The sequence below is a fragment of the Citromicrobium bathyomarinum genome (assembly GCF_038594485.1).
GTDB classification, from domain to species: domain Bacteria; phylum Pseudomonadota; class Alphaproteobacteria; order Sphingomonadales; family Sphingomonadaceae; genus Alteriqipengyuania; species Alteriqipengyuania bathyomarina_A.
This window is the reverse complement of sequence record NZ_JBCFZG010000001.1, coordinates 900,087-953,599: the sequence shown is the minus strand read 5'-3', so window position 1 is coordinate 953,599 and position 53,513 is coordinate 900,087. Positions and strand designations below refer to the sequence as shown.

General features: G+C 64.3%; 64 protein-coding genes and 1 tRNA gene (2 of these 65 cut by a window edge). 31 read left to right on the top strand and 34 right to left on the bottom strand.

Going from position 1 to position 53,513, the window contains the following annotated elements:
• Positions 1-922, bottom strand: partial view of a 3-dehydroquinate synthase gene (gene aroB, locus AAG591_RS04795; RefSeq protein ID WP_342529868.1) — the 5' portion only. 197 nt of this gene lie to the left of the window's left edge; only the first 922 of its 1,119 coding nucleotides appear in the window; its start codon is at positions 920-922; its stop codon lies off the left edge, out of view.
• A complete protein-coding gene (locus AAG591_RS04790; RefSeq protein WP_342529867.1) occupies positions 910-1,482 on the bottom strand; it encodes a shikimate kinase in 573 nt (190 codons plus the stop codon). Before AAG591_RS04790 ends, aroB begins: the two co-directional genes overlap by 13 nt.
• A gap of 79 nt (positions 1,483-1,561) precedes the next feature.
• Here AAG591_RS04790 and AAG591_RS04785 point away from each other — a divergent pair, with 79 nt between their 5' ends.
• The 5 genes from AAG591_RS04785 to AAG591_RS04765 all read left to right on the top strand — a co-directional run bounded on the left by AAG591_RS04785 (position 1,562) and on the right by AAG591_RS04765 (position 6,978).
• A complete protein-coding gene (locus AAG591_RS04785) occupies positions 1,562-1,690 on the top strand; it encodes a hypothetical protein (protein WP_342529865.1) in 129 nt (42 codons plus the stop codon).
• Positions 1,687-3,537 carry a hypothetical protein gene (locus AAG591_RS04780; protein ID WP_342529863.1) on the top strand — a complete coding sequence of 617 codons (1,851 nt, stop codon included), beginning with the start codon at positions 1,687-1,689 and terminating at the stop codon, positions 3,535-3,537. The genes AAG591_RS04785 and AAG591_RS04780 overlap by 4 nt, the downstream gene beginning before the upstream one ends.
• A gap of 4 nt (positions 3,538-3,541) precedes the next feature.
• Complete coding sequence (locus tag AAG591_RS04775; protein ID WP_342529862.1) at positions 3,542-4,456, top strand: tyrosine recombinase; 915 nt, start codon at positions 3,542-3,544, stop codon at positions 4,454-4,456.
• Positions 4,450-5,394: an acetyl-CoA carboxylase carboxyltransferase subunit alpha gene (locus AAG591_RS04770; RefSeq protein WP_342529861.1), complete on the top strand. Its 945-nt coding sequence runs from the start codon at positions 4,450-4,452 to the stop codon at positions 5,392-5,394. The genes AAG591_RS04775 and AAG591_RS04770 overlap by 7 nt, the downstream gene beginning before the upstream one ends.
• 111 nt (positions 5,395-5,505) lie before the next feature.
• Entirely contained in the window at positions 5,506-6,978 is a 1,473-nt protein-coding gene (locus AAG591_RS04765; protein ID WP_342529859.1) for a M48 family metalloprotease, read from the top strand.
• Positions 6,979-7,075: 97 nt separating this feature from the next.
• On the opposite strand, the gene AAG591_RS04760 is transcribed toward AAG591_RS04765, so the two are convergent.
• Both AAG591_RS04760 and AAG591_RS04755 read right to left on the bottom strand, forming a co-directional pair.
• Positions 7,076-7,246 carry a Flp family type IVb pilin gene (locus tag AAG591_RS04760; RefSeq protein ID WP_342529857.1) on the bottom strand — a complete coding sequence of 57 codons (171 nt, stop codon included), beginning with the start codon at positions 7,244-7,246 and terminating at the stop codon, positions 7,076-7,078.
• A 109-nt stretch (positions 7,247-7,355) separates the two neighbouring features.
• Positions 7,356-7,538, bottom strand: coding sequence for a Flp family type IVb pilin (locus AAG591_RS04755; protein ID WP_342529855.1), 183 nt, complete (start codon positions 7,536-7,538; stop codon positions 7,356-7,358).
• Between the two features lie 112 nt (positions 7,539-7,650).
• On the opposite strand from AAG591_RS04755, the gene AAG591_RS04750 reads away from it, so the two are divergent.
• Together AAG591_RS04750 and AAG591_RS04745 are read left to right on the top strand one after the other, a co-directional pair.
• On the top strand, positions 7,651-8,070 hold the full coding sequence (locus tag AAG591_RS04750; protein WP_342529854.1) for a (deoxy)nucleoside triphosphate pyrophosphohydrolase: 420 nt from the start codon (positions 7,651-7,653) through the stop codon (positions 8,068-8,070).
• Positions 8,071-8,157: 87 nt separating this feature from the next.
• Positions 8,158-8,234: transfer RNA gene (locus AAG591_RS04745), tRNA-Arg, on the top strand.
• A 130-nt stretch (positions 8,235-8,364) separates the two neighbouring features.
• Here AAG591_RS04745 and AAG591_RS04740 read toward each other — a convergent pair.
• From AAG591_RS04740 to AAG591_RS04715, 6 genes are all read right to left on the bottom strand, one after another.
• A complete protein-coding gene (locus AAG591_RS04740) occupies positions 8,365-9,156 on the bottom strand; it encodes an NUDIX hydrolase (RefSeq protein WP_342529853.1) in 792 nt (263 codons plus the stop codon).
• Positions 9,157-9,367: 211 nt separating this feature from the next.
• The gene (gene grxD, locus AAG591_RS04735) at positions 9,368-9,697 is read right to left on the bottom strand and encodes a Grx4 family monothiol glutaredoxin (RefSeq protein WP_342529852.1); all 330 of its coding nucleotides are present in this window, start codon (positions 9,695-9,697) and stop codon (positions 9,368-9,370) included.
• Positions 9,698-9,734: 37 nt separating this feature from the next.
• Positions 9,735-9,968 carry a BolA/IbaG family iron-sulfur metabolism protein gene (locus AAG591_RS04730; RefSeq protein WP_342529850.1) on the bottom strand — a complete coding sequence of 78 codons (234 nt, stop codon included), beginning with the start codon at positions 9,966-9,968 and terminating at the stop codon, positions 9,735-9,737.
• Positions 9,969-9,972: 4 nt separating this feature from the next.
• A complete protein-coding gene (locus AAG591_RS04725; protein WP_342529848.1) occupies positions 9,973-10,296 on the bottom strand; it encodes a DUF1476 domain-containing protein in 324 nt (107 codons plus the stop codon).
• Positions 10,297-10,374: 78 nt separating this feature from the next.
• Entirely contained in the window at positions 10,375-11,376 is a 1,002-nt protein-coding gene (locus AAG591_RS04720) for an NADPH:quinone oxidoreductase family protein (protein WP_342529847.1), read from the bottom strand.
• A 56-nt stretch (positions 11,377-11,432) separates the two neighbouring features.
• A complete protein-coding gene (locus AAG591_RS04715; RefSeq protein ID WP_342529846.1) occupies positions 11,433-11,615 on the bottom strand; it encodes a hypothetical protein in 183 nt (60 codons plus the stop codon).
• A 121-nt stretch (positions 11,616-11,736) separates the two neighbouring features.
• On the opposite strand from AAG591_RS04715, the gene AAG591_RS04710 reads away from it, so the two are divergent.
• From AAG591_RS04710 to AAG591_RS04700, 3 genes are all read left to right on the top strand, one after another.
• Entirely contained in the window at positions 11,737-12,138 is a 402-nt protein-coding gene (locus tag AAG591_RS04710; protein ID WP_342529845.1) for an acyl-CoA thioesterase, read from the top strand.
• 15 nt (positions 12,139-12,153) lie between these two features.
• Entirely contained in the window at positions 12,154-12,672 is a 519-nt protein-coding gene (locus AAG591_RS04705) for a sterol desaturase family protein (protein WP_342529844.1), read from the top strand.
• A gap of 107 nt (positions 12,673-12,779) precedes the next feature.
• Positions 12,780-13,568, top strand: a complete 789-nt coding sequence (locus tag AAG591_RS04700) for a hypothetical protein (RefSeq protein WP_342529843.1) — start codon at positions 12,780-12,782, stop codon at positions 13,566-13,568.
• A gap of 10 nt (positions 13,569-13,578) precedes the next feature.
• Here AAG591_RS04700 and AAG591_RS04695 read toward each other — a convergent pair whose 3' ends face one another.
• From AAG591_RS04695 to AAG591_RS04645, 11 genes are all read right to left on the bottom strand, one after another.
• Complete coding sequence (locus AAG591_RS04695) at positions 13,579-13,986, bottom strand: SufE family protein (RefSeq protein ID WP_342529842.1); 408 nt, start codon at positions 13,984-13,986, stop codon at positions 13,579-13,581.
• Positions 13,987-14,187: 201 nt separating this feature from the next.
• On the bottom strand, positions 14,188-14,364 hold the full coding sequence (locus tag AAG591_RS04690; RefSeq protein WP_342529841.1) for a hypothetical protein: 177 nt from the start codon (positions 14,362-14,364) through the stop codon (positions 14,188-14,190).
• A complete protein-coding gene (locus tag AAG591_RS04685) occupies positions 14,361-14,594 on the bottom strand; it encodes a hypothetical protein (protein WP_342529840.1) in 234 nt (77 codons plus the stop codon). The genes AAG591_RS04690 and AAG591_RS04685 overlap by 4 nt, the downstream gene beginning before the upstream one ends.
• 45 nt (positions 14,595-14,639) lie before the next feature.
• Positions 14,640-14,936: a hypothetical protein gene (locus AAG591_RS04680; protein WP_342529839.1), complete on the bottom strand. Its 297-nt coding sequence runs from the start codon at positions 14,934-14,936 to the stop codon at positions 14,640-14,642.
• The gene (locus AAG591_RS04675) at positions 14,936-15,250 is read right to left on the bottom strand and encodes a hypothetical protein (protein WP_342529838.1); all 315 of its coding nucleotides are present in this window, start codon (positions 15,248-15,250) and stop codon (positions 14,936-14,938) included. The genes AAG591_RS04680 and AAG591_RS04675 overlap by 1 nt, the downstream gene beginning before the upstream one ends.
• Positions 15,251-15,261: 11 nt before the next feature.
• Entirely contained in the window at positions 15,262-15,603 is a 342-nt protein-coding gene (locus tag AAG591_RS04670) for a hypothetical protein (RefSeq protein WP_342529837.1), read from the bottom strand.
• Positions 15,603-15,914, bottom strand: a complete 312-nt coding sequence (locus tag AAG591_RS04665) for a hypothetical protein (RefSeq protein ID WP_342529836.1) — start codon at positions 15,912-15,914, stop codon at positions 15,603-15,605. Before AAG591_RS04665 ends, AAG591_RS04670 begins: the two co-directional genes overlap by 1 nt.
• A 30-nt stretch (positions 15,915-15,944) precedes the next feature.
• Positions 15,945-16,328 (bottom strand): envelope stress response membrane protein PspC, encoded by a 384-nt coding sequence (gene pspC / locus AAG591_RS04660; protein ID WP_342529835.1) that lies wholly within the window; start codon positions 16,326-16,328, stop codon positions 15,945-15,947.
• Positions 16,325-16,648: an envelope stress response membrane protein PspB gene (gene pspB, locus AAG591_RS04655; RefSeq protein ID WP_342529834.1), complete on the bottom strand. Its 324-nt coding sequence runs from the start codon at positions 16,646-16,648 to the stop codon at positions 16,325-16,327. Before pspB ends, pspC begins: the two co-directional genes overlap by 4 nt.
• Before the next feature lie 3 nt (positions 16,649-16,651).
• Positions 16,652-17,503: a phage shock protein PspA gene (gene pspA, locus AAG591_RS04650; protein ID WP_342529833.1), complete on the bottom strand. Its 852-nt coding sequence runs from the start codon at positions 17,501-17,503 to the stop codon at positions 16,652-16,654.
• Positions 17,500-17,832 carry a hypothetical protein gene (locus AAG591_RS04645; RefSeq protein WP_342529832.1) on the bottom strand — a complete coding sequence of 111 codons (333 nt, stop codon included), beginning with the start codon at positions 17,830-17,832 and terminating at the stop codon, positions 17,500-17,502. The genes pspA and AAG591_RS04645 overlap by 4 nt, the downstream gene beginning before the upstream one ends.
• Between AAG591_RS04645 and pspF the strand changes: the two genes are divergently transcribed.
• The 5 genes from pspF to AAG591_RS04620 all read left to right on the top strand — a co-directional run bounded on the left by pspF (position 17,803) and on the right by AAG591_RS04620 (position 23,121).
• The gene (pspF, locus tag AAG591_RS04640; RefSeq protein ID WP_342529831.1) at positions 17,803-18,831 is read left to right on the top strand and encodes a phage shock protein operon transcriptional activator; all 1,029 of its coding nucleotides are present in this window, start codon (positions 17,803-17,805) and stop codon (positions 18,829-18,831) included. The two genes, AAG591_RS04645 and pspF, sit on opposite strands and share 30 nt — an antisense overlap.
• 157 nt (positions 18,832-18,988) lie before the next feature.
• Positions 18,989-20,452, top strand: coding sequence for an IMP dehydrogenase (gene guaB, locus AAG591_RS04635; RefSeq protein ID WP_342529830.1), 1,464 nt, complete (start codon positions 18,989-18,991; stop codon positions 20,450-20,452).
• A complete protein-coding gene (locus AAG591_RS04630; protein WP_342529829.1) occupies positions 20,452-21,084 on the top strand; it encodes a GNAT family N-acetyltransferase in 633 nt (210 codons plus the stop codon). Before guaB ends, AAG591_RS04630 begins: the two co-directional genes overlap by 1 nt.
• Before the next feature lie 274 nt (positions 21,085-21,358).
• The gene (locus AAG591_RS04625; protein WP_342529827.1) at positions 21,359-22,537 is read left to right on the top strand and encodes an RsmB/NOP family class I SAM-dependent RNA methyltransferase; all 1,179 of its coding nucleotides are present in this window, start codon (positions 21,359-21,361) and stop codon (positions 22,535-22,537) included.
• Positions 22,538-22,551: 14 nt separating this feature from the next.
• A complete protein-coding gene (locus AAG591_RS04620; protein ID WP_342529826.1) occupies positions 22,552-23,121 on the top strand; it encodes a tetratricopeptide repeat protein in 570 nt (189 codons plus the stop codon).
• 9 nt (positions 23,122-23,130) lie between these two features.
• Here AAG591_RS04620 and AAG591_RS04615 read toward each other — a convergent pair whose 3' ends face one another.
• Entirely contained in the window at positions 23,131-23,628 is a 498-nt protein-coding gene (locus tag AAG591_RS04615; protein WP_342529825.1) for an RNA pyrophosphohydrolase, read from the bottom strand.
• On the bottom strand, positions 23,625-24,596 hold the full coding sequence (locus AAG591_RS04610; RefSeq protein ID WP_342529824.1) for an alpha/beta hydrolase: 972 nt from the start codon (positions 24,594-24,596) through the stop codon (positions 23,625-23,627). Before AAG591_RS04610 ends, AAG591_RS04615 begins: the two co-directional genes overlap by 4 nt.
• A 178-nt stretch (positions 24,597-24,774) precedes the next feature.
• Here AAG591_RS04610 and AAG591_RS04605 point away from each other — a divergent pair, with 178 nt between their 5' ends.
• The 3 genes from AAG591_RS04605 to AAG591_RS04595 are packed head-to-tail and all read left to right on the top strand — an operon-like array spanning position 24,775 to position 28,091.
• Positions 24,775-26,709 (top strand): 2-oxoacid:acceptor oxidoreductase subunit alpha, encoded by a 1,935-nt coding sequence (locus tag AAG591_RS04605; protein WP_342529823.1) that lies wholly within the window; start codon positions 24,775-24,777, stop codon positions 26,707-26,709.
• Complete coding sequence (locus AAG591_RS04600) at positions 26,709-27,053, top strand: hypothetical protein (RefSeq protein ID WP_342529822.1); 345 nt, start codon at positions 26,709-26,711, stop codon at positions 27,051-27,053. Before AAG591_RS04605 ends, AAG591_RS04600 begins: the two co-directional genes overlap by 1 nt.
• Positions 27,054-27,056: 3 nt before the next feature.
• On the top strand, positions 27,057-28,091 hold the full coding sequence (locus AAG591_RS04595; RefSeq protein ID WP_342529821.1) for a 2-oxoacid:ferredoxin oxidoreductase subunit beta: 1,035 nt from the start codon (positions 27,057-27,059) through the stop codon (positions 28,089-28,091).
• A gap of 3 nt (positions 28,092-28,094) precedes the next feature.
• Here the strand turns inward: AAG591_RS04595 and AAG591_RS04590 are convergent, their stop codons facing one another.
• Complete coding sequence (locus AAG591_RS04590) at positions 28,095-28,874, bottom strand: phosphatase PAP2 family protein (protein WP_342529820.1); 780 nt, start codon at positions 28,872-28,874, stop codon at positions 28,095-28,097.
• Positions 28,875-28,914: 40 nt separating this feature from the next.
• Between AAG591_RS04590 and AAG591_RS04585 the strand changes: the two genes are divergently transcribed.
• From AAG591_RS04585 to AAG591_RS04575, 3 genes are all read left to right on the top strand, one after another.
• Entirely contained in the window at positions 28,915-30,318 is a 1,404-nt protein-coding gene (locus tag AAG591_RS04585; protein WP_342529819.1) for a cryptochrome/photolyase family protein, read from the top strand.
• Positions 30,319-30,371: 53 nt separating this feature from the next.
• Positions 30,372-31,640, top strand: coding sequence for a class I SAM-dependent methyltransferase (locus AAG591_RS04580; RefSeq protein WP_342529818.1), 1,269 nt, complete (start codon positions 30,372-30,374; stop codon positions 31,638-31,640).
• A gap of 68 nt (positions 31,641-31,708) precedes the next feature.
• A complete protein-coding gene (locus AAG591_RS04575) occupies positions 31,709-32,833 on the top strand; it encodes a serine hydrolase domain-containing protein (RefSeq protein WP_425341639.1) in 1,125 nt (374 codons plus the stop codon).
• Between the two features lie 4 nt (positions 32,834-32,837).
• Here the strand turns inward: AAG591_RS04575 and AAG591_RS04570 are convergent, their stop codons facing one another.
• From AAG591_RS04570 to purF, 3 genes are all read right to left on the bottom strand, one after another.
• The gene (locus AAG591_RS04570) at positions 32,838-33,197 is read right to left on the bottom strand and encodes a PilZ domain-containing protein (RefSeq protein WP_342529816.1); all 360 of its coding nucleotides are present in this window, start codon (positions 33,195-33,197) and stop codon (positions 32,838-32,840) included.
• 103 nt (positions 33,198-33,300) lie between these two features.
• Positions 33,301-34,011: an SDR family NAD(P)-dependent oxidoreductase gene (locus AAG591_RS04565; protein ID WP_342529815.1), complete on the bottom strand. Its 711-nt coding sequence runs from the start codon at positions 34,009-34,011 to the stop codon at positions 33,301-33,303.
• A 1-nt stretch (position 34,012) separates the two neighbouring features.
• Positions 34,013-35,488, bottom strand: coding sequence for an amidophosphoribosyltransferase (purF, locus tag AAG591_RS04560; RefSeq protein WP_342529814.1), 1,476 nt, complete (start codon positions 35,486-35,488; stop codon positions 34,013-34,015).
• 200 nt (positions 35,489-35,688) lie between these two features.
• Here purF and AAG591_RS04555 point away from each other — a divergent pair, with 200 nt between their 5' ends.
• The 8 genes from AAG591_RS04555 to AAG591_RS04520 all read left to right on the top strand — a co-directional run bounded on the left by AAG591_RS04555 (position 35,689) and on the right by AAG591_RS04520 (position 44,365).
• The gene (locus tag AAG591_RS04555) at positions 35,689-36,930 is read left to right on the top strand and encodes a lipoprotein-releasing ABC transporter permease subunit (protein ID WP_342529813.1); all 1,242 of its coding nucleotides are present in this window, start codon (positions 35,689-35,691) and stop codon (positions 36,928-36,930) included.
• Positions 36,923-37,621: an ABC transporter ATP-binding protein gene (locus tag AAG591_RS04550; RefSeq protein ID WP_342529811.1), complete on the top strand. Its 699-nt coding sequence runs from the start codon at positions 36,923-36,925 to the stop codon at positions 37,619-37,621. The genes AAG591_RS04555 and AAG591_RS04550 overlap by 8 nt, the downstream gene beginning before the upstream one ends.
• Before the next feature lie 65 nt (positions 37,622-37,686).
• Complete coding sequence (locus AAG591_RS04545) at positions 37,687-37,959, top strand: hypothetical protein (RefSeq protein ID WP_342529809.1); 273 nt, start codon at positions 37,687-37,689, stop codon at positions 37,957-37,959.
• 55 nt (positions 37,960-38,014) lie between these two features.
• Positions 38,015-38,365, top strand: a complete 351-nt coding sequence (locus AAG591_RS04540) for a hypothetical protein (RefSeq protein ID WP_342529808.1) — start codon at positions 38,015-38,017, stop codon at positions 38,363-38,365.
• A gap of 75 nt (positions 38,366-38,440) precedes the next feature.
• Positions 38,441-41,911: a DNA polymerase III subunit alpha gene (gene dnaE, locus AAG591_RS04535; protein WP_342529807.1), complete on the top strand. Its 3,471-nt coding sequence runs from the start codon at positions 38,441-38,443 to the stop codon at positions 41,909-41,911.
• Positions 41,912-41,988: 77 nt separating this feature from the next.
• Positions 41,989-43,713 (top strand): long-chain fatty acid--CoA ligase, encoded by a 1,725-nt coding sequence (locus tag AAG591_RS04530; protein ID WP_342529805.1) that lies wholly within the window; start codon positions 41,989-41,991, stop codon positions 43,711-43,713.
• A 9-nt stretch (positions 43,714-43,722) separates the two neighbouring features.
• On the top strand, positions 43,723-43,929 hold the full coding sequence (locus AAG591_RS04525; protein WP_342529803.1) for a hypothetical protein: 207 nt from the start codon (positions 43,723-43,725) through the stop codon (positions 43,927-43,929).
• A 4-nt stretch (positions 43,930-43,933) separates the two neighbouring features.
• Positions 43,934-44,365: a DUF1330 domain-containing protein gene (locus AAG591_RS04520; RefSeq protein ID WP_342529802.1), complete on the top strand. Its 432-nt coding sequence runs from the start codon at positions 43,934-43,936 to the stop codon at positions 44,363-44,365.
• Between the two features lie 193 nt (positions 44,366-44,558).
• Here the strand turns inward: AAG591_RS04520 and AAG591_RS04515 are convergent, their stop codons facing one another.
• The 7 genes from AAG591_RS04515 to AAG591_RS04485 all read right to left on the bottom strand — a co-directional run bounded on the left by AAG591_RS04515 (position 44,559) and on the right by AAG591_RS04485 (position 51,310).
• Positions 44,559-45,053, bottom strand: coding sequence for a YbjN domain-containing protein (locus AAG591_RS04515; protein WP_342529801.1), 495 nt, complete (start codon positions 45,051-45,053; stop codon positions 44,559-44,561).
• A 73-nt stretch (positions 45,054-45,126) separates the two neighbouring features.
• The gene (locus tag AAG591_RS04510; protein WP_342529800.1) at positions 45,127-46,197 is read right to left on the bottom strand and encodes a PA0069 family radical SAM protein; all 1,071 of its coding nucleotides are present in this window, start codon (positions 46,195-46,197) and stop codon (positions 45,127-45,129) included.
• A 144-nt stretch (positions 46,198-46,341) separates the two neighbouring features.
• A complete protein-coding gene (locus tag AAG591_RS04505) occupies positions 46,342-47,043 on the bottom strand; it encodes a hypothetical protein (protein ID WP_342529799.1) in 702 nt (233 codons plus the stop codon).
• Positions 47,044-47,171: 128 nt separating this feature from the next.
• Positions 47,172-48,206 carry a sodium:calcium antiporter gene (locus tag AAG591_RS04500; protein ID WP_342529798.1) on the bottom strand — a complete coding sequence of 345 codons (1,035 nt, stop codon included), beginning with the start codon at positions 48,204-48,206 and terminating at the stop codon, positions 47,172-47,174.
• Between the two features lie 30 nt (positions 48,207-48,236).
• Positions 48,237-48,764: a molybdenum cofactor biosynthesis protein B gene (gene moaB, locus AAG591_RS04495; protein WP_342529797.1), complete on the bottom strand. Its 528-nt coding sequence runs from the start codon at positions 48,762-48,764 to the stop codon at positions 48,237-48,239.
• A 12-nt stretch (positions 48,765-48,776) separates the two neighbouring features.
• Complete coding sequence (locus AAG591_RS04490) at positions 48,777-50,519, bottom strand: lytic transglycosylase domain-containing protein (protein WP_342529796.1); 1,743 nt, start codon at positions 50,517-50,519, stop codon at positions 48,777-48,779.
• Entirely contained in the window at positions 50,516-51,310 is a 795-nt protein-coding gene (locus AAG591_RS04485) for a hypothetical protein (protein WP_342529795.1), read from the bottom strand. The genes AAG591_RS04490 and AAG591_RS04485 overlap by 4 nt, the downstream gene beginning before the upstream one ends.
• An 85-nt stretch (positions 51,311-51,395) precedes the next feature.
• Between AAG591_RS04485 and AAG591_RS04480 the strand changes: the two genes are divergently transcribed.
• Together AAG591_RS04480 and AAG591_RS04475 are read left to right on the top strand one after the other, a co-directional pair.
• The gene (locus AAG591_RS04480) at positions 51,396-53,042 is read left to right on the top strand and encodes an electron transfer flavoprotein-ubiquinone oxidoreductase (RefSeq protein WP_342529794.1); all 1,647 of its coding nucleotides are present in this window, start codon (positions 51,396-51,398) and stop codon (positions 53,040-53,042) included.
• A gap of 116 nt (positions 53,043-53,158) precedes the next feature.
• Positions 53,159-53,513: the 5' portion of an endonuclease domain-containing protein gene (locus AAG591_RS04475; RefSeq protein WP_342529793.1), read on the top strand. It continues 14 nt past the right edge of the window; only the first 355 of its 369 coding nucleotides appear in the window; it begins with the start codon at positions 53,159-53,161; its stop codon lies beyond the right edge, outside the window.

Sequence of the window (53,513 nt, the reverse complement as noted above, 5' to 3'; positions counted from 1 at the left end):
ACCCGGCCCGTGCCAGCGCGTCGGCCACGCGTTCCGCGTCGCTCTGTGCAATCAGCCCGCGCCGTGCGGAGAACCGCGCCGCCAGCACCATGCCGAGCGCGACCGCCTCGCCATGCAGCAGCGTGTCGGAGAAGCCTGTCTCCGCCTCCAGCGCATGACCGAAGGTGTGCCCGAGGTTCAGGAGCGCGCGTGCGTCCTTCGTCTCGCGCTCGTCCTCAGCGACGATCCGTGCTTTCATGCCCACACAATGCGTGATCACCGATTCGAGCACGGTGTTGTCGTGCGAGAGGATCGCGTTGCTGTCTGCATCGACGCGCGCGAAGAACTCGGCATCGCCCAGCAAGCCGTATTTGAAGACTTCCGCCAGCCCGGCGCGCATTTCGCGGATGGGCAGCGAGGCAAGGCAGGCGGTGTCGGCCAGCACCAGTGCGGGCTGGTGGAACGCGCCGATCAGGTTCTTGCCAGCGCTGGCGTTGATCGCAGTCTTGCCGCCCACGCTCGAATCGACCTGCGCCAGCAGCGTGGTCGGCAACTGCACAAAGCCGCAGCCGCGCTTGAGGATCGAACAGGCGAAGCCGACCAGGTCGCCGACTACCCCGCCACCGAGCGCAAATACATGATCGCTGCGGGTGATGCCGCGATCGAGCAGCCAGTCGGTCAGCTTTTCAAGCTCGGCCCAGCTCTTCGACGCTTCGCCCGATGGCACTTCGTACCAGTCGATCGACAGGCCTGCGGAGCGGAAGGATGCCTGCAGGTGTTCGCCCAGCAGCCGCTTCGCATTGGCGTCGGCAACGACGGGGATCGACCTCTGGCCATAGGGTTCGAGAAAGGAATACGCTTCACAGTGAACCCGGCCGAGCAAGCCCGATCCGACCAGCACCTCGTAACTGCGCCCGGCGAGCGCGACATTCACGGCAGCCATTGCTCGATCCCTTCGATGATCGCCCATGCAGTGCGGGTATGCGGGCCCGATTGCCCTTCGACCCGGATATGCGCCTGTGCATAGAACGGCTCTCGCTCTGCTGAAAGGCGGCGCAGGATCGCCTCTGGATCGCCATCGCGGAGCAGCGGTCTGTTGTCACGCCGGGCGGTCCGTTCGACCAGCGTTTCGATGTCGCAGTCGAGCCACACGGACACCGTCCTGTCGAGCAGCAGACGGCGCGTTTCGGGATTGACGAAGGCACCGCCGCCGGTCGCGATGACGCCGTGATCTTCCTCGATCAGGCGGGCAATCACCCGGCGTTCACCATCGCGAAAATAGTCTTCGCCGAACTCGCTGAAGATTTCCGCGATAGAGAGTTTAGCTGCCTCTTCGATGGCGTCGTCGGCGTCGATGAAGCTTCGTTGGAGAAAGGTGGCAAGCTTTCGTCCCACGGTGGATTTGCCCGCGCCCATCAGGCCGACGAGCGCAATTGGCCGGTCGAGCCGGGCTGCAAGCGCGCCGATGCGGGCCATCGCGGCAGGTGTATGCGCGGTCTCCATTGCTCGGCGGCGTAGAGATGGGCTAGGGCGAAGGCAATAAAGGGTGTCGAGGCGCGTGCAGATAGAGATTTCGCAAAAAGTGCGACAGCGGATCGCGATCGGTGCGGGCGTTGTGCTCGTCATACTCGGCTGGGCCTGGTGGGACGGCGGGGAGGAGCCGCTGCATCCGATGGAACAGACGGTAAATCTGGCAGAGGCCGGGCAATGAGTATTTTCGGTAGCAAGCAGGCGCTGCTGGCCGGCGCCGCCTTTGCGGTGCTGGGCGCACCGATCGCCTTCGCAGCGGGCAATGCGCAAACGGCCACACCGGCTCCGGCCCAGCAGGCGACCCCGGCTCCGAGCCCTTCGCCCACGCCGCCCAGTGCAAGCCCCGCTCCATCACCTGCAGAGACTGCGGCGCCCGAGGGCGAAGGCGAAGAGCAAGGCGGCGAGGAATCGAGCGCTCCCAGTACCAGCAACGCGCGTCTGCCTACGCTCGAAGAGCTGGAGTCGCTCGACACGGACGAGCTTGACGAGCTGCTGGGTCTCAAACCCAAATACGACATTCCCAAGGCGCAGCGGCGCGAGACGACCCGCGTCGGTATCCTCGACGAGGCTGAGGGCGGCCTGCCCGCGGCCTCGCTGGCAAAGCAGCCGCAGGCGCTCGTCCGCGCGGCGCTGACCGGCACGCAGGGTCGCCTCGTGTCGCGATGGGGACATATCGCCCTGCGCCGCGCGCTCGCCAGCAGGCTCGCCGCCCCCAATGGAATGAGCGGCGTGGAGTTCGCAGGATTGCGCGCCCAACTGCTCAACCGGATGGGCGAATTCAGTGCGGCTCGCGCGATCGCGCAAGACGTCGATGTCGACGCGTGGAACACGCGGCTCGCGAATGCTGCGGTCGATTCGTACATCGCGACGGGCGATATCGTCGGCGCTTGTCCGCTCGCGGTGTTGCGCGGCGGCTATCGCGACGATGCGCAATGGGATGCGCTGCGTTCGATTTGCAGCGCCTATGGCGGCGAAAGCGGCCGCGCGCGCAACGAACTGGCGCGGATGCGCAATGCAAAGAGCCGCGGCGATCTTGAAGATATCGATGTCTTGCTGGCGCAGCGTTATGCCGGTGCGGCGGGACTTGGGAACAGCACGGTCACCATCGAGTGGGACGATGTCGACGAACTCACGCCCTGGCGGTACGGCCTGGCCGCCGCGCTGGGGATGGATATTCCTGACCGCCTGCTCGACGATGCAGGGCCGTATTATCAGCGTGCATCCGCCTCGCTTCCCTCGCTCCCGCTGGCATTGCGGGTGAATGGCGCGCGTCGCGCTGCACGCGAAGGCATCTTTTCCTCGGCCGCGCTGATCGATCTCTATTCGCAGGCCTACGCGGCGGGCGGCAACGAAGGTTCGGTCGGGACCGACGCCGCGCAGCTCAGGACGGCCTATGTCGACCCCGATCCCGCAGCGCGGGTCGCCGCGATTCGTGCACTGTGGGGCGAAGATGCACAGATCCCCTACGATCGGCAGGTACTGACCGCCTATGCGGCAGCGCGCATTCCGGCCGGGGACCAGTTCTCCGGCGATGCTGCGCCATTGATTGCGGCGATGCTTGCCGCCGGGCTCGATCTGGATGCGGCCCGCTGGCGCGATGTCGTCGACGAAGGCGATGCGGGCTGGGGGATGCTTGCGGTGGGGCTACCCAATGCAAAGCAGCCGGTTTCGAACAACGCAATCGACTCCTTCAGCGACAAGGATTCCAGCACGGGCCGCGCGCGCACCGGCCTGCTGGTCGCAGGCCTTGCCGGGCTGGGCCGTATCTCCAGCGGCACCCGCAATGGGTGGGACCGCGAACTCGGCCTCGAGCTTGGCCGTGAAACGGCCTGGAGCAAGGCAATCGGGCGCGCGGGCGAGGTTCGCAACGCTGCGCTGGTCAGCCTGCTGATGGGGCTGGGGATGCAGGGTGACGACTGGAGCCGGATGACCCCGCGCCATCTCTATTACATCGTATCGGCCCTGCGGCAGAGCGGGCTTGAGGCCGAAGCGCGCATGATCGCCGCGGAGGCGGTTGCGCGAGGATAGGTCGATGGCACGGGCTGCGATCGAGGATTTTCTTGCCGCGCTGGCGGTGGATCGAGGGGCGGCGGCCAATACGCTGGCCGCCTACCGCCGCGATCTGGAAGGGGCCACGGGGATAATCGGCCCGCTGGAGGATGCGACCCGCGAATCGCTGACCAGGCTGGCACAGGCCTGGACCGATCTCGCCCCGGCGAGCGTCGCCCGCAAGGCATCCGCGCTGCGCCAGTTTTTCGGCTATCTCGAAGACGAGGGGCTGCGGCGCGATAACCCGTCCGCCGCCTTGCCGCGCCCGGTCAAGCGCAGGGGGCTGCCCAAGGTCCTCGATCATTCGGAAATTGCGGCGCTGTTCGCGCAGGCCGAAGCCGAGGCGGAGCAGGGCAAACCCGCCGCGCTGCGGCTGCTCGCCATGGTCGAATTGCTCTACGGCTCCGGCCTGCGCGCGACAGAGCTGGTCGCGCTGCCGCTTGCATCCGTGCCGCGCGATGCGCCTTTCCTCACGATCATCGGCAAGGGCGGCAAGGAAAGGCTTGTGCCTATGGGTACGCGCGCCCGCGCCGCCCTGTCGCGCTGGCTCACGGTGCGCGACGAGAATTCCAAATGGCTGTTTCCCTCGCGCGGACGGCATCTGACGCGCGTGCGGCTGTATCAGATGATCAAGGGCCTGGCGGAGCGCGCAGGCATACCCCCGGCAAAGGTCAGCCCGCACGTCTTGCGCCATGCCTTTGCGACGCACCTGCTCGAAGGGGGGGCGGACCTGCGCACCTTGCAGAGCCTCCTGGGCCATGCGGACATCGCGACCACGCAGATCTATACGCACGTCGAGGCGGCGAAGCTGGTGGCGCTGGTGAACGAAAGACACCCCTTGGCGCACCGTCGTGGCTTGCACATGCCGCAAGGTGCCGATAGCAGCCCCGAATGCTGACTTTTCTCGACTTCGAGAAGCCTGTGGCCCAGCTCCAGGCTCGGATTGCCGAATTGCGCGCCGCCAATGAGGGCGAGCAGATCGATATGGGCGACGAACTCGCCAAGCTGGAGGCGAAAAGCGCCGACCAGTTGAAGGAGATCTATGCGTCACTGTCCCCGTGGCAGAAGACGCAGGTTGCCCGGCATCCGCAGCGCCCGCATTTCCGCGACTACGTCGAGCACGCCTTCACCGATTTCATGCCGCTGGGCGGTGATCGCTATTTCGGCGAAGATGCCGCCATCCTGGGCGGGTTCGCGACGCTGCGCGGGCGCCAGGTCATGCTGATCGGGCACGAAAAGGGCCACGACACGCAGACCCGCCTCAAGCACAATTTCGGGATGGGCAAGCCCGAAGGCTACCGCAAGGCGATCCGCCTGATGGACCTCGCCGGGCGCTTCGGCCTCCCGGTGGTCACACTTGTCGACACCTCGGGGGCGTTTCCCGGGATCGAAGCGGAGGAACGCGGGCAGGCGGAAGCGATCGCGCGCGCTATCGAGGCCTGCCTCGACCTGCCGGTGCCGATGGTCGCGACGATCGTGGGCGAGGGTGGTTCGGGCGGCGCAGTCGCGCTCGCCAGCGCCGAGCGTGTGCTGATGTTCGAACATGCGGTCTATTCGGTGATCTCGCCCGAGGGCTGCGCGTCGATCCTCTGGCGAACCGCAGAGAAGGCTGCCGATGCTGCCGAGGCGATGAAGGTTACGGCGCAGGATCTGAAGGAATTGGGCGTGATCGACCGGATCGTGCCCGAACCTGTCGGCGGCGCGCATCGCGACCCGAAGCTGGCCATCCGTAACCTGGCCGATACCATCGACGACGAACTTGGCGCGCTGGTGGGCAAGGATGTCGCGACATTGCAGAAAAAGCGCGCAGACCGGTACCTCGCCATCGGCGGCTGACCTCCTTTGAAGTGAAATCGGGAACCCCGGACGTGGTGGACCTGTTGAGGGGCCATAGCGCGGGGGAGGTGGTGACTCCCCCGTGATCACGCATCAGGGGAGTTTGCCTAAATGTCTCGTCTTAAGATTCTTGCCGTAGCTTCGCCCATCGCCCTCGCCATGGGGCTTTCCGGTTGTGCCATGGGTGGCGCCATTCCAGGCGCCAACACGCCGATCACGCAGAGCGAGGAACAGCAGGGCCGCGAATATCACAGCCAGATCCTGCAGGAATTCGGCGGTGCGATGCAGGGCAATAGCGCAAACTACGTGCGCGATGTCGGCCAGAAGATCGCCGTGCAGTCCGGCCTTGCCAATACGCCGGGTGCCTTCACCGTCTCGCTCCTCAACAGCTCGGTTAACAACGCCTTCGCGACGACTGGTGGGTATGTCTACACCACGCGCCAGCTGGTGACGCTGATGAACAACGAGGCAGAGCTTGCCGGCGTACTGGGGCACGAGGTCGGCCACGTCGCCGCGCGCCATGCGCAGCGCCGCCAGCAGGCGCAGCAGCAGAACACGCTGCTGGGCGCGGCGGGTGCCATCCTGTCGGGTATCCTGCTCGGCGACAGCCAGCTGGGCTCGACGCTCGGCCGCGCGGCTTTGCAGGGCTCGCAGCTCCTGACGCTGGGCTTCTCGCGCGAGCAGGAGCGCGAGGCGGACGAACTGGGCGTGAGCTATCTGTCGCGCGCCGGGTACGATCCCATGGCGATGAGCACCGTCCTCGAAAGCCTTGCCCGCCAGTCGTCACTCGACGCGCAGCTGCAGGGGCGTGACAACGCGAACCTGCCCGAATGGGCATCGACCCACCCCGATCCCGCAAGCCGTGTGCGGACCACTGCGCAACTTGCCGCAGGCAAGCCCGGCAACGTCCTCAACCGTGAAGTCTTCCTGCGCAATATCGACGGCCTGACCTATGGCGACGATCCCGAGCAGGGGGTGGTCGAAGGGCGCCAGTTCATCCATCCGGACCTGCGCTTTGCTTTCACCGCGCCCGAGGGCTTTTACGTCGTCAACGGCACCGATCAGGTGACGATCAACGGCCAGTCGGGCCAGGCGGAACTGAAGGTCGCGCGGTCGAGCGGCAGCCTGTCGCAATTCGTCAGCCAGGCATTCCAGGCGCTCTCCGGCCAGGGGCAGGCGATCAACCCGCAGATCCAGACCACCACGGTCAACGGTATCCCTGCTGCCTATGGGCAGGCGCGCGCCAACTCGGGCAATACGCAGGTCGATGTGGTGGTGTTCGCCTACGATTTCGGTGGCGGACAGACCTACTACTACCAGGCGATTACCCCGGCGGGGCGCGCGGGCGTATTCACCCCGATGTTCAATTCGTTCCGGCGCATCAGCTCGGCAGAGGCGGCGCAGGTTGTGCCGCGGGTCATCGATGTGGTCACGGTGCGGTCGGGAGATACCGTGTCCTCGCTCGCCCGCCAGATGGCGTACAGCGACGCCCAGGAGGCACGCTTCCGGGTGCTCAACGGGCTTGGTGCGAACGAGGGCCTGCGGGCGGGCCAGCAGGTCAAGATCGTGGTGCGCGGGCGCTAGTCAGCGCATCGCCGGACGCACAAAAAGAAACGGCGGGGATTGCTCCCCGCCGTTTCGTTTTTCTGCGCTCTTGCGAGCGAGAGTGTTCGAAAGTGTCTTACGAACCGCCGCCCATGTCGGTCGACACGGTCGTGAAAGTGTTGCTCAGCTGGTTGCCGAGGCTGCCCATCGCGGTGATCGCGGCGACGGCGATAAGAGCGGCGATGAGGCCATATTCAATGGCGGTCGCGCCCTGGTCGTCGTTCATCAGTTCACGGAAAAACTTCATTATCGGTCTCCTGTTTGCGTCTTCGTTACCCGGCTCTTTCCATGTCCCCTCGGATCGAGCTTCTGCCGGTTTAGGCCCGAAGGGTTGAGAATTTCCTAAGTACCGGCCCCTAAGACCGGTCGACCGCCTCCTGGGAGGTCTCGGTCACGGTGTCCCAGGTCTTGATGACCTCGTTCGAGAAAGTGCCGATCGCACCCACCATCGCCAGGAATACCAGCGCAAGGATCAGGCCGTATTCGACAGCCGTCGCGCCCGACTGGCTGCGCCAAAGCCTTCTCAAGAAGTGCGTCATCCGAAGGCCCCCGTTCTATTGCCTTGGCCATCCGCCTCACCCAAGGTGCGACGAATGATGGGGCCTTCTTTGGCCCATCAGGGTTAACGTGCCGTAAAACCGGGTGATTTGTGTGAAAAGAAATCCGACATACCTGCCCGTCGTGGCCGCTGCGATCGGGCCCGACGGGGAGGGGCGGTGGCTGATGCACCGCCGCCCTGCAGGCAAGGCACACGCGGGTTTATGGGAGTTTCCTGGCGGCAAGATCGAGCCGGGCGAAAGCCCGCGCGAAGCACTGGTGCGCGAGATCGCCGAGGAATGCGGTCTGCGCCTCGATCCCGGCGCGATGCGTGAGCGCGGTTTTGCCGCCGACCACCCGGACACACGCCAGGATGTGCGCCCGATCCTGCTGCTGCTGCTTCATTGTGCCGTGTGGGATGGAGAGGTGCGATCGCTGGAGGGGGGCGAGTGGCGCTGGTGCAGCCTTGCCGAGATAAGTCAGTTGCCCAAGCCACCGCTCGACGCGCGGCTCGCTGCCAGCTTTTCCGGCTAATTTGCGACGGCTTGTGGGCGAATGCCGGAAATCGCCACAAAAGCATTGCCAAGCCGGAATGCCCTGCCTATGTGCGGCGCCTCACAGGCGCCCGTAGCTCAGCTGGATAGAGCACCAGACTACGAATCTGGGGGCCGGAGGTTCGAATCCTTCCGGGCGCGCCATTACCAAAAAGCCCCGGGCCCGTATGGGCGCCGGGGCTTTTTGTAATGGCCTCAGGCAGACGCCATTCCGTGAAGGGCTGGGGCAAGGCCGCCCGTAACGGTGACCCGCGCGCAGCCTCTCAGGCGTCGCTCAGCCGCGTCTCGCCTCGTCCAGTAGCACGGAGGTTACCGGATAGCCGCAGTCGCCGGGAATGCACAGGCTGCGGCCCTGTGGGCTTTCCTCGATAAACGGAACGATGGTGCGCATCGGCGTCGCCTCCGCGTGCGCGCGTGCTTCGCTAAAGCTGTCGAACTGTGCGAGCCGTTCGAGATTGCGGCGGGTGGGGAAGATAACGTCGATCTCGCCGCGATCTGCCGCAATGAGCGCATCGGCCGCACTGGTCCAGAAAAGGCGGGTGTTCTCTCCTGCGTCGACCGCGATTTCGACCGCGCCCGTTCCCAGATCGGCGAGATAGAACCGGGTATCGAACACCCGGCTCAGCCGCTCGTTCTTGGGAAACCAGCGGGCGAAGGGAATGAGGTCTTCTAGAGCGAGCGACCAGCCGAATCGCTCCAGTACGGGCGCAAGGCGCTCCTCTGCTATCACCAGGCTGCGGGCATCGGCGGCACGCGCGGCGTCGATGTCGCCGCGCAGGCCCAGCGCCAGGCCGGTTTCCTCCAGCGTTTCGCGGATTGCGGCGATCCGGTGCGCGGCTTCGTCGGGGTCGCCGGTATCGAGGGTGCGAGCCAGCTCATGGTCGGATGGATCGACGCGGCCGCCGGGAAACACGGCCATCCCGCCGGCAAAGGCGAGCTTCCGGTTGCGAACCTGCATCAGGATTTCGGGAGGAGAGCCACCGGGCGCGCGGCGAAAGATGACCACCGTGGCAGCGGGAATGCCGTCTTGCCCAGAGTCCCGTGCATCACGATTCGTCTCAGCCATCGGGTACGCCTAGCCTCGTGTCGGGATTTCTTACAATGCCCTCATGGTAAACGGATCGGTTAACTACCGCGACCCGCGCAAATACTGCCGACGGCGAAACTGGCACGCGGGATGCATATCAACAGACACCCCTCGATCTTCGTAAAGAGGCGGGGCCAACAGTCTCCTGGCCCCGCCTCCCCGAAATTCCCATACCTGGTACGCTACCGGATCAATCGGCAGTCTTCACACCCTTGTCGGTGAACATCTGCTGCAATTCGCCCGCCTCGAACATCTCGGTCATGATGTCGCTGCCGCCGACGAATTCGCCCTTCACGTAAAGCTGGGGGATCGTCGGCCAGTCGGAAAAGGCCTTGATGCCCTGCCGGATTTCCATGTCCTGCAGCACGTCAACGCTTTCGTACGTCACGCCGCAATGGTCGAGGATGTGCACCGCACGGCTGGAAAAGCCACACTGCGGGAACAGGGGCGTGCCCTTCATGAAAAGGACAACCTCGTTCTCTCCGACGATGCCCGAAATGCGTTCTTTGGTGTCAGTCATTTTTGGAATAAACCACTATTGCTTGCGCTGTTATCGATCACTTGGGAGCCTGCGTGGTCAGTTGCAAGGCGTGGAGCACGCCGCCCATGTTGCCGCCGAGCGCGTCGTAGACCAGCTTGTGCTGCTGAACGCGGCTCTTCCCCGCAAATTGCGGCGCGGTGACCTTGGCCGCCCAGTGATCGTTATCCCCGGCGAGATCGCGCATCTCGACCTCGGCCCCCGGAAGGGCCGCCTGGATCATTCCGACAATCTCGTCCGCCGCCATCGGCATGGGATCAGGCCCCGCCGATCAGCTGGCGACGCGCTTCGACCGCGCATTCGGCCAGCTTGGCGCGCACGGTTGCTTCGTCCACGTCGGTGGCGGCTGCGGTAAGGTCGCCCAGCACCTTGCGGATCACGTCTTCGTCGCCCGCTTCCTCGAAATCGGCCTGCACGACCGCCTTCTTGTAACTGTCGGCTTCCTCTTCGGTGAGGTTCATGAGCCCTGCGGCCCATTCGCCGAGCAGCCTGTTGCGCCGCGCGGCGACCTTGAAGGCGGTTTCTTCGTCGAAAGCGTATTTCGCTTCTTCGCCGCGCTCGCGGTCCTTAAAATCGGTCATTGTTCTGCTGCCCTTTGTAAGAATAATCGCGTCTCGCGTGCCGATAGGCCCGCTTGCGCAGACCGGCAAGCGACCAGCCTATTTGTCCATCTTCACCACAAGCTTGCCCACCGCCTGGCGGTTTTCAAGCTTCTCGATCGCCTTGTGCGCATCGTCGAGACTGTAGGTTTCGCTCACCTGCGGGCTGATCTTGCCATCCTGCCACAGTTCGAACAGCTCGGCGATGTTCTGCGCATTGCGCTGCGGTTCGCGCGCGGCGAAGGCACCCCAGAACACGCCGCGGATGTCGCAGCTCTTCAGCAGGGTGAGGTTGAGCGGCATCTTCGCGATCCCCGCCGGGAAGCCGATCACTAGGAAACGGCCTTCCCATGCGATCGAGCGCAGCGCGGGTTCGGAATAGTCGCCGCCGACGATGTCGACCACGATATCCGCCCCGTTCGGGCCGACCGCGGCCTTGAAATCGCCCGCGAGCGCCTTCGAAGCATCCTTGTCGAACGGTGCGCGCCCGTAGACGACCGTTTCGTCTGCGCCTGCGTCTTTCGCGACCTTGGCTTTCTCATCGCTCGAAACGGCTGCGACGACCTTCGCGCCGTAGGCCTTGGCCAACTCGATCGAGGCAAGGCCGACGCCGCCGGCGGCACCCAGAACCAGCACGGTATCGCCCGGCTTGATATCCCCGCGATCCTTCAGCGCGTGGATCATCGTGCCGTAGGTCATCAGCAGCGCCGATGCTTCGACCAGATCGACCCCTTCTGGCACCTTGAACAACCGTTCTGCACCGATCACCGCCTGTTCGCGCAGTCCTCCGCTGCCAATGCCGGAGAGGACACGGTCGCCGACCTTCCAGCCTTCGACATCTTCGCCGACCGCCGCGATCGTACCCGAAATCTCGCCACCGGGCGAATAGGGCCGCTCCGGCTTGAACTGGTAGAGGTCGCGGATCATCAGCGTGTCGGGGAAATTGATCGCGCACGCGGCGATATCGACCAGCACCTCGCCCTTACCGGGCGTGGGCGTATCGATGTCTTCCACGACGAGCGTCTCTGGCCCGCCCACTTCCTTTGTCAGCACGGCTTTCATGGGGTCTTCTCCCTTATGGTCTGGTCGGTCGGCCGAGCGGTCGCAGGGCCGGTCGCTTAATCTGTCTGAGGGTCTTCGCCGGAGGGAATGGGCGGCAATTGCCGATCCGCCTTTTCGTCTTCGGTAGAGGATTTGCGCCGCTTCCCGGCATACATCAGCGCGGCTGCGATAGCGGCGGATCCGATTGCGGCACCGGCGGCGATGGCCGCGCTGGAGAGGCCCTTGTTGTTCTTGCTCATACCACTCCTAGTGCATGGGCGGCGATTTCGTTGCAAGCAATGTGCAACACGTGGCGCAAAATGCAGAGAAATTTGCGCGATTGTAATGGTGCCGTAAGGTGTGGCGTGTTAGCTTACACTCATGTCAGCAAAGCCCTTCGCCTTTCCGATCGCCATCAAGCCCGCCGACATCGATTTCATGGGGCATGTCAACAATGCCCGCTATCTTGGCTGGGTGCAGGATGCGGTGCTGGCGCACTGGCAGAAATTCGCGCCTGCCGAAGCAGTGGCAGAGCGTGCATGGGTCGCTCTGAAACACGAGATTACCTACCGCAAGCCCGCGTTTCTCGAAGACGACATCATCGCGCGCACCGTGCTGGAAAGCACCCGCGGTGCCCGCGCGTTCTATCACACCGTGATCGAACGGGGCGGCGAAGTGCTGGCCGAGGTCAAGTCGAGCTGGTGCTGCATCGACGCGGAAAGCCTGCGTCCGGCACGGATCGGCGAAGAGATCGCACGCCACTTTTTCCCGCCTGCGGAATAGACTATATCGCGCGCCATGCAGGTGCTCGTCCCCCTCCTGATCGTACTCGCCACCATCGCCGCGATGGAGTGGGTCGCGTGGGCGAGCCACAAGTATATCATGCACGGCTTCGGCTGGGGCTGGCACCGCGATCACCACGAACCGCACGACAAGATGTTCGAGAAGAACGATCTTTACGGCGTGGTCGGCGCTGCGATGAGCATCTCGATGTTCATGCTCGGCAGTCCGCTGGTGGCGGGCGATTATGCCTGGCCGCCCGCAACGTGGATCGGGCTCGGCATCCTTGGCTACGGGATCATCTACACGCTGGTTCACGATGGCCTCGTCCACCAGCGCTATTTCCGGTACGTGCCCAAGCGCGGTTATGCCAAGCGGCTGGTGCAGGCGCACAAGCTGCACCACGCGACCATCGGCAAGGAGGGCGGGGTGAGCTTCGGCTTCGTGCTCCCGCAAGACCCGGCCAAGCTGAAGGCCGAACTCAAGCGCCAGCGCGAGGCGGGCGAGGCGGTGGTGCGCGAAAGCGCGGGGGCCTGAAGATACGCGAGCTACGCCGCACCTGCGTGCTTGCTCCTGCCGCTCGGCCCACCTATCCAGTCGCATCGGGCCGCGGATCGCGTCCTGTGCATTCACCCTGAGGCCCGTTGCTCCAGCCAGAGACTCTTCGCGATCATCCGCTGTTCGAGCCCCTGCGCAGCGAGCGCGGGCGGCGGGTGGTCGGGCTTGTCGCCGCGCTGCTGATCGAGGCGATCTTGCTGATCGTGCTGCTGACGCTGAACATCCATAACGAACCGACCGCCGCACCGGGCAGTCTCACCGTGGTCGATCTCAAGGCACAGGAAGAGCCGCAGGAGGATCGCGAGCAGCCCGAACAGGAGCCGAACGACACCGCGCAGCCGACCCAGCAGCCAGCGCCGACGGAGGACATGCCCGTCGAGCGTCCCGAGCCGGTGCAACCCGAGGCCGTCGCGCCCGCGCCACCGATCGCGCAGGCGGTGATTCCCACGCCGTTCAAGCTGCCGTCGCCCAAGGAGCCTGAGCGTCCGGCCCAGGCTGAAGCACCCAAGCAGGTCTATGGGCCGGTCGACACGGGTTCGCAGTCGGGGATTCCCGATTCCAAGGTGGTCGGCACCGCGCCCAACGGCGAACCGCTCTACGCTGCGCGCTGGTATCGCGAACCGTATGACGGCGAATTATCCGGCTATCTCTCCACCGCGAACGGGCCAGGCTGGGGCCTGATCGCGTGCAAGACCGCGCCGCAATTTCGCGTGGTCGATTGCGTCCCGATCGAGGAATCCCCGCGTGGATCGATGATAAACCGCGCGATCCTGGCAGCCGCGTGGCAATTTCGCGTTCGCCCGCCGATGCTCGGCGGAAAGCCCCAGATCGGCAGCTGGGTGCGCATCCGTATCGACTACAGAAGCCGACTTTGATGCCGGGGGATTAGCTCGCCGCAATCCGCGCGGCGTGTTCTTTGACCAGCGCGATCATGTTGGGCACGCCCTGCGTTCGGTTGCTCGACAGCTGGTTCTTGAGATCGAAGGGGTCGAGCGCGCCGACCACGTCCATCTGCGCCACTTCGGTGGCGGGCTTGTCCTGCACGGCGGCAATTACCAGCGCGACGATGCCCTTGGTGATCGCCGCGTTGCTATCTGCCAGGAAGTGCAGCTTGTCGGCCTCACCGGTCGGATAGACCCACACGGCGGCCGAGCAGCCGCGCACCAGCGTGGCGTCGGTTTTCAGCGCTTGCGGCATCTCCTCCAGCTCGCGCCCCAGCTCGATCAGCAGGCGATAGCGTTCGTCGCCTTCGAGGAACTCGTATTCTTCGCGGATATCATCGAGGCTACGCATGCGGGGCATTTAGCAATAAACCCTCGCCCCTCAAGGGCAGAGGAAGCAGTGGTTACGCCAGCTACCCTCTCGTCATCGCGAGCGGCGAAGCCGCGCGGCGATTAATGGACCGCCGCATTCGCACGTGCAGCGCACTGGATAGGCCTTTGGCCAGCTTCGCTTCGCCGCGGCGACTGTGTCGCCTCGCAAAGACGAATTTGCTTAGCCCGAAAGCCCGCCAGGCCGCGTGAGGGCGTAGTAGATCACGTAAAACCACGAGAGGAAGCCGTGGACGATCGCCCAGACGATCGACTGGTGCAGCGACCATGAGATCGCGACGGCGATGGCGCTGCCGAGCCCGATGCCGGCCTGCGCGGCCTGGCTCTTCGCGCCGCTCACAGATCGACCCCGTTGGCGATGGCTTCCAGCTTGCGGATGCGTTCACGCATGTCGGCGAGGGCGATCGGCCCGGCACCGCGCTGATCGTCGGGTTCGCGGTGGCCCTTCGCGGCGGCGTCCAGCTCGCGGCGCTTCAGCGCCAGCCAGCCTTCCCACGCGCGCAGCAGTGCCGCAGCGACGAGGCCGAGGCCGAGAAGCGATGTGGCGGCGATAACGAGTGTCGGCTCCATGACGTCAATCCTCCTTCGTGCGATCGGTGCCGCTTGCGGCCCTCCTCAGTCCTGCTCTTCGCGCAGGGCGTCTATTTCGGCGGAGATGCGGGCGCGTTCGCGCGCATCGACGCTGTTCTTGTCGTAGGCAATCCGTTCGAGCACCGCGATCCGCTCTTTCAGGGCGGAGATTTCGCGCTCGGCTTCATCGTCGCGGTGACGTTCGCGTTCGCGCGGCTGGTTCAGCGTGCGCTGCTCGCTCGAGTGGCGTTCGAGAAAGGCATCGCTGTGGTATCGTGCGCGCAGCACCTTGGCGGCGGCGGCAATCAGCACGATCAGGACGATAGCGGCAGGCCAGCTCATCAGTGGGCATCCTTTCTTTCGCGAAGAGATTCGATTTCGTGGGTCAGCGAATACCCGCTGTCGGTCACGATCCGCTCGACGTTGCCCAGCCGATCCTTGATCGACCCCAGTTCGGCGCGAAGTTGCGCATTTTCCTGAGTCAGCAGTTTGAGGCGTTCTTTCGATTCCTCGCTGTTGCTCGGGTGGATCGGCACGCCCCACATGGTTTCCAGCGGATAGCCATGCTTGATCTTCAGCCGGGTGGTGTGGATCCAGCCGAACAGGCCTGCGCCACCGATCATCATCCCGCCGAGCACGGCGATGATGGGGATCATTGCTCCATCCATCACACCTTCTCCCTTTTGCCGATGTCCAGCGGAACCCCGCTGCTCTCGTCCCTGCGCAGCGCCTCGATCTCGTCGGAGAGCGAATAGCCGCGATCGGTGACGATCTTTTCGAGCACCTTCAGCCGCTCCGCATGATCCTCCAGCCGCTGCGTCAGCTGGGCATTCTCGCCGCGCAGGCTCTCGATCTCGGCTGACTTGTCCGCACGGGAGGTCTTGCCGCCCCATTCGTCTTCCAGATCGTAGCCGTGGGTGGCGCGGATCCAGTTGTTGATGAGCCACCCGGCGGTGCACAGCGCGATGATGACGACGATCATGCCGGGGCCGCTGAGAAGCTCGTTCATCAGGCGCGCTCCCGGCTTTCGAAGGAGAGTGGCGTGCCGCTGGCGGCGTCATCCATGCTCCGTGCATCGCGCAGGGCCTCGATCTGGGTGGCGACGTCGTAGCCCTTGTCGGTGACGATACGTTCGAGCACCTGGACCCGGTCTTCGAGCCGCTGGATCTGCGTCGCGTATTGCGCGGCCTTTTCAGCAGTGGTCGCTGCGGTCGTCTCGAGACCCATCTCCGCCAGCTTCTGCTGGTGCTTGGTCCAGATGGCCACCATCGGGATCATCAGCGCGAAGATCGGGATGAGCAGGGCGAGTATGCCTTCCATTCTAAAGTCTCCCCTTGTTGGGTTCTGGTGTCAGCGCAGGCGCTCGATCTCGGCGTCGAGGCGAGGGTTGGAGCTGACATAGTGCTCCTCCACATTCGCCAGGCGACGGTCGATCTCGCGCAGCTTGCCGCGGATTTCGCGTGCGGTACGGTTCGGATTGGCGCGGACGCTCTGCCAGTACTTCTGTTCCTTCACGTCGGACGTGTAGAGGTGCGATGGCTTCTTGCTCAGCAGCATGCCCATGATGAAGTAGGCAGGCAGGGTGACCGGGGCGGCACCGGCGATGGTCGAAACCGCCCAGGCGAGCCGCCACCACAGCGCATCGATCCCGGTATAGTCAGCGAGCCCGGCGCAGACGCCCATTAGCTTGGCGTTCTTCTCGTCTTTGTAGAGCGTGGTGCGAGACGTGTTCATGCGCGGGTTCCCTTATGTTCGGCGCGCTTGCGGGCGAGCAGCGCTTCCAGTTCGTCGAGTTCCTCGTTGTCGGCCTTGTTGTCGGCGATCAGGCGGGCGGGCTTGAAGTCGGCGTGGTCGTGGGCGACCAGTCGCTCGACCGTGTCCATCCGGTCGTCGAGCCGTTTGGTGAGCGCGTAGAGCTCTTCCAGCAGGGCCTCGTCATCGGTGGTGATGCCACCGCCGGCGGTCTTCCACTTGGTGATGTAGTGAAAGATCAGCCACGGCAGTCCGATGAACAGAATGCTGCAGACGAAGACTGGGACAAGGATCTCGTCCATGGCTTATTCTCCCTTCTTCGCGTCGTCGGCCCCTTTGCCGAGCGCGCGTTTCATTTCTTCCAGCTCCTCGTCGACCTTGTCCGATCCTGCGAGGGCGGCGATTTCGTCGGACAGCGAAAGCTTGCCGCTCTCGCTTTCCATCTTGAGCTGCTCGGCACGGCCTTCCGCGTAGTCGACCCGGCGTTCGAGCGAGTCGAAGCGGGTGAGCGCTTCGTCGACCCGCTCGGTCGTCATCAGGCTGCGCAGCTTCACGCGGTTCTCCGCGCTTTCGAGCCGGGCGGCAATCTGCGACTGGCGGCTGCGCGCTTCGCGCAGGCGGCTCTGCAGCTTGTGGATGTCTTCCTCGTACGCCCGCAGAGAATCGTCGAGCACGCCGATTTCGGCCTTGAGCTGTTCGCTCATGTCGGCGGCCTTCTTGCGTTCGACCAGCGCCGCGCGGGCCAGGTCTTCGCGGTCCTTCGAAAGCGCGAGTTGCGCCTTCTCGGACCAGTCGGCCTGCAGCCGGTCGAGCTTGATCGTGTGGCGGTGCATTTCCTTCTGGTCGGCGATCGTGCGCGCGGCACTCGCGCGGACTTCGACCAGGGTTTCCTCCATTTCGAGGATGATCATGCGGATCATCTTCGACGGATCGTCTGCCTTATCCAGCATTTCGTTGAAATTGGCCGCGATGATGTCGCGGGTGCGGCTAAAGATGCCCATGAAGCCTCCGGTGTAGAATGGGGTGCCGCCCGCCGCGCTGCCTTCGCTTGCGAAGGGGCTCTGCGTGGGGGTGGGGCTGCGGCGCAACCGTTCGACCTCGTTGTCGAGGCGCGAGGTGCGGCCAATGCGGCCGGGCGGGTCGGTATGGTCGGTCATGCCAGTTCCACCGTCTGTAGCACGAGCGGGCTGCTGGTTTGAGTAGCATCTGCGGACAGCGGATTCACTGCGACCAACGCCGCGGTTGCCAGGATCGTGACCAGTACGGCCTTGCCGAAAATGCGCTTTGACTGGGCTTGTTCTTGCATGATCGCGGTCCTTGTTTGGTGTTGCTCCATACTTTGCAACCCGCGTGCCAAACTCGGAATAGAGCGGAAATCTGCCATTGCTGAAGAAATCGACGAATGACATATTGGTGATAATTGCCAAGGCTTGGTGCTCAGCGCTATATTGCGGGTATGGAGCGGGACAATCAGTTCGTCGGGCAATCGCTCGCCTTCCTCGACGCGGTCGAGCGGACGAGTCGTGCTGCAGCCTTGCAGCGCCCGGTGCTGGTTATCGGGGAGCGCGGGACGGGCAAGGAACTGATCGCCGAACGTCTCCATCGTCTGAGCCCGCGCTGGGGCGAGCCGCTGATAACGATGAACTGCGCCGCACTGCCTGAAACGCTGATCGAGGCCGAGCTGTTCGGGCACGAGGCGGGCGCCTTCACCGGCGCGACCCGCTCCCGCGAAGGCCGGTTCGAGGAGGCGCATGGCGGCACGCTGTTCCTCGATGAACTGGCGACGCTTTCCATGGCGGCGCAGGAGCGGCTGTTGCGCGCGGTGGAATATGGCGAGGTGACGCGGATAGGCTCCTCGCGCCCGATGCGGGTGGATGTCCGCATCGTCGCCGCGACGAACGAGGATCTGCCGACCAAGGCCGAGCGCGGGGAATTTCGCGCCGACCTGCTCGACCGGCTGAGTTTCGAGGTCATCACCTTGCCCCCGCTGCGCGTGCGCGAGGGCGATATCGCAGTGCTGGCCGACTATTTCGGGCGGCGAATGGCCGCCGAGCTGGGCTGGGAGGCCTGGCCCGGCTACGCGGAGCATGTCGCGACCGAGCTGGAGGAACACCCCTGGCCCGGCAACGTGCGTGAGCTGCGCAACGTGATCGAGCGCGCGGTCTATCGCTGGGATGATCCCGAGACCCCGGTGGGCCATATCGTGTTCGATCCGTTCGACAGCCCGTGGAAGCCCGAGGCTTCCACGACGCCCGCAAGAAGTACGTCGGACACTGCGAGCGGCGGTGCCGCAACGCCGCGGCCCGATTTCGAGGACATCGCCGACCTTCGCGCGGCGGTCGACAGCCACGAACGCTCGATCGTCGAACATGCGCTTGGCAAGCATCGCTGGAACCAGCGGCAGACCGCCAAGGCGCTGGGCCTCAGCTACGACCAGCTGCGACACTGCATCAAGAAACATGGGCTTATGGAAGAGAGCGGGTGAGCGGAGCAGGGGAGGCGTAACGCACCCTCTGGCGGATCGTGCCGAGGCTCGCTAAGGGCCGCCTGCAAGACAGTGGTTTCAATCCCCCCGCGATTCCCGAGTCGCCTTCCACGGGCGGGCCTCGAAATCGCAGACCAGCTTGCGAAAGGTGCCCGCCGTGGCCTTCAAGGAAATCCCCCTCGCCCTGACCTTCGACGATGTGCTGCTGCGCCCCGCGGCGAGCGAGGTGCTGCCCAGCATGGCCGACACACGCACGCAGCTGACGCGCGAGATCGCTCTGAACATCCCGGTCATCTCCTCTGCGATGGACACCGTGACCGAGGCGGACATGGCGATCGCGATGGCGCAGCTGGGCGGGCTGGGCGTGCTTCACCGCAATCTGGATATCGAGGAACAGGTCGCTGCCGTCCGAACGGTCAAGCGGTTTGAGAGTGGTATGGTGGTCAACCCGATTACCATCGGCCCCGACGCGACGCTGGGCGAAGCGCAGGATATCATGAGCGCCAACCGCATCAGCGGCATCCCGGTGACCGATCGCAGCGGCAAGCTGCTCGGCATCCTCACCAACCGCGACGTTCGCTTTGCCGAGCATCCCGGCCAGCCGGTTCGCGAACTGATGACGACCGAAAATCTCGCTACCGTGCCGCTGGGCACCGGGCAGGAAGAGGCGCGGCGGATGCTGCACCAGCGGCGGATCGAGAAGCTGATCGTAGTGGACGAGGATTATCGCTGCATCGGCCTGATCACGGTCAAGGATATCGAGAAGGCGGTTACCTATCCCAACGCGACCAAGGACGCCGCAGGCCGCCTGCGCGTCGCGGCGGCGACCACCACGGGCGACAAGGGTTTCGAGCGTTCGCAGGCGTTGGTCGATGCGGAAGTCGACGTCATCATCATCGATACCGCGCACGGCCATAACCGCGATGTTCTGAAAGCGGTCGAGCGTGCCAAGACCATCTCAAACTCGGTGCAGATCATCGCGGGCAACGTCGCCACGGCCGAGGCGACCCGCGCGCTGATCGACGCGGGCGCGGATGCGGTGAAGGTCGGCATCGGGCCGGGCTCCATTTGCACCACGCGCGTTGTGGCGGGCGTGGGCGTGCCGCAGCTGACCGCGATCATGGATGCTGCCGAGGAAGCTGACAAATCGGGCATTCCGGTGATCGGCGACGGCGGTCTGCGCACCAGCGGCGATGCGGCCAAGGCGCTGGCCGCCGGGGCAAGCTGTGTCATGATCGGATCGATGCTGGCGGGTACCGAGGAAGCTCCGGGCGAAACCTTTATCTACCAGGGCCGCAGCTTCAAGGCCTATCGCGGCATGGGCAGTGTCGGCGCGATGGCACGCGGCAGCGCCGACCGCTATTTCCAGCAGGACGTTTCGGCGCTGAAACTGGTCCCCGAAGGGATCGAGGGGCAGGTGCCGTACAAGGGCCCGGCGCGCGATGTGGTCCATCAGCTGGTGGGCGGGATCAAGGCTGCGATGGGCTATACCGGCAGCCGCACGATCGAGGACCTGCGCAAGGGCGCGCAGTTCGTCCAGATCACCAACGCAGGGCTTACCGAAAGCCACGTCCACGACGTCGCGATCACGCGCGAGGCGCCCAACTACCCGACGCGGTGATGCGCGAAGGCGGAATTTCGCCTGCGCTTCTCGAAGCATGGCTGACCGGGCGCTCGCTTGCTCGCGGCCTGCCGCTGCCGGTCGCATCGCACGGCGGATTTCGGGTCGATACGGACAGCGCGGCTGAGTTGCGCCGGTGGGTGTTCCCCAATGCCGATGCACGGATCGGCGCGCTGGCGGGGAAGATCGACAGTCCGCGTGAACCGGTCAAGGCGTGCATTCCCGCGCGCGATCTGGCTAAGTTACTGCCCGCCGGCTGGGATGTGCAGGATACCGGGCATTTCATGCATTGCCGGTGCACCCCTGCGGTGCCCGACCTACCCGACGGCTTCGTGGCACGTACCGCCCAAGGCAGCTTGTCGGGCAGGATCGACATCGTGACTACGAACGGAGTGCTCGCCGCGCGCGGTTACTGGGGTTGGGGTGCCGGGGGGTTCGTCTATGATCGCATCGTGGTCGAGGCTGCCTTCCGACGCCGCGGACTCGGCAGGGCGCTGATGGGGTTGATCGGTCGAAACCGGCGCGGGGACCACCTGCCCCAATTGCTGGTCGCAACGGAGGAGGGACGGCTGCTCTATCTCTCGCTGGGATGGGAGGTGATTTCGCCTTACGCCACTGCATGGAGGCGATAGCGCAGCTTGCTCAGGCGGAGCTAGCTTAGCTTGGAGAGAGGCGGCTTACCAAATCGGCCAAGCGACACCTCTTTCGCCAATCCCTCACAAGACCGGTTATCCAGGCAGGCTTTGCCGTTTCCTACCGGGGCGCACCGTGCCAAGGGGAACGCATGAACCTGTCCCAACTGCCCGCCCGCCAAATGGCTTCACTCCCCGCTTTCGCCCCCCGGATTTTTTCACTCCTGAACACTGTGTCAGGTGTGTCAGAGCCTCTGGCAATCGGGCGCGAAGCATGACGCCCGCCGCGCGGGTCAAGGCGGCCATCGATATCCTCGACACGGTGATCGAAGCGGCGAGGGGGCAGGGCGCTCCGGCCGATCGCATCGTTGCCGAATGGGCCAGGGCGAACCGCTACGCCGGATCGAAGGATCGGCGCGCGGTGCGCGAGCTGGTCTATGATGCGATCCGCCATTGCGGCCCGGTGCCCGAAAATGGGCGCGCGGCAATGCTCGCGCTGGCCAAGCGCGACACAACCATCGCAGCATTGTTCGACGGGTCGCAATATGGACCGGAAACGATCCAGCCCGATGAGCCTGTGGCCAAGACCGGGTTCGCCCCCGCCTGGCTGGCCAAGCGACTCTCCGCCTCCGACGTGAAGGGCGCAGAGGGTGCTGCGCTCATGGGTCGCGCGCCGCTCGACGTGCGGGTGAATACGCTGAAGGGAGAGCGCGACAGCATCGAACTGCCCGTTTCAGGAGAGGCTCTGGCGGCGCCCAACGCGCTGCGGTTCGAGGCGGGCACCCCGGTCGACCAGTGGACTGCGTTCCGCGAAGGCCGGATCGAGGTGCAGGATCATGGCAGCCAGCTCGCCTGCGTGGCTGCCGACGCCAAGCCGGGTGAGACGGTGATCGACCTGTGCGCAGGCGCGGGTGGCAAGACGCTGGCGCTGGCGGCGGCGATGGAAAACCGCGGACGTCTGATCGCGAGCGACACCGACAAACGCCGCCTCAGCCAGCTGCAGCCGCGTATCGAACGCGCCGGCGTGACGATCGTCGAGCAGCGCCTGCTCGATCCGGGCAGGGAGATGGAGGCGCTTGGCGATCTGACGGGCGCGGCAGACTGCGTGCTGATCGACGCGCCATGCTCGGGCACGGGGACGTGGCGCAGGAAGCCCGAGGCCAAGTGGCGGCTGACGCCCGACAGGCTGGCGAAGTTCGCGGAAACGCAGGACATGCTGCTGGCGCTCGGCGCGAAGCTTGTGAAGCCGGGCGGGCGGCTGGTGTACGTCACCTGTTCGATGCTGGACGACGAGGGCGCGGATCGGTTCGATGCGTTCCTGAAAACCCATCAGGCCTGGCGCGCAGACCCGCCCGCCTTGCGGCTGGGTCGCGCGAGGGGCCACGGGATCCGCCTCTCGCCGTTCCACGACGGCACGGACGGATTTTTCGTCGCGCGGGGCCATTTGCCGTGATAGCCTCGGGATCTATGGTTACGACCGTACCCGATCTGATGGCTTCCTCGAAGGACCTGTTTATGCGTTATGCTCCCGCCGCTGCTGCCATTTCCCTGCTGGTCGCGGTTTCGGCAAGCGTTGGCTCGGCACAGGTCGAGCAGGCCGATCCGCGCGCCGCTGCCCTGATGGTGCAGGCGCAGGATGCGCTCGACGCCGGTCAGCCGGAACGCGCAATCGACGCGCTGGAGGCGGCATTCGCGGTCGATCCGCAATACACGCCGATCCTGGTCGCACTGGCCGAGGCTTCTCGGCGTGAAGGGCTGCAGGGCAAGGCAATCCGTTATTACCGCGAGGCGCTGACCCGCGATCCCGCCAATTACGAGGCAATCGCGGGCGAGGGTGCGGCAATGGTCGAAAAGGGCGCGGTCGAGCGTGCGCGGCGCAATCTCGCGCAGCTCGAATCGCTGTGCGGGGCAAGCTGTCCGCAGACCGAGGAACTTGCTCGCGCCATCGCGCAGGGTCCCAAGGACAAGACCGTGCTCACCGCCGAGGCGGTGATGCCCGATGCGATGGTGACGCAGAACCTGTCGGCAGAGAACTGAGCCGTCGGCTCAGATCAGGTCGGCAAACTCGGCCACGACGGCGCGGTAGACGCGCTTCTTGAACGGGACGATCAGGTCGGCCACCGTGCTTGCCGGAACCCAGCGGTGCTCGCAGAACTCGGGCGGATCGTGGGCTTCGAGGTCGATATCCGCCTCGCTCCCGTCGAACCGGGCGAGGAACCATTCTTGCTCCTGACCGCGGAATTTGCCGCCCCACAGCTTGCCGATCAGCTCGTCGGGTAGGTCGTAGCGCAGCGGTTCGGCGGTCTGGCCGATGATCGCCACCTTGTCGGCAGTAACGCCGGTCTCTTCCCACAGCTCGCGCAGCGCGGCGTCGCGCGGGTCTTCACCCTCGTCGATCCCGCCCTGCGGCATCTGCCAGAAGTCGCCTTCCTTGTTGTCGATCCGCCGCCCGACGAACACTTCGCCCGCCGAATTGACCAGCATCACGCCCACGCAGGGGCGGTAACCCAGTTCCGAAGTGTCGCGCTGCTTGGTCATCGTCATCGCCGTCGTCCCAGTGCTGACCCGACAGCATCGATAAAGGCTTCCACATCGGCCTGCCCACTGGGGATTGCCTTACGCATGGTGAAGAATCCGTGGATGATGCCGGGAAATTCGAGATAGGTCACTTCGGTTCCCTGCTGCACCATGCTCGCTGCGTAAGAACGTCCGGAATCCCGCAGCGGATCGAGCCCGGCGGTGCACAGCACGGTCGGCGGGGCGTTGCTGCAATCGCCCAACATCGGGAGGTTGCGCGGGCTGGTCTGCTCGGCGGCGTAGCTCTGGGTGAACCACGCCATCGTATCGCCGGTGAGGAAATAGCCTTCCTTGAATTGGCGGAAGCTCTCGTGCTTGCCCGCCTCGTCGGCGACCGGGTAAATCGGTGCCTGCACCAGCACGGGCACGTCGGCGGGCTCATCGCGCAAGGCGTAGGTGGTGACGATGGTCAGGTTGCCGCCCGCGCTATCTCCGGTGATGACCAGCCCGGTAATCTCGCGGCCCAGTTCCGTAGGCGACGAAGCGAGCCAGCGTGCTGCAGCCTCGCAATCGTCCGGCGCGGCAGGGAAGGGATGCTCGGGCGCGAGTCGATAGTCGACCGACAGCACCGGCAGATCGAGCCGCGCCGCGAATTCGGTGCAGATCGAATTGTAGACTTCCAGGTCGCCGATCACGAACCCGCCGCCGTGGAGGAACAGCACCGCCGGGCCCGCCTCGCGCGATTCGCGCGTGTCGTAGAATCGGCAGGGAATATCGCCGGCAGGCCCGGGGACGCTTACGTCCTTGATCACTGCCATGTCGCGCGGCTCGGCCTCGCCGATCTGGGCCATCGCGCGCATGCCTTCGCGCCCTGCAACCGCACCGGCTTCTTCGATCGGCTGACGGCCCATGGCTTTGAGCATATCGAGCAGCGCGCGCGTGTCGGGGCGGACGAAAGCTTCACTTTCCACGGTCGGGTTCGGGTTGTCGGCCATTCGCGGGCTCCTTCCTCAAATCGGGGCCGCGTTGGATAGGCGCTGTGCGCGCAGGCTGTCCACTGATCTGCATCAGGTGGATTAGAAAAACTTGATTGCCCGCCCGTGCACGGCCACGTAGGCGGCGCACAAAGGCGCAAAATCTGTCGCGCCGTGAATGCCCGAAGGATTTGTTTCAATGGCGACTCAGGCGCCTCCAGCCTCCAACACTCCCCTCAATGAAGCGCCCGACGCGATCGTCGTCCGGTTTGCAGGCGACTCGGGCGACGGGATGCAGTTGACCGGTGGTCAGTTCACGTTGTCGACCGCGTTGGCGGGCAACGATCTTGCCACGTTCCCCGACTTCCCGGCGGAAATTCGCGCGCCGCAGGGCACGCTGTTCGGTGTTTCGGCCTTCCAGATCAATTTCGGATCGCGCCAGATCAACACCGCAGGTGACGCACCCGATGTGCTGGTCGCGATGAACCCCGCGGCGCTCAAGGTGAACCTGCCAGCGCTCAAGCCCGGTGGGCTGGTGATCGTCGACACAGGCGAATTCACCAAGCGCAACCTCGACAAGGCGAAATACGACGCGAGCCCGCTCGAAGACGATACGCTCGCGCCGTTTGATGTGCTCGCCTTCGACATTTCCGCGCGCACGCTCGAAGCCGTGGAGCCCTTCGGCCTCGGCAAGAAGGATGGCCTGCGCTGCAAGAACATGTGGACGCTGGGCCTTGCGCTGTGGATGTTCGACCGTCCGCGCCAGCCGCTTCATGACTGGCTGAACAAGAAGTTCGCCAAAGCGCCCGACATTGCTGCCGCGAACATCGCTGCGCTCGATGCAGGGCACGCCTATGGCGAGACGGCTGAGCTTTCCGGCCCACTGAAGCAGGTTAACCTGCCCCCGGTGCCGACCGATCCTGGACTTTACCGCACGATTACCGGTGCGGAGGCAGTATCGCTCGGCCTCGTCGCAGGGGCGCAATTGGCCGAGCTGCCGATGTTCTTCGGCGGCTATCCCATCACGCCCGCCTCGGCGATCCTGCATCACCTCGCGCGGCTCAAGGAATTCGGGGTCACCACCTTCCAGGCGGAAGACGAGATTGCCGCCGTGTGCGCCGCCATCGGTGCGAGCTATGCGGGCCAGCTTGGCGTGACCTCGTCCTCCGGCCCCGGTATCGCGCTCAAGACCGAGGCTCTGGGCCTCGGCATCATGACCGAGCTGCCGCTGGTGGTGGTCAATTCGCAGCGCGGTGGTCCGTCCACCGGCCTGCCGACCAAGACCGAGCAGAGCGATCTCTATCAGGCGGTCTATGGCCGCAACGGCGATGCGCCGATGCCGGTGATCGCCGCCCGCAGCCCGGGTGATGCGTTCGAAGTGGCCATCGAAGCCTGCCGGATGGCTGTGCAATACATGACGCCGGTGATGCTGCTGACCGATGGCTACATCGCCAATGCCGCCGAGCCGTGGAAGGTGCCCGATCCCGAAGGTTTCGAGCCGTTCCCCGCCACGTTCCTCACCGAACCGCGCGGCGAAGTGCTGGAGCCCTACAAGCGCAATGAGAAGGGCTCGCGCCCGTGGATCAAGCCCGGCACGCCCGGCATGATGCACCGCATCGGCGGGATCGAGAAGGACGCTACCACCGGCAACATTTCCTACGATCCGGCCAACCACCAGCTGATGACCGACACGCGGCGCGACAAGATCGCGAACATCCCCGTGCCCGATCAGGAAGTGGCTTTCGGTGCGACGACTGGCAAGCTGGCAGTGGTCGGCTGGGGCAGCACCTACGGCCCGATCAAGCAGGCCGTACGCCGCAGCATCGACAAGGGCTGTTCGGTTTCGCACATCCACATCCGCCACATCTGGCCGCTGCCTGCGAACCTTGGCGAACTGCTCAGCGGGTTCGATCGCGTGCTGGTGCCCGAGATGAACACCGGCCAGCTCAAGACCGTGCTGCGCGACCAGTTGCTCGTGGATGCCGAAAGCCTGACCAAGACCAGCGGCCAGCCGTTCCAGATCGCCGAGCTCGAAGACGCGATCTGCGCCTATTTCGATGGCGTCCCCGGCAATACCGGCGGCGAGGTCGAACCCAACGAACAGCAGCTGCCAAGCCCGGTGGAGAGCGAGTGATGGCATGCCGCGCAAGAGGCAATCAGGGCAACTGGTTCGCTGAAGTAACAGCCCCCCGGCATCCGGAGGTGCATGGCAAGTCGCTTCCCTGTATTTGGGATTACTGGTGGCAGGGTAAATCTCGCTACATCGATCCGGGTTATGCCCCCGGAAATCCTAAGGCTGAGAAGGTCGTCGAGGCGCTGAAAAGTGAGGGCTTCGCAGTAATGCGTAAGCGGCGAAAGACTGATGACCCTGATAAATGGGAAGCTGACGGGTACATCGGCGTCTTTAAAATAAGAGATGTTGAATTCGGAGAGTCGCTCGAATTCGATATCGTCGAACGAATTTGTGATTTGGATTAAGCCATGAACGCACCCGTTAAAATCGAAACCACGCTCAAGGACTGGGAAACCGATCAGGAGGTCCGCTGGTGCCCGGGTTGCGGGGATTATGCGATCCTCAAGGCCGTGCAGCGCACGCTGCCGCAGCTTGGCAGCGATCCGGCGAACACCGTGTTCATTTCGGGCATCGGCTGCTCCAGCCGCTTCCCCTATTATATCGAGAGCTACGGCTTCCACACGATCCACGGCCGCGCGCCTGCGGTGGCGACAGGCGTGAAGCTCGCCAACCCGGACCTCGACGTCTGGCTGGTGACCGGCGATGGCGATGGCCTCAGCATCGGTGGCAACCACATGATGCATGTGCTGCGCCGTAACGTGAACATGCAGATCATGCTGTTCAACAACGAGATTTATGGCCTGACCAAGGGCCAGTACTCGCCCACCAGCCGCGAAGGCACGCGCTCGCCGACCAGCCCGATCGGCTCGGTCGACCATCCTGCCAACCCCTGCGCTTTCGCGCTGGGTAGCGGCGCGCGGTTCGTTGGGCGCGGGATCGACGTGTCGAAGAACCTGCCCGATGTGCTGAAAGCTGCGCACGCGCACCAGGGCGCGGCCTTCGTCGAGATTTTCCAGAACTGCATCGTTTACAACAAGGACGTGTTCGACGCCTTCGCCGCGCCCAAGGGTGCGGAAGGCCAGCAGCTGTGGCTGGCCGATGGCGAGCCGATGCTGTTCGACAAGGGTGAAAAGGGCCTCGCGTTCGATGCTGAGAACCTTCACTTTACCGTGGTCGATGTCGTCGATGGCGACTGGCAGGCGGCGGGCGTGCGCGTTCACAACGTGAAGAACCGCGTGATGGCGCACCTGCTCGCCGAGCTGCCCTTCGGTGAATTCCCCATGCCGCTTGGCGTTCTCTACGACGATCCCGCACCGACATATGAAAGCGCGGTGATTGCCGAGCGCGAAGCATCGGTGAGTGGCAAGGAGCCCAATCTCGCGAAGCTGCTCAGCGGCGGGCAGACGTGGACCGTCGACGGAACCGCTGCCGACCCCGTCTAGGGCTTAATCCGCATCGTGCTCCATCGGATCGAGCCGGTGCGCGGTGTGGCTGTCCGCAGCGCGCTTGGCCGGCTCGTATAGCAGCGCGGCGGCGGTGAACGCCCACGCTGCGCCGCCGCTCCACCCGGCAACCACATCGCTGGGGAAGTGCACGCCGAGCATCACCCGGCTCCACGCAATCATCGCTGAGATGACCATTGCGCTCCCGATCAGGGTATAGCGCACCGAATGCCTGCTGCTGAGCGAGGCGAAGGCCAGCGCCATGCCGATATAGATCATCGCGGAGGCAAAGCTGTGCCCGCTGGGGAAACTGTAACCGGCAGCCTCGGTAAGGTGCGGGACAAGGGTAGGGCGCTCCCGCCCGACAAGCGTCTTCATCAGCGCGTTAAGGCCCCAGCCGAGGAATACCGTTAGCGCAAACAGCGTCGCCTCTCGCCGCATCTTGAGAAACAGCAGCGCGACCACAGCGGCACAGGCCGAAAAGGTCGAGAGCAGCACGCCGCCCAGCGCGGTGATGTCGCGCACGGCCTCCTCCAGCATGGTGCCGCCCAGTGGCCGGAGGTCGACGCCTGCGCGATAGAGCATCAAGCCGGAGTGGTCGAAACCCTCTGTGCGGCCATGCGTGACCAGCCAGATCATCAGGCCCCAGACCGGCCACAGAACGCCCGCTGCGATCAGCGCCTTGCCGCGATCGATCGTGAATCCGCGCGCAGGAAGAGATACCGTCTCGGCGGGAAGGGGGGCTTTGGGCTCGGTTGTCTCGCCGACGCGGCTCTGATCCATGCCATTTGGAACAGCCCGTTCCGAATGAGGTTCCTTTCCCATGGCTTCTCCCCAAATCGTTTGGCTTCGCCGCGACCTTCGTCTGGCAGACAATCCCGCGCTATACGCAGCGGCCCAGGCCGGGCCGATCATTCCAGTCTTCGTGCTCGATGACGAACGGGCTGGGGATCGAAAGTATGGTGGTGCGTCGCGCTGGTGGCTGCATCATTCACTGGAAAGCCTCACGAAGAATCTCGGCCGGCACAATGCGACACTGATCCTGCGGCGCGGCGACAGCGTGAACATCCTCGCCGATCTCGCCGCCAAGACCGGGGCAAGTGCGATCCATGCCAACCGCCATTACGAACCGTGGTGGCGCAAGGCGCAGGGCGATCTCAAGAAGGCGCTGCCTGACGGGTGTGAGCTCGAACTGCACGACGCCAATTACCTGATGCCTCCGGGCACCGCGACCACGGGCTCGGGCGATCCATACAAGATCTATACTCCCTTCTCCCGCGCGATGCGCGACCTGATGCCGCCGCGCGACGAACTGCCTGCGCCCGAGACGATCTCGCAGCCCTCGCGCCTGCCGCCGAGCGACGACTTGTCGGATTGGGGCCTGCTCCCAACCAATCCCGACTGGTCCACGAAGATGGCGAAGTTCTGGTCGATCGGCGAAGACGCAGCCCACGAACGGCTCGACTGGTGGGCGGATCATGTCGGCGAGTACGACGATGGCCGCAACCTGCCTTCCGTCGATCGGACCAGCCAGATGTCTCCTCACCTCCACTGGGGCGAGATTTCTCCGGTGCAAATCTGGCACGCGTTCAAGGACAAGCGGAGCGACGGCTGGCGGACTTACGAGAGCGAACTGATCTGGCGCGACTATGCGCAGAATGTCCTTTGCCAGTTCCCGCGCTACCCCGAAGAGAGCTACCGCGACGCGATCGACGACGCCAAACTCTGGCGCAATCCCAATCGCGGGCATGTGATCCAGAAAGAACTGGAAGCCTGGCAGCAGGGCCGCACCGGCTACCCCATCGTCGATGCGGGGATGCGGCAGCTATGGGCGATTGGCTGGATGCACAACCGCGTGCGGATGATCGCGGCCAGCTTCCTGATCAAGCATCTGCTGATCGACTGGCGCCATGGCGAGCGCTGGTTCTGGGACACGCTGGTCGACGCCGACTACGCGAGCAATGGCACCAACTGGCAGTGGGTTGCCGGGACGGGAGTGGACAGCAACATGTTCCCCCGGATCATGGCTCCGCTCAGCCAGTCGGAAAAGTTCGACGCCGCCGGCTACATCCGCGAGTGGGTGCCCGAACTGGCCGACCTGCCCGACAGCCAAATACACGATCCGTCGGACGGGTGCCGTCCGAGCAGCTATCCCGCAAAGATCATCGGCCACCGCGAGGCGCGGGAACGCGCACTGGAGGCCTATCGCGAAATGAAAGGCAACTGAAGCGATCCAAAGGGTTGTCGCCCGGGGGGCGGGGTTGCATAAGCTGCCAACGCATGGGGGTGACAGACCAATCTCGCGGGAGCGATCTGCTCGCCGCCAGTCAGCGCTTCGAACGGCGCCCGGGTTTTCTTTCCCGTCTGCTGGCACCCGGTTTTCACAAGCTACTCGATAAGCTCGACGCCGGCATGGAGCGCGGGGCAGTGCTCGGCCGCCTTCCCGATGGCAGCACACGGCTGATCGGCGGGCGTGCGCCGGGGTTCGAGGCAGAGATCACGATCCACAACTGGCGCACTCTGGTGCGCGTGGCGACGGGCGGATCTGTCGGCCTCTACCAAGCATGGGAGGCGGGCGAATGGTCCAGCCCCGATCCGGTGCCGTTCTTCGCGGTCTTCATGCAGAATGCCCAGACGCTGGGCGATGCTGCTCGCGCGAAGGGGACGTGGCGGCGCGCTCTGGCGTCCGCGCACCGTCGGCAGCGGAATACTCGCGCCGGCGCTGCGAAGAATATCGCGGCGCATTACGACCTTGGCAATGATTTCTACGCCGCGTGGCTCGGCGAGACGATGACCTATTCCGCCGCGCTGTTCGATCCCGCGCGCGCGCCTGAGACTTTGAATGCCGCGCAGCGCGCCAAGATCGACGCGATCCTCGACCGGGTCGATCTGAAGCAGGGCGACAGTCTGCTCGAAATCGGCTGCGGCTGGGGCACGCTCGCGCGCATGGCTGCCGATCGTGGAGCCAAGGTCGACGCGATCAGCCTGTCGGACGAACAGCTTGCCTGGGCCAGGCGGCAGAGCGTTGGCGACGCGCGCTTTCTGAAGCAGGATTATCGCGACACCAAAGGCCAGTACGATGCCATCGCGAGCGTCGAGATGGTCGAGGCACTGGGGCACGAATACTGGCCGACCTTCATGGATAGCGTCGCCCGCAACCTGAAGCCGGGCGGGCGCGCCGCGATCCAGTTCATTTCGCTGAAGGACGAACTGTTCGATGCCTATGCAGGCAGCGCCGACTTCATCCAGGCGTATATCTTTCCAGGCGGGCTGCTGATCCGCGCTTCCGAGTTTCGAGAGCTCGCGGAAGCCCGCGGCCTCGCCTGGACCGACGAAGTCCGCTTCGGGCAGGACTACGCCGAAACCTTGCGGATTTGGCGGGAGAAGTTCGATCATGCAGCCGACGAGGGGCTGTTGCCCCCCGGTTTCGACGATCGCTTCAAGGCGCTGTGGCGCTATTACCTGATGTATTGCGAAGGCGGATTCCGCGGCGGCGGGATCGACGTCCATCAAGTGACACTCATAAAGACAACGGGAGACGGCGCGTGAAGAATGGTATCAAGGTCGCACTGGCGGCGCTGGCGCTGGGCCTGACGAGCGGTTGTGCGACCGCGCCGATGGACGCCGCATCGGGCGTCACCGCCAGCATGCCGACCGATCCGTTGCCCGTGGTCGGTGCGGAGGTGCTCTTCTGGGACGATGCGACGCGTTCGGCTCGCTTCCGCTCGATGGAGACCTTCTTCCCCGGTCAGGAGGTTGCCGCGCCCGAGGATACCCGCGTCCTGCCCGTGGGGGCGCCGCTCCCCAAAACAACGCAGGACACGATCCGCGACTATATGACCAGGCAGCATGCCGCGGGAGTGATGGTGTTGCAGGACGGCAAGGTCCGCTTCGTCGATTACGGGCTCGGATTTGGCCCCGATGGTCGCTGGACCAGTTTCTCTGTCGCCAAAAGCTTCACCTCCACGCTGCTGGGCGCGGCGCTGAAGGACGGTTTCATCGGCAGCCTGAACGATCCCGTGTCGCAATACATCCCCGGGCTGAAGGGCAGCGCGTACGATGACGTAACGGTCGAACAGCTTGCCACGATGACTTCGGGCGTAAAGTGGAACGAGGATTACACGGATCCCAATTCGGATGTGGCGCGCATGTTCAACGAGACGCCCGAACCCGGCCAAGATCAGGTCGTCGAATATATGAAGACGCTGCCGCGCGAAGCTCCTGCTGGCGAGAAGTGGGTCTACAAGACCGGCGAAACCAACCTGATCGGCGTTCTGGTAGAGAACGCGGTGGGCGAGACACTGGCCGAATATGCCAAGCGCAAGATCGTCGATCCGGCGGGCTTCTCACATCCGCTGTTCTGGCAGACCGACCTTTCGGGGCGCAGTGTCGGCGGCTGCTGCCTTTCTGCCGCGCTGAGCGATTATGCGCGTTTGGGCCAGTTCGCTCTGGAGGGTGGACACGGTGTCGTCCCCGAAGGCTGGTTCGCTAAAGCGGGCGCGCCGCAGGTCGAGTTCGGTGGCGGCTTTGGCTACGGTTACCAGTGGTGGACCTATCCCAACACTGGCTCGGCCGCATTCCAGGGGCCGTTCGGTGCGCAAGGCATCTTCGGTCAATCGATCACGATCTATCCGGAAGAAAAGGCCGTGATCGCGATCGTTTCGAACTGGCCGCAAGCCACCGGCGCAGACCTGTCCGCTGAGCGCCGGAAGCTGCTCGACGCTGTCGTGAAGGGGCTATGACCCTTTAGTAGAGGCAGGAGCGGGTAACGCCGCCACCTATGGGACTTGCCCACAAGGTGATGATGTCTTCCAGAACGGCGGGGTCGATCATCTGGTCGAACGCGGCCCCGGCGATGCTGCGATCCCACCAGACGATGCGTCCCTGGATCGACTGACGTCCGGGCAGGGTAAGCCAGCAAATCTGATCCGGATGCAGTCGACCGATTGAGGAAGCACTGAAGCCTGCCAGCGAGAGATCGTGGACGACCGTCTTGAAGGCGGGCGATCCACTGATCCTGAGCTGGGCTGGGATTGCGATCTTAGTGCGCGGTGCGCAGCGGTCTTCCTGCACCGCCGTTTCGTAAGACGTGCGTCCCGTTTCCATGCTTTTTGTCCCGTTCAAGATATTAAACTTGCACGGTTTTCCGGTCTGCCCGCTTGCTGGTTTGTAAGTAAGCTTGGCTAAGCCGGGTTAACCAAACGGAAACTTACACGCGCGCGCGGTATCCGGTCTCGAAATCTTTTTCGAGCAGCTCGGCAATGTACGTGCCGACATCTTCGGGTGGCTTCACACTCTGCGGATCTTCGCCGGGATAGGCCTTGGCGCGCATGGTCGTGCGGGTCGCGCCCGGATCGACGATCGCGACCCGGATCGCGCCGGTATTCGCCACTTCCTGTCCGTAGCTTTCGAGCAGATTGTCGAATGCCGCCTTGGTCGAACCATAGGCGGACCAGTAAGCACGCGGCTCCGCACCGACACTGCTGGTGAGGCCGATCACGCGCGCGGCGTCGGCGCGCTTCATCAGGGGATGCATTCCCGCGAGAAGCGCCTGCGTTGCGAGGATATTGGTGGTGATAGCGGTGTTGAACTGCTTGGGCTCGATCTGGGTGACCGGGGTCAGCGTCGGCAGATAGGCCGCGCAGATAACCAGATAGTCGAGAGCGTCCCACCGTGCCGCGATAGCCTGCGCAAGACGGGCCACGCCGTCGCCCTGTGTGAGATCGACGGGAGCGATCGTGGCGGTGCCGCCATCCGCGTGAATCTCATCCTCGACCCGCTCCAACGCAGCGTCGTCACGTGCTGTCAGGATGACGTGAGCGCCCTTGGCGGCAAGCGCCTTGGCAGTCGCTGCACCGATTCCGCGCGATGCACCGGTGATGAGCGCCACGCGCCCTTCAAAGGGGCTGTTCTGAGCCATTTCAGGCAACCTTGTTTACGGGAAAGGAAAGCTGCGCTGCACCCGATTCCTTACGCTCGAAATCGGTGCGCCGGGTGGGATAGTCGCCGGTAAAGCAGGCATCGCAGAATTGCGGGCACGCCTTGTCGCGCGATTCCTTGCCCACCGCACGATAAAGCCCGTCGATCGAAATGAAGGCGAGGCTGTCTGCCTTGATGAACTCGCGCATCGGCTCCAGCTCCATGCGCGCGGCGAGCAGCTGGCTGCGTTCGGGGGTATCGACCCCGTAGAAGCAGCTGTGTGCGGTCGGCGGGCTGGCGACGCGGAAGTGGACTTCCTTCGCGCCCGCATCGCGCATCATCTCGACGATCTTCATGCTGGTCGTACCGCGCACGATGGAGTCGTCGATCAGTACGATCCGTTTGCCTTCCACGAGGCCGCGATTGGCATTGTGCTTGCGCCGGACACCCGAGTGCCGTGCGCCATCGGATGGCTGGATGAATGTGCGCCCGACATAGTGGCTGCGGATGATGCCCAGTTCGTAAGGAATACCCGACTGGTGTGCGTAGCCGATTGCTGCGGGCGAGCCGCTGTCGGGCACGGGGACCACGATGTCCGCATCGCACGGTGCCTCGATTGCCAGTTCCCGACCGATCGCCTGGCGGGCCTCGTAAACCCAGCGCCCCGCGAAGTACGAATCGGGGCGGCTGAAATAGACATGTTCGAAAATGCACGGGCGCGGCGGGTTGTCGCCGAACGGGCGATGCGAGCGGATTGTGCCGTCGAAATCGACCTCGATGAACTCGCCCGGCTCGACCTCGCGAAGGAATTCCGCGCCCACGACGTCGAACGCGACCGTTTCGCTGGCGAAGACGACCGCATCGCCCATCTTGCCCATCTGCAACGGGCGAATGCCCAGCGGATCGCGGCAAGCCGCCATCCCGCGCGGGGTCATGACGATGATCGCATAGGCACCTTCGACAAGACGCAGCGCGTCCGTCAGCTTGTCGAGCATGGTCGGGTAACGACTCGTCGCGACCAGATGGATGATCACCTCGGTATCGCTGGTCGACTGGAAGATCGCACCCTTCGCCACCAGCTCCTCGCGCAGCGTACCCGCGTTCGAGATGTTGCCATTATGCGCGATGGCAAAGCCGCCGCTCGCGAGGTCGGCGTAGAGCGGCTGGACATTGCGCAGCCCCGATCCGCCGGTGGTCGAATAGCGGACGTGTCCAGCGGCCATGAAGCCGGGCAGCTCCGCGATCGATTCCGGGCTCGAGAAATTCTCCGCCACATGGCCGAGACCGCGCCTGGTATAGAAGTGCGTGCCGTCGAAACTGGTGATCCCGGCGGCTTCCTGCCCGCGATGTTGCAGCGCATGCAGGCCGAGCGCGGTGGTCGTCGACGCCTCGCTGCCAGCGTTGATGGCTCCGAACACCCCGCATTCTTCATGCAGGCTGTCGCCGTTCTCGTCGTCGAAGGGGTGTCGCAAGTTCATGGGTGGGGGCGCCCGTTGCCATTGCCGGTCGCCGCTCCATTGGCGATGTGACCGATCAATTACAAGGCTTGAAGGGTGATTGGCCCGTTCAATCCCGGCTCTGCGTCCACAGAACCACAATGGCGAACCGCCTTTTCATTGCACAGTCAGCAAGGGCTACCTAAGGCGCAGCACCACGTACGATAAAGACAGGCACTTCCTTGTTTCTCAGCCCGTTCGAATGGACCATCGCGAAGCGTTACCTCTGGCCCGGCAAGGGTGAGGGGTTCATCAAGCTTGTCGCAGGCATTTCCATCGGTGTGGTCATGCTCTCCGTCGCCATGCTGGTCATTGTGATGAGCGTGATGAACGGCTTCCGCGCCGAGTTGCTAGACAAGATCGTCGGGCTGAACGGCCACGCGATCGTCCAGGCATATGGCCAGCGGCTCGATAACTGGGAGAGCGTGCTGGAGGAGATTCGGGAGACCCCGGGTGTCGTGAAAGCTGCGCCGCTGATCGACCAGCCGCTGATGGTCACGTTCAATGGCCGGGTCGAAGGCATCATCGTTCGTGGCAACACGGCCGAGGATATTGCCGAGCTTTCCGACAAGGTCGTGCTGGGTGACATGCGCAGCATCAAGCCGGGTGCGGAAAAGGTCGCCATCGGTGCGCGCCTTGCGGAAAATATCGGTGCACGGGTCGGCGACGTCATCACGATCATCAACCCGGCGGGCCGTCCCACTCCCTTTGGTACCGTTCCGCGACAGGTCGGCTACGAAGTGGGCGCAATATTCGAGGTCGGGCTGTACGATTACGATGGCGCATTCGTGGTCATGCCCATCTCTCAGGCGCAGACTCTGCTGCTGACCGGCGACACGATCGGGATGATCGAAGTCACGACCGAGGATGCGGAGCGCGTGAGCCAGATCATGGCTCCGATCGAGAAGAAGCTGGCTGGAATCGCGCTCGTGCGAACCTGGCAGCAGATCAACAGCTCGATCTTCGAAGCCTTGCAGGTGGAGCGGGTGGCGATGTTCTTCGCGCTAAGCTTCATGGTGCTGGTCGCCGCGTTCAACATCCTGTCGAGTCTGGTCATGCTGGTCCGCGCGAAGACGCGCGACATCGCGATCATGCGAACGATGGGGGCCGGGCGACAGTCGATCCTGAAGATCTTCGTTACGACCGGCTTCACCGTCGGTGCGATCGGCACGATGGCGGGGCTTGCGCTCGGCGCAGTAGTGCTGACCTTCCGCCAGTCGATCCTCACCGTCATCAGCTGGGCGACTGGGCAGGATTTGTGGAACCCCGAAGTGCGATTCCTGACCGAACTGCCATCGAAGACCGACCCCTGGGAGATTTTCGGGATCGTCGCGCTGGCGTTGATCCTCAGTTTCCTGGCGACACTCTACCCGGCTCTGAAAGCCGCCAACACCGATCCTGTGCAGGTGCTCCGCTATGAGTGATGCGGCCGTCAATTCCGGCGTGGGACCCGTTGTGGAGCTGCGCCGCGTAACCCGAAGCTTCGAACAGGGCGGGGTGCGGATCGATGTGCTTCGTGGCGTGGACCTGAAGGTCATGCCGGGCGAAATCGTCGCGCTGCTCGGCCCCTCCGGTTCGGGCAAGTCCACCATGCTGCAGGCGGTCGGCTTGCTCGAAGGCGGTTTTGGCGGCACTATCGTGATCGCAGGGCAGCCGGCGGAAAAGTCCGACAGCAAGCAGCGCACCACCCTGCGTCGCGACCATCTTGGCTTCGTATACCAGTTCCACCACCTGCTGCCCGATTTCAACGCGATCGAGAATGTCGTCCTGCCGCAGCTCGTGGGCGGAACCTCTCGCGAAGTTGCTGAGGGGCGGGCGAAGGAACTGCTCATCGCGCTGGGACTTGGAAAACGGCTGGAGCACCGGCCAAGCCAGCTTTCGGGCGGCGAGCAACAGCGTGTTGCTGTGGCCCGTGCGCTGGCGAACAAGCCGAAGCTTGTGCTGGCGGACGAGCCGACCGGCAACCTGGATGAAGCGACATCGGAGAAGGTGCTCGAGCAGTTTCTCGATCTTGTTCGCGGACAGGGCAGCGCCGCGCTGGTTGCGACCCATAACGAACGACTGGCCGCCAAGATGGATCGCGTGGTCCGCCTGCACGAAGGTTTGCTCGAATAGAGCGCAATTCCTCCGGACCCGCCACGTGCCTGCTGCGTTGATGTCAAAAACCAGGAGGCAAAAATATGAGCGACCATCCCACGACTTACAATGCAGAGCCTGCGCAGAGCGGGATAGCATGGGATGACCGGGCGGAAATTCATCGCAAGGACGACGGACAAGGTGTGCTCGACGGTGCCAAGGGCCTCTATCACGGTACCTTCGGCGAAATGGTCAAGCTCATGATGGCGATGACGCCCGAAGAGCGGAGCCATCACGTAATCCAGAAGCTGGGCGACCGGATGTACGACGTTGGCGAGATCGAGGCGCTTGCGTCCGGATCCGATTATCCCGGCTGACGGGATGGACGGGCCGGTGTAGTCTCGCCCAATCACAGCGCGACCGGGGGCCCCTATGCTGGAATCGATCAACGAGTGGATTCTCGGGTTGGGAGCCCAGTACAACGTAAATCCCTACATTTTTGCAGGGATTTACGTTGGTGCGATACCGTTTTTCCTCGCGTCGATCGCGTGGCTGGTAAAGCGCGCGAGGGCGGGACGTTCGACAGTCGTGCCCACGATGCTGGCTGGCTTCTTCTTCGTGTCGGCCTACCTCTATCTCGCGATTTTCGGGCAGGATATCCCGCTGTGGGTTTGGATCTTCCTCGCGCTGCTGATCGTCTATGGCGCGTGGTCGCAGGTCCGCGATACGCGGCGGAAGATCGCGGCGGCTAGGGACAGCGAAGGCATTCCGCCCGCAGCCTGAATCCATCCACCGCTTATCCCCGCTGAGCGGTTCGCCATCGCTTGAATGCGTGTGCCCGTGCGCTAGCTTGATGCAATGGCTTTCGCCCCCTTCGTTCCTCTACGCGTACTCTCGGCCTATTCGATGCTCGAAGGGGCGATCGAGCCCAAAGCCATCGCCAAACTGGCGACCGAGCGGGGCTTTCCCGCCATCGCTATGTGCGACAGAAACGGGCTTTACGGCAGCGTCCCATTTGCCAACGCATGTCTGGAAAACGGGGTGCAGCCAATCGTCGGCGCGCTGCTCGGCGTGGCGCGGCCGGGCGCTGAGGAAATCGATCACCTGCCCTTGTTCGTGCAGGACGAGGCCGGGTGGCTCAACCTGTGCAAACTTGTCAGTTCGGCGCACCTTGATCGCCCGCTGGAGCTCGTCCCGCACGTCTCCCTCGATGCGCTTGAGGACCAGACCGATGGTCTGATCGCGCTGACGGGGGCGAGCGAGGGGGGCGTCACACGCCTGCTCGCCGAAGGACAGGTTAGCCATGCAGAACGCTATCTCGATCGGCTCGAGGCGCTGTTCCCCGACCGGCTCTATATCGAGCTGGCGCGGCGAGGCGATCCGACAGAGCAGGCCGCCGAAGAGGCGCTGATCGATCTCGCTTACGCCCGCGACCTGCCGCTGGTCGCGACCAACCCCGCCAATTTTGCCGAGCCGCATTTTCACAAGGCGCACGATGCGATGCTGTGCATCGCGAACAGCCGCAAGCTGTGGGAAGAAGACCGCCCGCGCAGCGCACAGCCCGCCTTCGTCAAGTCCGCCCCGATGATGCAGGAGCTATTCGGTGACCTTCCCGAAGCGCTTGCCAACACGCTCACCATCGCGCGTCGCTGCGCTTTCGCTCCACCGGAGCGGGCCCCGATCCTGCCCAGCCTTGCGGGCGATCTCGAGGGTGAAGCGCGCATGCTGGCAGAGGATGCGCGGCGGGGCCTCGATGTGCGCCTTTCGGCGTACGAAAACCTGTCCGACGAGGAGCGGCAGACCTACTACGACCGGCTCGATTACGAGGTCGGGATCATCCACAATATGGGGTTCCCCGGCTACTTTTTGATCGTTGCCGACTTCATCAAGTGGGCGAAAGAGCAGGGGATTCCCGTGGGGCCGGGGCGCGGATCGGGTGCGGGCAGCCTCGTCGCGTGGTCGCTGACGATTACCGATCTCGATCCGATCCGGCTGGGCCTGCTGTTCGAGCGCTTCCTCAACCCGGAACGCGTCTCGATGCCCGACTTCGATATCGACTTCTGCGAAACGCGGCGTGGCGAAGTGATCCGCTACGTTCAGCGAAAATACGGCACCGACAAGGTCGCGCAGATCATCACCTTCGGCAAGATGAAGGCGCGCGCGGTGCTTCGCGATTGCGGGCGCATCCTCGACATGAGTTACGGCCAGGTCGACCGGCTGTGCAAGATGGTGCCCAACCATCCGACCGACCCGTGGAGCCTGCCGCGCGCGCTCAATGGCGCGGCAGAGTTCAAGGGCGAATACGACAACGATAACGAGGTGCGCACGCTGGTCGATCTGGCGATGCAGCTGGAAGGTCTGCCGCGCAACTCCTCCACCCACGCAGCGGGCGTGGTGATCGGTGACCGCCCCTTGGCAGAGCTGGTGCCGCTGTACCGCGATCCGCGGTCGGACATGCCGGTGACCCAGTTCGATATGAAGGTGGTCGAAGGGGCGGGGCTGGTGAAGTTCGACTTCCTCGGCCTGAAGACGCTATCGGTTCTGCAAAAGGCCGTCGACTTGCTGGGGAAGCGTGGGATCGAATGCGATCTCGGCACGATCAGCTGGGACGATACGGCGGTCTACGACCTGATGCAGCGCGGCGACACGGTCGGCGTGTTCCAGCTGGAATCGGAAGGGATGCGCCGTACGCTGACTGCGGTGAAGCCGACCAAGTTCGAAGATATCATCGCGCTCGTCTCGCTCTATCGGCCCGGCCCGATGGACAACATCCCGCTGTTCGGAAAGCGTAAGGCGGGGGTCGAGCCGATCGAGTACCCGCATCCCAAGCTCGAAGGCATTCTGGGCGAGACCTACGGGATCTTCGTCTATCAGGAACAGGTGATGCAGGCCGCGCAGATCCTCGCTGGGTATTCGCTCGGCGATGCGGATTTGCTGCGCCGCGCCATGGGTAAGAAGAACCAGGCCGAGATGGACAAGCAGCGCCAGCGGTTCATCGATGGCTGCAAGACGGTTTCGGACATCGAGGCGAACGAAGCTTCCGCCCTGTTCGACTTGATCGACAAGTTCGCTGGCTATGGCTTCAACAAGTCGCACGCCGCCGCCTACGCCTTGCTCGCGTATCAGACGGCCTGGTTGAAAGCGCATTACCCCGAAGAATTCTACGCCGCTGCGATGTGCTTCGACATGGACCAGTCGGAAAAGCTGGCGGTGTTCGTCGACGACGCAAGACGCAACGGGATCGAGGTCGCGCCGCCCGATCTCAACCGCTCCGAAGCAGAGTTTACGGTCGAGCGAACGGATGAAGGCTATGCCGTGCGCTACGGTCTCGCCGGGCTGCGCAATGTCGGTGAAAAGGCGATGGATGCGATCGTGGCCGAGCGCGAGGCGCACGGGTGGTTCGAAAGCCTCGACGATTTCTTTTCGCGGGTACCCAAGGGGGCGATGAACTCGCGCCAGCTCGAGGCGCTGATTGCCGCCGGGGCCTTCGACCACCTGGAGCCCAAGCGGGGTCTGCTCGCCGCCAATGTCGATCTGCTTCTGGCGGTCGCTGATGCTGCGATCCGCGAACGCTCCAGCGGGCAGGAAGGCCTGTTCGGGGGCGAGGAGAGCGCGAACGACCACATCCGCCTGAAAGAGGCCGAAGACTGGCCACGGGCTGAGCGCATGGCGAAGGAGCGCGAGACTTTCGGCTTCTATTTCTCCGCGCACCCGATCGAGCAGTTCCGCGACGTGGCGAGCGCTAACGGCGCCCGCAGCTATGCATCTCTGATGGCGGGAGGGGGACCGGCCGGAGAATCGCGTGGCAAGGCGCTGATCGCTGCCATGGTCGAAGGGGCCAAGCGCGGCCAGACCCGTAGAGGCAAGGACTTCATCCGGGCCGACTTCTCCGACAGTTCGGGGCAATTCAGCGCCGCATGTTTCGAGGAAAGTCTCGTCTCGCAATTCACCAAATGGGCCGAAGACAGCACCTGCGTGCTGCTGACGGTCGAACTTGACAGCCCGTCTCCCGACGAGCCTCCGCGCATCACCATTCGCGGGGCGAAACCGCTGGCGCAGGTGGCCGGTGGTCAGCGGATGCTGTTGACGCTCGATGTGGCGAGCGAAAGTGCACTTCAGGAACTGTCGCTGGCGCTCCAGCCGGGCCCCCCGGGGTATGGCGAAGTGCAGATCGCGCTCGACCTCGGCAGGGGGCAACGGCCCGTCCTGAGGCTGGGTAACGATTACAAGGTCGATGGCAAGCTGGCCGACACGCTTGGCAAGATAGAGGGGATCGCGAACATCACGCTGGTTCCGAAGACCGGGCCGAAACTGCACCGCGCAGCCTGACTTTTCGTACCTCCGGGCTTGCGGTGGCGAGCCAACCTGCGCATCCTCCCCCAAAATATACCGAGAAGGGAGAAACGATGCTCGGAGCGATGCAAGACTGGGACCTGCTGGTCACCCAAGTGATCGACCATGCGGCACGTGAGGCTTCCACCCGCGAGATCGTGACCCACTGGGCCGATGGTAGCGAAACGCGTACCGACTGGGCTGGAATCCGGCGCGATGCACTGAAAATGGCGCAGGCTCTTGAAGCGCTCGGCATCCGGAAGGGCGACCGCGTGGCGAGCCTGGCGATGAACCATTCGCGCCATCTGGTCAGCTGGTATGGCGTCGCCGGGATGGGCGGGGTGTTGCACACGATCAACCCGCGCCTGTTCGAAGACCAGCTCGAATACATCGCCAACCACGCCGAAGACCGCGTGCTGATCTACGATGCAGCGTTCCAGCCGATCGTCGACAAGATGAAGGACCGCTGGACCACCATCGAACACTACATCTGCTACGATCCGCCCGAAGGCTCCGACGCGCTGGCATTCGAGGACTGGATCGGCGCGCAAGACGGCAATTACGAATGGGCCAAGGTCGACGAGCGCGATCCGTGCATGCTGTGCTACACCAGCGGGACGACGGGCAACCCGAAGGGCGTCCTCTACGAACACCGCTCCACCGTGCTCCACGCGCTCGCCGCGATCCAGCCGCCCGCGTTCAACTTCGATGCCTCCTCCGTGATGCTGCCGGTGGTGCCGATGTTCCACGCGGCGAGCTGGGGCCTGCCCTTTGCGGGCGGCATGGCGGGGATCAAGTTCGTCTTCTCCGCGATCAACGAGCCTGCGGTTCTGTGCGACCTGATGGACCGCGAAGGCGTGACGGACAGCGCGGGCGTGCCGACGGTGTGGCTCGCGACCTTCCAGCACTGCGATGCCAATGACCGCCCGCTGCCCAGGCTGCGCGCGGCGACCATCGGCGGATCGGCGGCGCCCAAGTTCATGATTCGCCGGCTGATGGAGGCGGGGATCCGCGTCCAGCATGCCTGGGGTATGACCGAAACCTCTCCCATCGGGACGCTCGGCGGGCCGACCTGGGACTGGGACCAGCTCACGCTGGATCAGAAGGTCGACAAGGCGGCGATGCAGGGCCGCCCGATCTTCGGCGTCGAATTGCGTACGGTCGATCTCGAAGACCCGACCAAGACGTTGCCGCGCGGCGGCGAGACTTCGGGCGCGCTGCAGATCCGCGGGCCGTGGGTCATCCGCCGCTATTTCAAGGCGGACGAAGACGCGCTGACGCCCGACGGCTGGTTCGACACCGGCGATGTCGCGATCCTGCACCCCGACGGCACGATGCAGATCACCGACCGGACCAAGGACGTCATCAAGTCTGGCGGCGAGTGGATCAGCTCGGTCGAGCTGGAGAACGCGGCGGCGGGCCATCCCGCCATTGCGGAGGCTGCCGCGATCGGCATGCCGCACCCCAAGTGGGACGAGCGCCCGGTACTTTTCTGCATTCGCAAGGAAGGCCAGTCGGTCACCGCCGACGATGTGACCGAGTACCTTAAGGATCACGTCGCCAAGTGGTGGCTGCCCGACGCGGTCGAGTTCGTCGACGACATTCCGCACACGGCGACCGGCAAGATTAGCAAGAAGGACCTGCGCGACCGCTTCAGCGACTACCGGTTGCCCGAGCTGCGCGAGGCCGAGGCGCCGCTCGAGCCGGCCATGGCGGGCGGCGATGCGGCGGAGGACGAAGCCCCCGACGAAAGCCAACGCAAGCGTGGCATCTTCGGGCGCATGTTCGGCAAGGATTGAGGTGACGCCATGACCCCCCGAGCGATCCTGGCGATTCTGATCGGGCTCGGCCTGGCGATGATCGCGTTTCTGGTGATGACGATGGCCCTGCTCGCCGCGCGCGGGCCAGACTTCCTATCCCCCCAGGCGATGACGCTGATCGGAGTGGGCTGCGTGCTCGTCGTCGCCCGCCCCGCGTGGGGCATCGCCGGTCGCGTCGTTTCACCCAAGGAGTGACTTTTTGACCAACTACATCGATCCTAGCCGCGAGAACTTCGAGGCATTCAAGTCGCTCCCGCGCGACCGCCCGATCCACATGCTCAACCTGCTGCTCTATCGCGACGAAGCCGCCTATCCCGAGGGGCACGAGCATGCGGGCAAGGGCTGGAGCGGGCGGCGCGCTTACGAGGAATACGGCAAGACGAGCGGGCCGATCTTCACCCGCGTGGGCGGCAGCATCGTGTGGCGCGGCGCGTTCGAGACGATGGTGACCGGCCCCAGCGACAGGCGCTGGCACAATGGCTTCGTAGCATCCTATCCCAACAGCGGCGCGTTCTTCGAAATGATCAAGGACCCGGCCTACCAGCAGGCGGTGATCAACCGCACCGCTGCACTGCTCGACAGTCGTTTGGTGCGATTCGAGCCGGGAGAAGGCGGTAGCACCTTCGGCTGATTACCGTGGCGGGGGAGCACCGCTGACACACCTGACACAGTGTTCAGGGGCGGAAAAAGCGTGCCCCTTGTCGCGCATGTTGCGCGCCGATCGACCATGGGAAAGAGTGGGCGCGACCCTATCCCCGACCGGACGCGTAGGACAGCGGATTGCGAACCTGCGTGCCGGTTTCGAGCCGCGCCCGCTCGCCGCATCAGTCGTACAGGTAGTCGGCGAAATCTTCTGCCGAGTCCGCCCACAGCTGGATCTGACGGCGATAGTTTTCCATCGTGATCTTGCCGTCTGCGATGATGTACATGCGCAAGGAGATTTCGCCGTCGGGTGCCACGTAGGCGCGGCCGAAGTTCTTGAGATAATTGTACTTGTTCACTGCCCCGAATATGTCAGCATCGGTTGCCCCATCGGGTCTGTCGAAGGTCGCGAGGATCGATGTGCCAAGGCAGTCGGTCGAGGTGTCCTGATCCTTGCAGGCCATCAGCAGCCCATCGGCGATCAGGCCATTGGAAAACTCGATGGAAATATTGGCAGCGTCTTGACGCTCCTCGTGCGTTGCACCGAGCTGGTCCAGCGTTGCGAGGAAGGCGCTACGGGTAAATCGGTCGAGCTGGCGGTTGGCGTCGAAGCTCTGCGCATTGGCCACGCTTCCCAGGCCAAGCGCCATTGCAGCGACAAGAAGCACGTTCTTCATTCTCGAAATTCCCCCAATTTCGTCGATCCCGACCTGCTCCAGCCTAGTGGCGGCAGATCCAAAGGCAAGATGGCTAAAGCAGCCGCATCTGCCCGTCCGTCATAGGCGGCCTGAACCGGGTGCTGTCGAGCTCGAAGACGGGCCTCCCGAGGCCTGCGCGCTTCTTCGCAAGGTCGAAGCGCGCACGAAACAGGTCCGCCCACACGCCGGTGGGCTTCATCCGGCTGAAGAAGCTCGGGTCGTTATCCTTCCCGTCCCTGATCGATCGGACGATTCCCATCACCTTGTCCTTTCGATCCGGGAAATGCACGTCGAGCCATTCGCGGAACAGCGGCGCAACCTCGTGCGGCAGGCGCAGCACGATCCACCCCGCCGACGTGACGCCCAGCTCTGCGACGCGCGCGACGATCCCTTCCATCGCGTCGTCGGTGATCGCGGGAATGACCGGCGCGATCGAGCAATGCGCGGGCACGCCTGCCTCGACCAGCTTGCCCAGCGCGGCCAACCGCTTGGCGGGCGAGGGCGCGCGTGGTTCGATCAGCCGCGAGAGGTGCGGATCGAGCGAGGTAACCGAGATCGCCACCGCAATCAGGTTCCGCTTCGCCAACTCCTCGATCAGGTCGAGATCGGCCAGCACGCGGTCTGACTTGGTGGTGATGGTGACCGGATGGCGCGCGTCTAGACACACTTCGAGGATCTGGCGCGTGATCCGATAGCGGCTCTCGATCGGCTGGTAGGGATCGGTGTTGGTCCCCATCGCAATCGGGCGCGGCTCGTAACCGCGCTTGGCCAGCGTTGCTCGCAGCAGGTCGGCGGCGTTAGGCTTTGCAAACAGCTTCGTTTCGAAATCGAGCCCCGGCGACAGGTCGAGGTAAGCGTGCGTGGGCCGCGCGAAGCAGTAGATACAGCCATGCTCGCAGCCTCTGTAGGCGTTGATCGAGCGGTCGAACGGAATGTCGGGCGACTGGTTGAAATTGAGGATCGAACGCGGCGTTTCCTCGGTCACTTCGGTACGCAGCTTGGGGGCAGGGCCGTCGATGGCTTCGCGAGTGTCACGCCAGTCGCCATCCGGCTCGCGCGCGGGCAGATCGAAGCGGACGGATAGGTCGCCGCTCTGTGCTCCTCTGCCTTTGACCTGTTCCATGATGCGGAACATAGGGGGAACAGGGGCGCAAGTCGATGCAGATTTTTGGCGTCGTGCCCAATCGGAGGGTCAAGCGTCAGCTCTCAGGCTTTCGCGTTGGTCAGTTCGATGTCTCAAATGGGGTGGGCAGCGGACAGCCAACGCTCAGACCTGCCAGCCCTTCAAGCGCCTCAAAACGTAAGCGGGAATGCGGCTGACAGTGCCGAGATTCTCTTGGCGCAGCGTGAAGTCGAACGTCAGGCCCTTATCGCTAATGGTGAAGCTGCAATCGAACCTCTCATGCCCGTTGATATCTGACGAACCTTGGCACCACGGTACTCGCCAGTTGGGCGGCAGGCTTTCAACACCGTCGCGGGGAACGAGGTAGAAAGGGGAACCGCCCTGTCCCGGTTTCCCCTCTTCGCCGACGAGCCAATACACCCTATCCCAGCCGGTCGTGGGGTCACGCTGTCGAAGTCCGCCCTTGGCGAGTTCCTGTTGAACCTTCGTAATGTCGCTGCTGCGGTCGGCAGGAAACTCGCGCGCTTCCTTTCCACCAAGCACATTGACGACCATGTCGGCTTGAACATCGCTCGAATAACCGTGAAACAAACGCTTGTAGCCCCGCACACCTCCCGAAAGTTCAGAGGCCGGAAGAAAGAGCCAGACGGACTCATCGGGCTCCTTATCCAGCCCTTGGACGCCTGCGAGCCACGGCAGGCTGAAATTGCGCATGAACTCGTACTTGTGGGGAACAGCGTAGGTAGCGTCATTCAGTCGATAGCGCGTAGAGCCAAGATAGGATTCGGCTATAGCTACCGCGCCGATACCTGCAATTGCGAGGACGATGATGTGGGTGCGTTTCACCGGTGCACGGTTCCCCATTTGTCGTATGACTGCAACCGTGTCGTTTTAGGAATGTCGGTCTTCGGGACTAGCTGACCCATATCCAGACTTGCAGAAAACGCCCGCAACTCCCGACCGTCGCGGCCAATTCAGCCCAGCGCCACCTGCAGCACCGCCGCGCCCAGCCATAGCGCGAGCAGGAGGACTGATTCCCAGCCGATCCCGCCGGGGCCCTGCTTCTCTCGCCGCAGCAGGCCCAGCAGCAGGACGGCGGTCATCAGGCACACCAGCGCCATCCAGAACACGCTTCTTTCGCCGATCGCGTGGTAGATCGAGCCATGGCGATAGGCGACGTCGCTGGCCGAGACGAACAGCGCATCGAACATGTTGCCGCCGATGATCCCGCCGATCGCGAGTTGCAGCGCGCCGCGCCGCACCGCCGCAATGGTGGTGACCAGTTCGGGCAGCGAGGTGACGATCGCGGTGCCCAGCGCGCCGACGACGCCTTGCGAGATGCCCAGTGTCGCGCTCAGGGCAAGGCCGGTCTCGCCGACGAGATAGCCGCACGCGCCGACGATCAGCACCAGCCCGGCGAACAGGCTGGCGAGCAGGGGCGTGGAGCGCGGGTCGTTCTCGATATCCTCGGCCTCGACGCGCAGGCCCGGAGTTTCCTTGGGCTGCCACATCGGCTCCTGCCGGATCGAATGCGCATTGTGCAGGCCGATCAGATAGACCGCGATCATGATCGGGCTGACCGGGTGGACCCCCCAGAAGGCGACCTGCGGCGCGGAGTAGGCCATGATCGGCATGACCGAGAGGATGATGAGCACCGTCGCCTGGCCGAGGTTCACCGTGCTCGCGCCCGCGTGCTCCAGGTTGACCTTGCGGTAGAAGATGTCCGCCAGCGCGAGGAACATCGTCTGCGCGGCGATCCCGCCCATAGCGTTGGACACCGCAAGCTCGGGCGCGCCGCTGGCGGCGGTGGTGATCGAGGTGACGATGCCCGAAATGCTGGTGCCTGCGCCCAGCAGGACTGCGCCGATCAGCGCTTCGCCGAGGCCAGTGCGGTCGGCCAGCACGTCCGCGATCGCGGCCATCTTGCTGCCGAAATACGCGATCAGCAGCGCGCTCGCGATGAACAGCGCGCCCAGCCAGGGCAGGGGGAGGGACTGGATGTCGGGCATGGGGCTTGCTGTCAGAGCGCCCCCTTGCGCCTATCGTTCCAGGAGGCGCGGCATCAGCTCGACGAAGTTGCAGGGGCGGTGGCGGATATCGAGCTGGTCCTTCAGGATACGGTCCCACCCGTCCTTCACCGCGCCGTTCGATCCGGGCAGCGCGAAGATGAAGGTGTCGCCCGCTAGCACCGCGCAGGCGCGGCTCTGCACGGTCGAAGTCCCGATGCTTTCGTAGCTGATCCAGCGGAACAGCTCGCCGAAGCCGGGGATGTCCTTATCCTTCACCCGGTCGAGCGCTTCGGGCGTGACGTCGCGCCCGGTCAGCCCTGTGCCGCCGGTGGTGATAACTGCGTCGACTTCGACGCTGGCGATGCAGCGCCGCAGCACATCATAGATCTCGGCCGCGTCGTCGGGGCAGATGGTTCGCTCGATAAGGATGTGCCCTGCCTCGCGCACGCGCGCCTCCAGCAGGTCGCCCGAGGTGTCGGTACTCGCATCGCGCGTGTCGGACACGGTGACGATGGCGATGCCGATCGGCTGGAAGGGGCGGCTTTCATCGATCGCCATCAGCGGCCCCTCTTACCGACTCGTGAAGCGCGGAGGCTTCGCTTCGGGGAAGGCCGGCCAGCGGTTCATCGCCAGCGCCTGCCTGCTGGGCGAGGGGGCAGCCGCCTGCCGCTCGTACATCCAGTAATTGCGCGTGACGATCGCGACATAGCCGCGCGTTTCCCAATAGGGGATCGATTCCATGTACAGAAGCGGATCGTCCTGATCGCGCACTTCGGTGTTCCAGCGGCCCACCGGGGTCAGCCCTGCGTTATAGGCGGCCATGATCTTTGGCAGCTTGCCCTGCGTCGCGGGATGATCGCGCAGCATCTGCAGGTGCCGCTGGCCGAAGGCGAGGTTGATATCGGGGTGCGACAGGTCGCGCGCATTCCCGCTGACCCCGATCGCGCGCGCGTGGTCCTGCGCCGCCGCCGGCATGATCTGCATCAGGCCGCGCGCGCCCGCCGGGCTGACGACCTTCGCGCGGAAGTTCGATTCCTGCAGCGTGTGCGCAAAGGCGAGTGCAGGGTCGACCTGCCAGCCATTGACCGGCGCCCACCGCGCGACCGGGAAGCGCAGCGCCGGATCGGGCGTGCCGCCACGCGGAGCGTTGTGCGCCATCCACAGCTGCGTGGAGGGCAGGCCGAGTTCACGTGCCAGCCGGGATAGTGCGGTAAATTCCGATGGATCGCCGATCCGTGCCTGGTGGCGCAGCACTTCGTCCGCCAGATCGTCGCGACCCAGTTCGGCGAGCGCCACCGCGACGCGGACGTTCTCTTCTCCGCTCAGCTGCTGCCAGTCGCGCGCGTCGAGATCGGGCGTCTGGCCCGCTCGCGGCAGTGCCTCGCCCAGCTGTTCGCGGGCGAGCATGCCGTACAGCGTCTCGTCCATCATCGCCGCGCCGCGCAGCTTTTCCGCCGCCTTCTCGGGCTCGCGGCAGCGCACGTAGGATCGGCTGGCCCAGTAGTATGCGGCCGCCGACAGTTCGGGGTTGATCGCGGTTGCAGCGGCGCGGTCGAAACCGTTGGCGGCGGTCGCGCAGTCTCCCATCCGCCAGGCGGAGATGCCGACCACCCAGTCGCCTTCCGCAACCCACGGCCCGCTGCCATCGCGCACCGTTTGCGCCATCGCGAGCGCGGCGGCGTCGTTGTTCTCGATGTAATAGCTCCACGCGACGCGGCGGCGCCATTCGGCCCGTGCCTCGCTGCTGAGCCCGGCATCCACCCCGTCGAGCAGCAGGCGTGCCCCGTCGGGGTCGTCGTTGCTGATCTTGTCGAGGATCGCGGCCTTGATCTCGCCCGGCATCGTGCCGTCGTCGGTATCGCGCGGCAGGATCCGCTTGCTGGCATAGCCCTGCGGCTGGAAGCTCTGTTCGGGCGGCAGGTAAGGCGCGCTCATCAAACCGCGCTTGGACGCGAGATCGGTGATCTGCTGCGCCTGCGGCAGGCGGCTACCCTTGGCGAGCCACGCCTGCAGCGCGGGCAGTTCGATCCGCGGACTGTTCGCGTCGAGGTAATATTCGGCCTGCGCCACCAGCTTGAGCGGTTCGTCGGGCCGCTGCGCCAGCAGGCTGTCGACCGTGCTCCAGTCGCCCGCGTCGAGCGCGTCGAACACCTTGGTGTAGAAAGCGCGGTCGCCGCTGGAGAGGACTGCGGGCAGGTTGGGATTGGCTGCACGATCGCGGAAATAATCGGCTGCGGTTTGCTGGGCCATCGCGGGGCTGCCGCCGACCAGGGAAGTCAGCGTAGCGGCGAGGGGCAGGAGGAGTCGTTTCATCGGGGGCTGTCGCTCCAGTCGAGCCATCGGTTCCAGGTCTGTGCGCGGGCCCGGGGACTGCGCAGCATGGTGGGCAGATCCGGTATCGCGAAGACCGGAATCTTAGCGGAATCTAGTGAGATAGTGGTTAACGCGCGCGGCTCCTGCGCCGTTTCGTGCGCCAGCAGCGACCAGACGCGTTCGCCGCATGCAATTACGCGCTCCGGCCGCGCCAGCGCGATATGGTGGAGCAGCAGCTTGCCATAGCCTGCCGTGCCGACCGCCTCCCAGTCGGGACGCAGCGCGTGGCGGGGCAGGACGCTAGCCAGATAGCGTTCCCCGTCGGCGAAACCCATTGCCCGCAGCATATTGGCCGCAAGCGCGCTGGCTGGCCCCGCCAGAAGTGCTTCGCCCTCGGGCTGGTCGAGCACGAGCATGGTCTTCGCACCTACCGAACCCACCGGAGCGACGCGGGGGTAGGAACCGGGCGGATCGACCGCGTCGTTTTCCATCCACCATTTTTGAAACGCGTCGAGGTCTTCGGGCCAGGAGGCAGGATCGCCCGGATAGTTGCCCGCATCATCTGCCGCGATGAAACGCGAAACCGCGTTGCGTTTCGGCGGCTGAGGCGGTGCTTGCGCGGTGGGCTTTTCCGTTACGACGGCGGTCTCTTCGGGCTTGGCATCGCGGCTGCGCAACCACGCGCCCGGCGCGTCTTCCACGTGTTCGCCGACCCCGGCTACCTCCCACCAGTCCATGCTCGCGACGAAGGCGTCGCGCATATCTTGGGGGAGGGAACTATGGTCGACCATTGCGTGCTAGGTCTTGACCTGTGGCGCGCGGGCAATCAAGCCGTAACCAACGTAATTTCGGCCCGAAAAGAGCTGCGAGGAAGATATGATCGAACGCGAATCCATGCCCTGCGACGTGCTGATTGTCGGCGGCGGCCCCGCCGGGCTCTCCGCAGCCATCCGCCTGAAGCAGATCAACGAAGAGCTTGAGGTCGTCGTCCTCGAAAAGGGCTCCGAGATCGGCGCGCACATCCTTTCGGGTGTTGTCCACGATCCCAAGGCGCTCAACGAACTGTTCCCCGACTGGCAGGACATGGACTGCCCGATCGGCGAAGTCCCGGTGACCGACAACTGGCACTGGGTGCTGCGCAAGAACGGCAAGTTCGCGATGCCGCACGCCTTCATGCCCCCGCTGATGAGCAACAAGGGCAATTACACCGGCAGCCTCGCCAACCTCACCCGCTGGCTGGGCGAGCAGGCCGAAGGGCTGGGCGTGATGGTGTTCCCCGGATTCCCCGCTGCCGAAGTGATCTATGGCGATGACGGCGCGGTCGCGGGCGTGATCACGCAGGACATGGGCATCGCGGCGGATGGTTCGCAAAAGCCCGATTTCCAGCCGGGCATGGAAATCCACGCGAAGTACACCCTGTTCGCCGAGGGTGCGCGCGGCAGCCTGACCAAGCAACTCAAGGCGAAATTCGACCTCGAGAAGGACTGTCAGCCCCAGACCTATGGCCTTGGCATCAAGGAATTGTGGGAGATCGACCCCAAGAAGCACGTGCCGGGCCGGGTGATCCACACGCAGGGCTGGCCGCTCGATAACGACAGCTGGGGCGGTGGCTTCCTGTACCATATCGGCGACAATCAGGTTGCGCTCGGCTTCGTAACCGCGCTCGATTACGCCAACCCGTACCTCTCGCCCTATCAGGAATTCCAGCGCTGGAAGCACCACCCCGATATCCTCGACATTATCGAGGGCGGGAAGCGCGTGGCCTATGGCGCGCGCGTGATCAACGAAGGCGGCTGGCAGAGCGTGCCACAGCTGGCCTTCCCCGGCGGCGCGCTGATCGGGTGCTCGGCAGGCTTCGTCAACGTGCCCCGGATCAAGGGCAGCCACACCGCGATGAAGAGCGGTATGCTGGCGGCCGAGAGCGTCGCGGCGGCGATTGCGGCGGGCAGGGAGCACACCCAGCTCGACGATTACGAAGAGAACCTGCGCGAAAGCTGGATCGCGACCGAGCTCAAGAAGGTGAAGAACGCGCAGCCCGCGATCGCGAAGCTGGGCGGCGATTTCGGCACCGTGCTCGCGGGCATCGACATGTGGATGCGCACGCTCAAGATCGGCCTGCCTTTCACCCTCAAGCACACGCCGGACTACACGCACACCAAGCGCGCCGACCTGTTCGACCCGATCATCTATCCCAAGCCCGACGGCGTGATCAGCTTCGACAAGCTGACCAGCGTCGCCTACAGCTTCACCAACCACGCGGAAGACCAGCCGACCCACCTCAAGGTGAAGGACATGGAGCTGCAGAAGCAAAGCGAGCTGGGCGTCTACGCTGGCCTCTCACAGCGCTATTGCCCCGCAGGCGTCTACGAATGGGTCGAGGACGAGGATACCGGCGAGATGACCTACGTCATCAACGGCCAGAACTGCGTCCACTGCAAGACCTGCGACATCAAGGACCCGAACCAGAACATTGTCTGGACCGTCCCGGAAGGCGGCGGCGGGCCGAACTATCCGAATATGTAGCGAAGCGTTCCTCCCCCTTGGGGGGAGGGGGACCATGCGAAGCATGGTGGAGGGGCAAGCCAGTGATCGGCGGTGATCGACGCACCGTAAAACTCGCTCGCAAATTGCGCAGCGAGATGTCTTTGCCCGAAGTGATCCTGTGGCGTGAATTGCGCAAAAGACCCGGCGGTTTCAAATTCCGGCGTCAGCATCCCGCGGGCAAGTACGTCCTCGATTTCTATTGCGATGCACTGCGTCTGGCGGTCGAAGTCGATGGGGCCGCGCATGATAGCGAGCATGCGCAACACCGCGACGCGCTGCGTTCGCGCTTCCTGAGATCGCGCGGAATAGCGATGACGCGAATACCCGCGCAGCTCATTCTGGAGGATGTCGAGCCAGTGGTCGCACGGATCGAGGAAATCTGTAGAGAGCGGCGGATGTCGATTGCCGCGCCCCTCCACCATCCTGCGGATGGTCCCCCTCCCCGTGCCG

Excerpts from the sequence above, each read along its gene's own strand:
- AAG591_RS04585 (WP_342529819.1), top strand. The coding sequence starts at position 28,915 with ATGGCTTCTCCCCAAATCGTTTGGCTTCGCCGCGACCTTCGTCTGGCA.
- AAG591_RS04685 (WP_342529840.1), bottom strand. The coding sequence starts at position 14,594 with ATGGAGCCGACACTCGTTATCGCCGCCACATCGCTTCTCGGCCTCGGC.
- AAG591_RS04775 (WP_342529862.1), top strand. The coding sequence starts at position 3,542 with ATGGCACGGGCTGCGATCGAGGATTTTCTTGCCGCGCTGGCGGTGGAT.
- dnaE (WP_342529807.1), top strand. The coding sequence starts at position 38,441 with ATGGCTTTCGCCCCCTTCGTTCCTCTACGCGTACTCTCGGCCTATTCG.
- pspB (WP_342529834.1), bottom strand. The coding sequence starts at position 16,648 with ATGGACGAGATCCTTGTCCCAGTCTTCGTCTGCAGCATTCTGTTCATC.
- AAG591_RS04600 (WP_342529822.1), top strand. The coding sequence starts at position 26,709 with ATGGCATGCCGCGCAAGAGGCAATCAGGGCAACTGGTTCGCTGAAGTA.
- AAG591_RS04545 (WP_342529809.1), top strand. The coding sequence starts at position 37,687 with ATGAGCGACCATCCCACGACTTACAATGCAGAGCCTGCGCAGAGCGGG.
- AAG591_RS04530 (WP_342529805.1), top strand. The coding sequence starts at position 41,989 with ATGCTCGGAGCGATGCAAGACTGGGACCTGCTGGTCACCCAAGTGATC.
- AAG591_RS04755 (WP_342529855.1), bottom strand. The coding sequence starts at position 7,538 with ATGACGCACTTCTTGAGAAGGCTTTGGCGCAGCCAGTCGGGCGCGACG.
- AAG591_RS04720 (WP_342529847.1), bottom strand. The coding sequence starts at position 11,376 with ATGAAAGCCGTGCTGACAAAGGAAGTGGGCGGGCCAGAGACGCTCGTC.
- pspA (WP_342529833.1), bottom strand. The coding sequence starts at position 17,503 with ATGACCGACCATACCGACCCGCCCGGCCGCATTGGCCGCACCTCGCGC.
- AAG591_RS04630 (WP_342529829.1), top strand. The coding sequence starts at position 20,452 with ATGCGCGAAGGCGGAATTTCGCCTGCGCTTCTCGAAGCATGGCTGACC.
- AAG591_RS04710 (WP_342529845.1), top strand. The coding sequence starts at position 11,737 with ATGTCAGCAAAGCCCTTCGCCTTTCCGATCGCCATCAAGCCCGCCGAC.
- AAG591_RS04485 (WP_342529795.1), bottom strand. The coding sequence starts at position 51,310 with ATGGTCGACCATAGTTCCCTCCCCCAAGATATGCGCGACGCCTTCGTC.
- AAG591_RS04790 (WP_342529867.1), bottom strand. The coding sequence starts at position 1,482 with ATGGAGACCGCGCATACACCTGCCGCGATGGCCCGCATCGGCGCGCTT.
- grxD (WP_342529852.1), bottom strand. The coding sequence starts at position 9,697 with ATGACTGACACCAAAGAACGCATTTCGGGCATCGTCGGAGAGAACGAG.
- AAG591_RS04705 (WP_342529844.1), top strand. The coding sequence starts at position 12,154 with ATGCAGGTGCTCGTCCCCCTCCTGATCGTACTCGCCACCATCGCCGCG.
- purF (WP_342529814.1), bottom strand. The coding sequence starts at position 35,488 with ATGAACTTGCGACACCCCTTCGACGACGAGAACGGCGACAGCCTGCAT.
- AAG591_RS04725 (WP_342529848.1), bottom strand. The coding sequence starts at position 10,296 with ATGACCGATTTTAAGGACCGCGAGCGCGGCGAAGAAGCGAAATACGCT.
- AAG591_RS04760 (WP_342529857.1), bottom strand. The coding sequence starts at position 7,246 with ATGAAGTTTTTCCGTGAACTGATGAACGACGACCAGGGCGCGACCGCC.
- AAG591_RS04670 (WP_342529837.1), bottom strand. The coding sequence starts at position 15,603 with ATGAACGAGCTTCTCAGCGGCCCCGGCATGATCGTCGTCATCATCGCG.
- AAG591_RS04715 (WP_342529846.1), bottom strand. The coding sequence starts at position 11,615 with ATGAGCAAGAACAACAAGGGCCTCTCCAGCGCGGCCATCGCCGCCGGT.
- AAG591_RS04695 (WP_342529842.1), bottom strand. The coding sequence starts at position 13,986 with ATGCGTAGCCTCGATGATATCCGCGAAGAATACGAGTTCCTCGAAGGC.
- AAG591_RS04480 (WP_342529794.1), top strand. The coding sequence starts at position 51,396 with ATGATCGAACGCGAATCCATGCCCTGCGACGTGCTGATTGTCGGCGGC.
- AAG591_RS04780 (WP_342529863.1), top strand. The coding sequence starts at position 1,687 with ATGAGTATTTTCGGTAGCAAGCAGGCGCTGCTGGCCGGCGCCGCCTTT.
- AAG591_RS04515 (WP_342529801.1), bottom strand. The coding sequence starts at position 45,053 with ATGAAGAACGTGCTTCTTGTCGCTGCAATGGCGCTTGGCCTGGGAAGC.
- AAG591_RS04625 (WP_342529827.1), top strand. The coding sequence starts at position 21,359 with ATGACGCCCGCCGCGCGGGTCAAGGCGGCCATCGATATCCTCGACACG.
- AAG591_RS04575 (WP_425341639.1), top strand. The coding sequence starts at position 31,709 with ATGGACGCCGCATCGGGCGTCACCGCCAGCATGCCGACCGATCCGTTG.
- AAG591_RS04770 (WP_342529861.1), top strand. The coding sequence starts at position 4,450 with ATGCTGACTTTTCTCGACTTCGAGAAGCCTGTGGCCCAGCTCCAGGCT.
- AAG591_RS04595 (WP_342529821.1), top strand. The coding sequence starts at position 27,057 with ATGAACGCACCCGTTAAAATCGAAACCACGCTCAAGGACTGGGAAACC.
- AAG591_RS04565 (WP_342529815.1), bottom strand. The coding sequence starts at position 34,011 with ATGGCTCAGAACAGCCCCTTTGAAGGGCGCGTGGCGCTCATCACCGGT.
- AAG591_RS04500 (WP_342529798.1), bottom strand. The coding sequence starts at position 48,206 with ATGCCCGACATCCAGTCCCTCCCCCTGCCCTGGCTGGGCGCGCTGTTC.
- AAG591_RS04620 (WP_342529826.1), top strand. The coding sequence starts at position 22,552 with ATGGTTACGACCGTACCCGATCTGATGGCTTCCTCGAAGGACCTGTTT.
- AAG591_RS04675 (WP_342529838.1), bottom strand. The coding sequence starts at position 15,250 with ATGATCCCCATCATCGCCGTGCTCGGCGGGATGATGATCGGTGGCGCA.
- AAG591_RS04550 (WP_342529811.1), top strand. The coding sequence starts at position 36,923 with ATGAGTGATGCGGCCGTCAATTCCGGCGTGGGACCCGTTGTGGAGCTG.
- AAG591_RS04680 (WP_342529839.1), bottom strand. The coding sequence starts at position 14,936 with ATGAGCTGGCCTGCCGCTATCGTCCTGATCGTGCTGATTGCCGCCGCC.
- AAG591_RS04540 (WP_342529808.1), top strand. The coding sequence starts at position 38,015 with ATGCTGGAATCGATCAACGAGTGGATTCTCGGGTTGGGAGCCCAGTAC.
- moaB (WP_342529797.1), bottom strand. The coding sequence starts at position 48,764 with ATGGCGATCGATGAAAGCCGCCCCTTCCAGCCGATCGGCATCGCCATC.
- AAG591_RS04665 (WP_342529836.1), bottom strand. The coding sequence starts at position 15,914 with ATGGAAGGCATACTCGCCCTGCTCATCCCGATCTTCGCGCTGATGATC.
- AAG591_RS04610 (WP_342529824.1), bottom strand. The coding sequence starts at position 24,596 with ATGGCCGACAACCCGAACCCGACCGTGGAAAGTGAAGCTTTCGTCCGC.
- AAG591_RS04510 (WP_342529800.1), bottom strand. The coding sequence starts at position 46,197 with ATGGAACAGGTCAAAGGCAGAGGAGCACAGAGCGGCGACCTATCCGTC.
- AAG591_RS04490 (WP_342529796.1), bottom strand. The coding sequence starts at position 50,519 with ATGAAACGACTCCTCCTGCCCCTCGCCGCTACGCTGACTTCCCTGGTC.
- AAG591_RS04590 (WP_342529820.1), bottom strand. The coding sequence starts at position 28,874 with ATGGATCAGAGCCGCGTCGGCGAGACAACCGAGCCCAAAGCCCCCCTT.
- AAG591_RS04525 (WP_342529803.1), top strand. The coding sequence starts at position 43,723 with ATGACCCCCCGAGCGATCCTGGCGATTCTGATCGGGCTCGGCCTGGCG.
- AAG591_RS04730 (WP_342529850.1), bottom strand. The coding sequence starts at position 9,968 with ATGCCGATGGCGGCGGACGAGATTGTCGGAATGATCCAGGCGGCCCTT.
- AAG591_RS04740 (WP_342529853.1), bottom strand. The coding sequence starts at position 9,156 with ATGGCTGAGACGAATCGTGATGCACGGGACTCTGGGCAAGACGGCATT.
- AAG591_RS04605 (WP_342529823.1), top strand. The coding sequence starts at position 24,775 with ATGGCGACTCAGGCGCCTCCAGCCTCCAACACTCCCCTCAATGAAGCG.
- AAG591_RS04580 (WP_342529818.1), top strand. The coding sequence starts at position 30,372 with ATGGGGGTGACAGACCAATCTCGCGGGAGCGATCTGCTCGCCGCCAGT.
- AAG591_RS04765 (WP_342529859.1), top strand. The coding sequence starts at position 5,506 with ATGTCTCGTCTTAAGATTCTTGCCGTAGCTTCGCCCATCGCCCTCGCC.
- AAG591_RS04570 (WP_342529816.1), bottom strand. The coding sequence starts at position 33,197 with ATGGAAACGGGACGCACGTCTTACGAAACGGCGGTGCAGGAAGACCGC.
- AAG591_RS04615 (WP_342529825.1), bottom strand. The coding sequence starts at position 23,628 with ATGACGATGACCAAGCAGCGCGACACTTCGGAACTGGGTTACCGCCCC.
- pspC (WP_342529835.1), bottom strand. The coding sequence starts at position 16,328 with ATGAACACGTCTCGCACCACGCTCTACAAAGACGAGAAGAACGCCAAG.
- pspF (WP_342529831.1), top strand. The coding sequence starts at position 17,803 with ATGGAGCGGGACAATCAGTTCGTCGGGCAATCGCTCGCCTTCCTCGAC.